The 56,504-nt window shown below is 38.0% G+C and carries 59 protein-coding genes and 1 riboswitch (1 of these 60 cut by a window edge); of the genes, 20 read left to right on the top strand and 39 right to left on the bottom strand.

All coding sequences use genetic code 11. From position 1 onward, the window contains the following. A protein-coding gene (gene mnmA, locus BGO88_RS04630; RefSeq protein WP_286706102.1) for a tRNA 2-thiouridine(34) synthase MnmA crosses the window boundary here: on the top strand, positions 1-222 show its 3' end. It extends 966 nt beyond the left edge of the window; the window shows 222 of its 1,188 coding nt (coding positions 967-1,188); the start codon falls outside the window, past its left edge; the stop codon is at positions 220-222. Between the two features lie 330 nt (positions 223-552). Here mnmA and BGO88_RS04625 read toward each other — a convergent pair whose 3' ends face one another. Beyond that, positions 553-1,746, bottom strand: a complete 1,194-nt coding sequence (locus tag BGO88_RS04625; RefSeq protein WP_286706101.1) for a homoserine dehydrogenase — start codon at positions 1,744-1,746, stop codon at positions 553-555. Between the two features lie 11 nt (positions 1,747-1,757). Next, positions 1,758-2,936: a trans-sulfuration enzyme family protein gene (locus BGO88_RS04620; RefSeq protein WP_286706100.1), complete on the bottom strand. Its 1,179-nt coding sequence runs from the start codon at positions 2,934-2,936 to the stop codon at positions 1,758-1,760. Between the two features lie 144 nt (positions 2,937-3,080). Then, a riboswitch (SAM riboswitch) is annotated at positions 3,081-3,189 on the bottom strand. 194 nt (positions 3,190-3,383) lie between these two features. On the opposite strand from BGO88_RS04620, the gene BGO88_RS04615 reads away from it, so the two are divergent. Genes BGO88_RS04615 through BGO88_RS04605 form a run of 3 tightly spaced genes read left to right on the top strand, consistent with a single transcriptional unit; the run spans position 3,384 to position 6,333 of the window. Then, entirely contained in the window at positions 3,384-3,734 is a 351-nt protein-coding gene (locus tag BGO88_RS04615; RefSeq protein WP_056070406.1) for a bleomycin resistance protein, read from the top strand. A 3-nt stretch (positions 3,735-3,737) separates the two neighbouring features. Further along, a complete protein-coding gene (locus tag BGO88_RS04610) occupies positions 3,738-5,351 on the top strand; it encodes a S8 family serine peptidase (protein ID WP_286706099.1) in 1,614 nt (537 codons plus the stop codon). Positions 5,352-5,394: 43 nt separating this feature from the next. Further along, the gene (locus tag BGO88_RS04605) at positions 5,395-6,333 is read left to right on the top strand and encodes an NAD(P)H-dependent flavin oxidoreductase (protein WP_056070411.1); all 939 of its coding nucleotides are present in this window, start codon (positions 5,395-5,397) and stop codon (positions 6,331-6,333) included. A gap of 208 nt (positions 6,334-6,541) precedes the next feature. Here BGO88_RS04605 and BGO88_RS04600 read toward each other — a convergent pair whose 3' ends face one another. The 7 genes from BGO88_RS04600 to BGO88_RS04570 all read right to left on the bottom strand — a co-directional run bounded on the left by BGO88_RS04600 (position 6,542) and on the right by BGO88_RS04570 (position 13,062). Beyond that, positions 6,542-7,174: a carbonic anhydrase gene (locus tag BGO88_RS04600; RefSeq protein ID WP_056070414.1), complete on the bottom strand. Its 633-nt coding sequence runs from the start codon at positions 7,172-7,174 to the stop codon at positions 6,542-6,544. Positions 7,175-7,347: 173 nt separating this feature from the next. Beyond that, entirely contained in the window at positions 7,348-7,893 is a 546-nt protein-coding gene (locus tag BGO88_RS04595; RefSeq protein ID WP_101471728.1) for a YbhB/YbcL family Raf kinase inhibitor-like protein, read from the bottom strand. Positions 7,894-7,980: 87 nt separating this feature from the next. After that, positions 7,981-8,817: a helix-turn-helix domain-containing protein gene (locus tag BGO88_RS04590; protein WP_286706098.1), complete on the bottom strand. Its 837-nt coding sequence runs from the start codon at positions 8,815-8,817 to the stop codon at positions 7,981-7,983. 342 nt (positions 8,818-9,159) lie between these two features. Beyond that, a complete protein-coding gene (gene arr, locus BGO88_RS04585; RefSeq protein ID WP_286706097.1) occupies positions 9,160-9,591 on the bottom strand; it encodes an NAD(+)--rifampin ADP-ribosyltransferase in 432 nt (143 codons plus the stop codon). A gap of 136 nt (positions 9,592-9,727) precedes the next feature. After that, the gene (locus tag BGO88_RS04580; RefSeq protein ID WP_286706096.1) at positions 9,728-11,143 is read right to left on the bottom strand and encodes an alkaline phosphatase; all 1,416 of its coding nucleotides are present in this window, start codon (positions 11,141-11,143) and stop codon (positions 9,728-9,730) included. 145 nt (positions 11,144-11,288) lie between these two features. After that, the gene (gene lysA / locus BGO88_RS04575; RefSeq protein ID WP_056070430.1) at positions 11,289-12,524 is read right to left on the bottom strand and encodes a diaminopimelate decarboxylase; all 1,236 of its coding nucleotides are present in this window, start codon (positions 12,522-12,524) and stop codon (positions 11,289-11,291) included. 124 nt (positions 12,525-12,648) lie between these two features. Beyond that, positions 12,649-13,062, bottom strand: coding sequence for a hypothetical protein (locus BGO88_RS04570; protein WP_286706095.1), 414 nt, complete (start codon positions 13,060-13,062; stop codon positions 12,649-12,651). Between the two features lie 241 nt (positions 13,063-13,303). Between BGO88_RS04570 and sucC the strand changes: the two genes are divergently transcribed. Then, positions 13,304-14,497 (top strand): ADP-forming succinate--CoA ligase subunit beta, encoded by a 1,194-nt coding sequence (gene sucC, locus BGO88_RS04565; RefSeq protein WP_056070435.1) that lies wholly within the window; start codon positions 13,304-13,306, stop codon positions 14,495-14,497. Between the two features lie 55 nt (positions 14,498-14,552). Here the strand turns inward: sucC and BGO88_RS04560 are convergent, their stop codons facing one another. The 3 genes from BGO88_RS04560 to BGO88_RS04550 form a co-directional block, all read right to left on the bottom strand. Further along, positions 14,553-15,074, bottom strand: coding sequence for a DUF4269 domain-containing protein (locus BGO88_RS04560; protein ID WP_286706094.1), 522 nt, complete (start codon positions 15,072-15,074; stop codon positions 14,553-14,555). Position 15,075: 1 nt separating this feature from the next. Beyond that, complete coding sequence (locus BGO88_RS04555) at positions 15,076-15,495, bottom strand: DUF1456 family protein (protein WP_286706093.1); 420 nt, start codon at positions 15,493-15,495, stop codon at positions 15,076-15,078. 107 nt (positions 15,496-15,602) lie between these two features. After that, positions 15,603-16,397: an alpha/beta hydrolase gene (locus BGO88_RS04550; RefSeq protein WP_286706092.1), complete on the bottom strand. Its 795-nt coding sequence runs from the start codon at positions 16,395-16,397 to the stop codon at positions 15,603-15,605. A gap of 56 nt (positions 16,398-16,453) precedes the next feature. Between BGO88_RS04550 and BGO88_RS04545 the strand changes: the two genes are divergently transcribed. Further along, the gene (locus BGO88_RS04545; protein WP_056070445.1) at positions 16,454-16,855 is read left to right on the top strand and encodes a TerB family tellurite resistance protein; all 402 of its coding nucleotides are present in this window, start codon (positions 16,454-16,456) and stop codon (positions 16,853-16,855) included. A gap of 1 nt (position 16,856) precedes the next feature. On the opposite strand, the gene uvrB is transcribed toward BGO88_RS04545, so the two are convergent. From uvrB to rplS, 6 genes are all read right to left on the bottom strand, one after another. After that, on the bottom strand, positions 16,857-18,845 hold the full coding sequence (gene uvrB / locus BGO88_RS04540; protein ID WP_286706091.1) for an excinuclease ABC subunit UvrB: 1,989 nt from the start codon (positions 18,843-18,845) through the stop codon (positions 16,857-16,859). A 90-nt stretch (positions 18,846-18,935) separates the two neighbouring features. Beyond that, positions 18,936-19,520, bottom strand: a complete 585-nt coding sequence (gene nudK / locus BGO88_RS04535; RefSeq protein WP_056070450.1) for a GDP-mannose pyrophosphatase NudK — start codon at positions 19,518-19,520, stop codon at positions 18,936-18,938. A gap of 25 nt (positions 19,521-19,545) precedes the next feature. Continuing rightward, positions 19,546-20,208: a thiamine diphosphokinase gene (locus tag BGO88_RS04530; protein ID WP_056070452.1), complete on the bottom strand. Its 663-nt coding sequence runs from the start codon at positions 20,206-20,208 to the stop codon at positions 19,546-19,548. A gap of 111 nt (positions 20,209-20,319) precedes the next feature. Next, positions 20,320-22,542 carry an NADP-dependent isocitrate dehydrogenase gene (locus BGO88_RS04525; protein ID WP_286706090.1) on the bottom strand — a complete coding sequence of 741 codons (2,223 nt, stop codon included), beginning with the start codon at positions 22,540-22,542 and terminating at the stop codon, positions 20,320-20,322. Positions 22,543-22,898: 356 nt separating this feature from the next. Beyond that, on the bottom strand, positions 22,899-23,660 hold the full coding sequence (locus tag BGO88_RS04520) for a hypothetical protein (protein WP_056070458.1): 762 nt from the start codon (positions 23,658-23,660) through the stop codon (positions 22,899-22,901). Between the two features lie 132 nt (positions 23,661-23,792). Beyond that, positions 23,793-24,143 carry a 50S ribosomal protein L19 gene (gene rplS, locus BGO88_RS04515; RefSeq protein ID WP_056070461.1) on the bottom strand — a complete coding sequence of 117 codons (351 nt, stop codon included), beginning with the start codon at positions 24,141-24,143 and terminating at the stop codon, positions 23,793-23,795. A 401-nt stretch (positions 24,144-24,544) separates the two neighbouring features. Here rplS and BGO88_RS04510 point away from each other — a divergent pair, with 401 nt between their 5' ends. Further along, positions 24,545-24,961, top strand: a complete 417-nt coding sequence (locus BGO88_RS04510; RefSeq protein WP_286706089.1) for a response regulator — start codon at positions 24,545-24,547, stop codon at positions 24,959-24,961. Between the two features lie 140 nt (positions 24,962-25,101). On the opposite strand, the gene trmD is transcribed toward BGO88_RS04510, so the two are convergent. Next, on the bottom strand, positions 25,102-25,779 hold the full coding sequence (gene trmD, locus BGO88_RS04505) for a tRNA (guanosine(37)-N1)-methyltransferase TrmD (RefSeq protein ID WP_273238618.1): 678 nt from the start codon (positions 25,777-25,779) through the stop codon (positions 25,102-25,104). Between the two features lie 83 nt (positions 25,780-25,862). Beyond that, positions 25,863-26,312 carry a DUF1569 domain-containing protein gene (locus BGO88_RS04500; protein ID WP_286706088.1) on the bottom strand — a complete coding sequence of 150 codons (450 nt, stop codon included), beginning with the start codon at positions 26,310-26,312 and terminating at the stop codon, positions 25,863-25,865. 158 nt (positions 26,313-26,470) lie between these two features. On the opposite strand from BGO88_RS04500, the gene BGO88_RS04495 reads away from it, so the two are divergent. Both BGO88_RS04495 and BGO88_RS04490 read left to right on the top strand, forming a co-directional pair. After that, the gene (locus tag BGO88_RS04495; protein ID WP_056070473.1) at positions 26,471-27,403 is read left to right on the top strand and encodes a peptidylprolyl isomerase; all 933 of its coding nucleotides are present in this window, start codon (positions 26,471-26,473) and stop codon (positions 27,401-27,403) included. A 101-nt stretch (positions 27,404-27,504) separates the two neighbouring features. Continuing rightward, positions 27,505-28,044, top strand: a complete 540-nt coding sequence (locus BGO88_RS04490) for a hypothetical protein (RefSeq protein ID WP_286706087.1) — start codon at positions 27,505-27,507, stop codon at positions 28,042-28,044. A gap of 152 nt (positions 28,045-28,196) precedes the next feature. Here BGO88_RS04490 and BGO88_RS04485 read toward each other — a convergent pair whose 3' ends face one another. Next, complete coding sequence (locus tag BGO88_RS04485) at positions 28,197-28,751, bottom strand: thioredoxin family protein (RefSeq protein ID WP_056070478.1); 555 nt, start codon at positions 28,749-28,751, stop codon at positions 28,197-28,199. Between the two features lie 86 nt (positions 28,752-28,837). On the opposite strand from BGO88_RS04485, the gene BGO88_RS04480 reads away from it, so the two are divergent. Then, positions 28,838-29,191, top strand: a complete 354-nt coding sequence (locus tag BGO88_RS04480) for a tRNA-binding protein (protein WP_286706086.1) — start codon at positions 28,838-28,840, stop codon at positions 29,189-29,191. A 46-nt stretch (positions 29,192-29,237) separates the two neighbouring features. On the opposite strand, the gene BGO88_RS04475 is transcribed toward BGO88_RS04480, so the two are convergent. The 3 genes from BGO88_RS04475 to BGO88_RS04465 all read right to left on the bottom strand — a co-directional run bounded on the left by BGO88_RS04475 (position 29,238) and on the right by BGO88_RS04465 (position 32,582). Beyond that, positions 29,238-30,278 (bottom strand): WG repeat-containing protein, encoded by a 1,041-nt coding sequence (locus BGO88_RS04475; protein ID WP_286706085.1) that lies wholly within the window; start codon positions 30,276-30,278, stop codon positions 29,238-29,240. A gap of 105 nt (positions 30,279-30,383) precedes the next feature. Next, positions 30,384-30,761, bottom strand: coding sequence for a PUR family DNA/RNA-binding protein (locus tag BGO88_RS04470; RefSeq protein ID WP_056070489.1), 378 nt, complete (start codon positions 30,759-30,761; stop codon positions 30,384-30,386). A 72-nt stretch (positions 30,762-30,833) separates the two neighbouring features. Beyond that, complete coding sequence (locus BGO88_RS04465) at positions 30,834-32,582, bottom strand: ABC transporter ATP-binding protein (protein WP_101471742.1); 1,749 nt, start codon at positions 32,580-32,582, stop codon at positions 30,834-30,836. A gap of 202 nt (positions 32,583-32,784) precedes the next feature. Here BGO88_RS04465 and BGO88_RS04460 point away from each other — a divergent pair, with 202 nt between their 5' ends. The 4 genes from BGO88_RS04460 (at position 32,785) to yajC (ending at position 35,690) form a co-directional block, all read left to right on the top strand. Continuing rightward, positions 32,785-33,888: a Glu/Leu/Phe/Val family dehydrogenase gene (locus tag BGO88_RS04460; RefSeq protein ID WP_056070497.1), complete on the top strand. Its 1,104-nt coding sequence runs from the start codon at positions 32,785-32,787 to the stop codon at positions 33,886-33,888. 116 nt (positions 33,889-34,004) lie between these two features. Further along, on the top strand, positions 34,005-34,913 hold the full coding sequence (nusB, locus tag BGO88_RS04455; RefSeq protein WP_286706273.1) for a transcription antitermination factor NusB: 909 nt from the start codon (positions 34,005-34,007) through the stop codon (positions 34,911-34,913). 17 nt (positions 34,914-34,930) lie between these two features. After that, positions 34,931-35,407 carry a DUF1573 domain-containing protein gene (locus BGO88_RS04450; RefSeq protein WP_056070499.1) on the top strand — a complete coding sequence of 159 codons (477 nt, stop codon included), beginning with the start codon at positions 34,931-34,933 and terminating at the stop codon, positions 35,405-35,407. 7 nt (positions 35,408-35,414) lie between these two features. Beyond that, complete coding sequence (yajC, locus tag BGO88_RS04445) at positions 35,415-35,690, top strand: preprotein translocase subunit YajC (RefSeq protein WP_056070503.1); 276 nt, start codon at positions 35,415-35,417, stop codon at positions 35,688-35,690. A 49-nt stretch (positions 35,691-35,739) separates the two neighbouring features. Here the strand turns inward: yajC and BGO88_RS04440 are convergent, their stop codons facing one another. The 5 genes from BGO88_RS04440 to BGO88_RS04420 form a co-directional block, all read right to left on the bottom strand. Then, positions 35,740-36,315, bottom strand: coding sequence for a YdeI/OmpD-associated family protein (locus BGO88_RS04440; protein WP_286706084.1), 576 nt, complete (start codon positions 36,313-36,315; stop codon positions 35,740-35,742). A gap of 8 nt (positions 36,316-36,323) precedes the next feature. After that, complete coding sequence (gene pepT / locus BGO88_RS04435; RefSeq protein ID WP_101471744.1) at positions 36,324-37,565, bottom strand: peptidase T; 1,242 nt, start codon at positions 37,563-37,565, stop codon at positions 36,324-36,326. A 76-nt stretch (positions 37,566-37,641) separates the two neighbouring features. After that, the gene (locus BGO88_RS04430; RefSeq protein WP_286706083.1) at positions 37,642-38,268 is read right to left on the bottom strand and encodes an HD domain-containing protein; all 627 of its coding nucleotides are present in this window, start codon (positions 38,266-38,268) and stop codon (positions 37,642-37,644) included. 2 nt (positions 38,269-38,270) lie between these two features. Continuing rightward, entirely contained in the window at positions 38,271-38,651 is a 381-nt protein-coding gene (locus BGO88_RS04425) for a VOC family protein (protein ID WP_286706082.1), read from the bottom strand. Between the two features lie 2 nt (positions 38,652-38,653). After that, a complete protein-coding gene (locus BGO88_RS04420) occupies positions 38,654-39,025 on the bottom strand; it encodes a VOC family protein (protein WP_277015681.1) in 372 nt (123 codons plus the stop codon). 141 nt (positions 39,026-39,166) lie between these two features. Here BGO88_RS04420 and BGO88_RS04415 point away from each other — a divergent pair, with 141 nt between their 5' ends. From BGO88_RS04415 to guaB, 4 genes are all read left to right on the top strand, one after another. Beyond that, positions 39,167-40,186, top strand: a complete 1,020-nt coding sequence (locus tag BGO88_RS04415) for a quinone-dependent dihydroorotate dehydrogenase (RefSeq protein WP_286706081.1) — start codon at positions 39,167-39,169, stop codon at positions 40,184-40,186. Between the two features lie 80 nt (positions 40,187-40,266). Beyond that, positions 40,267-41,130: a hydroxymethylglutaryl-CoA lyase gene (locus tag BGO88_RS04410; protein ID WP_286706080.1), complete on the top strand. Its 864-nt coding sequence runs from the start codon at positions 40,267-40,269 to the stop codon at positions 41,128-41,130. A 56-nt stretch (positions 41,131-41,186) separates the two neighbouring features. After that, entirely contained in the window at positions 41,187-43,079 is a 1,893-nt protein-coding gene (locus tag BGO88_RS04405) for a tetratricopeptide repeat-containing sensor histidine kinase (protein WP_286706079.1), read from the top strand. 72 nt (positions 43,080-43,151) lie between these two features. Beyond that, positions 43,152-44,624, top strand: a complete 1,473-nt coding sequence (guaB, locus tag BGO88_RS04400; protein ID WP_101471751.1) for an IMP dehydrogenase — start codon at positions 43,152-43,154, stop codon at positions 44,622-44,624. A 60-nt stretch (positions 44,625-44,684) separates the two neighbouring features. On the opposite strand, the gene BGO88_RS04395 is transcribed toward guaB, so the two are convergent. The 5 genes from BGO88_RS04395 to BGO88_RS04375 all read right to left on the bottom strand — a co-directional run bounded on the left by BGO88_RS04395 (position 44,685) and on the right by BGO88_RS04375 (position 49,779). Continuing rightward, complete coding sequence (locus BGO88_RS04395; protein WP_286706078.1) at positions 44,685-46,553, bottom strand: monovalent cation:proton antiporter-2 (CPA2) family protein; 1,869 nt, start codon at positions 46,551-46,553, stop codon at positions 44,685-44,687. Between the two features lies 1 nt (position 46,554). Beyond that, positions 46,555-47,160, bottom strand: a complete 606-nt coding sequence (locus tag BGO88_RS04390; protein ID WP_286706077.1) for an NAD(P)H-dependent oxidoreductase — start codon at positions 47,158-47,160, stop codon at positions 46,555-46,557. 158 nt (positions 47,161-47,318) lie between these two features. Beyond that, entirely contained in the window at positions 47,319-48,665 is a 1,347-nt protein-coding gene (purB, locus tag BGO88_RS04385) for an adenylosuccinate lyase (RefSeq protein WP_101471754.1), read from the bottom strand. 65 nt (positions 48,666-48,730) lie between these two features. Next, entirely contained in the window at positions 48,731-49,423 is a 693-nt protein-coding gene (locus BGO88_RS04380) for an SIR2 family NAD-dependent protein deacylase (RefSeq protein ID WP_286706076.1), read from the bottom strand. Further along, entirely contained in the window at positions 49,420-49,779 is a 360-nt protein-coding gene (locus tag BGO88_RS04375; RefSeq protein WP_286706075.1) for a winged helix-turn-helix transcriptional regulator, read from the bottom strand. The genes BGO88_RS04380 and BGO88_RS04375 overlap by 4 nt, the downstream gene beginning before the upstream one ends. 127 nt (positions 49,780-49,906) lie before the next feature. Here BGO88_RS04375 and BGO88_RS04370 point away from each other — a divergent pair, with 127 nt between their 5' ends. Next, positions 49,907-50,716, top strand: coding sequence for a DNA alkylation repair protein (locus BGO88_RS04370; RefSeq protein WP_286706074.1), 810 nt, complete (start codon positions 49,907-49,909; stop codon positions 50,714-50,716). Positions 50,717-50,755: 39 nt separating this feature from the next. On the opposite strand, the gene BGO88_RS04365 is transcribed toward BGO88_RS04370, so the two are convergent. Then, positions 50,756-51,541: an anti-sigma factor gene (locus tag BGO88_RS04365; RefSeq protein WP_286706073.1), complete on the bottom strand. Its 786-nt coding sequence runs from the start codon at positions 51,539-51,541 to the stop codon at positions 50,756-50,758. Continuing rightward, positions 51,541-52,071 (bottom strand): RNA polymerase sigma factor, encoded by a 531-nt coding sequence (locus tag BGO88_RS04360; protein ID WP_286706072.1) that lies wholly within the window; start codon positions 52,069-52,071, stop codon positions 51,541-51,543. The genes BGO88_RS04365 and BGO88_RS04360 overlap by 1 nt, the downstream gene beginning before the upstream one ends. A gap of 55 nt (positions 52,072-52,126) precedes the next feature. On the opposite strand from BGO88_RS04360, the gene BGO88_RS04355 reads away from it, so the two are divergent. Beyond that, entirely contained in the window at positions 52,127-52,807 is a 681-nt protein-coding gene (locus BGO88_RS04355) for a TrmH family RNA methyltransferase (RefSeq protein ID WP_286706071.1), read from the top strand. Between the two features lie 8 nt (positions 52,808-52,815). On the opposite strand, the gene BGO88_RS04350 is transcribed toward BGO88_RS04355, so the two are convergent. The 3 genes from BGO88_RS04350 to BGO88_RS04340 form a co-directional block, all read right to left on the bottom strand. Continuing rightward, positions 52,816-53,574, bottom strand: a complete 759-nt coding sequence (locus BGO88_RS04350) for a carboxypeptidase-like regulatory domain-containing protein (RefSeq protein WP_056070554.1) — start codon at positions 53,572-53,574, stop codon at positions 52,816-52,818. Between the two features lie 86 nt (positions 53,575-53,660). Beyond that, positions 53,661-55,541, bottom strand: coding sequence for a DEAD/DEAH box helicase (locus tag BGO88_RS04345; RefSeq protein ID WP_286706070.1), 1,881 nt, complete (start codon positions 55,539-55,541; stop codon positions 53,661-53,663). Between the two features lie 100 nt (positions 55,542-55,641). Continuing rightward, positions 55,642-56,214, bottom strand: coding sequence for a non-canonical purine NTP diphosphatase (locus BGO88_RS04340; protein ID WP_286706069.1), 573 nt, complete (start codon positions 56,212-56,214; stop codon positions 55,642-55,644). Between the last annotated feature and the right edge of the window lie 290 nt (positions 56,215-56,504).

Raw genomic sequence — 56,504 nt, 5'->3', positions numbered from 1 at the left:
GAAGTGCATTGGATACGGGAAGATTTGGCATTGAAAGACGGCGAAACAATGGAAGTAATGGCGAGAATCCGTTACAGACAGCCATTGCAAAAAGCCACATTGCATCAGTTTGAAAACGGACTGTATGTTGCTTTTGAAGAAGCCCAGTCAGCCATTACAGAAGGACAATTTGTTTCCTGGCATTTAGGAGAAGAACTGATAGGTTCTGGGGTAATAGCCTAAGTTTCTGAGGTACTAAGCTCCTAAGGTGCTAAGTCTCGTGCTTTTGGATGCAAAAGAGAAATCATTCAAAACAGGCTTTTTGGAATTGCTTCCATTTCGTTCAGATTTCCCAAAATCCGCGTAATTATTTTAATCGGTGTTCATCCGCGTTCTAAAATACGAAGTTGATTAATGAGGCGTTAAGGTTCTGAGGGACAAAGTTGCTAAGTTTTTTAGCGTAAACTTTTCGATTATTATAAAAAGTTATAACCTATCATAAAAATAAAAACCCGACAATCACTTGTCGGGTTTTTTTGAACAAAATATATAACGAACAAAACTAAACAGCAATTAAGCAATATCCAACAGCACAAAAGACTTGTCGATACTCTCATCAAAATGGATATTTCTTAGTTTTTCCAAAGAAATAGTACCTGTAATATAACCGGATTCATGATTCAGATAGGATTCGTCTATAGCAGAAAAATGTTTCTTTAAAGTAACCGCATCTTCTATCTGGTGCCTTAGGAAAACTTTCAGATTAACGTCGTCAGACAGGCTGTAATCTTCCTGCTGCGCAATTTTTTTATATTCGTACTGGTAATCATAACTCAAGGCAGAAATGTCACTCAATACGGCCGAAGCCGTTGGATGTGCTCCGGCACCTTTGCCCACAAAAAACTGTTCGTCTGCAAAACTGGTTTTAGTAATCACACCATTAAAAACATCATCAACATTAAACAGACGGTCTGCAGAATCCACAAATTTCGGAATAACGAAAGCAGTAATGTTTCCGTCCGTATTTTTAAAAGCCTGCGCAACTAATTTGATTTTTAATCCTTTTTCACGGGCATATTTCAATTCCAAGCCGCCAATATTATCAATCCCGATATTCAGGAGATTTTCAGGTCTGGCAATATATCCGAAAGAATGAGCCAAAAGAATCAACAGTTTGTATTTGGCATCAAAACCGCCGGTATCTAAAATAGGGTTGCTTTCTGCAAATCCTTTTTCCTGGGCTTCTTTTAAAGCTTCTTCATAAGACAGATTTTCCTTAAAAGTTTTGGTCAGTATGTAATTGGTTGAACCGTTCACGATGCCTTGAATAGACTCTAAAAGGTCATTATCATAATATTCTTCCAGATTCCTGATAATAGGCATGCTGGCACAACAGGCAGCTTCATAAAGTAAGGGTACCTTGTGTTTTCGTTGCAATTCCAATAATTCTTCAAAATGCTCTGCAATCATTTTTTTGTTGGCAGAAACTACTGCCTTTCCACTTTTTAAAGCGGTTGTAACGATTTCATAAGCCGCGTCTGCATCATCAATAAGTTCAACGATAACGTTGATTTCCGGGTCATTGAAAATATCATTTCTGTCGAAAGTAAAGTTCTCAGCCCCGATTTCGCGTGGTTTGTTTTTATCCTTGACACAGATTTTTCTAATGTCTGCTTTTAACCCCGGTGTTTTCTGCAAAACTTCATACAATCCGAAACCCACACATCCGAATCCAAATAATCCTATATTTAATTTTTTTCTTGACATTGTTTGTGCAATTAATTTTTATGGAATTCAACAGTAGCATTTTCCTTCACAGCATTTTCCAATGCCTGTTTTATGTCGGCAATTAAATCATCGGCATCTTCCAAACCTACAGAAAGTCGGATTAGGCTGTCCGTCACGCCAGACTGGTATCTTTTTTCAGCAGGAATTGATTTATGGGTCATTTCACATGGAAGGCAACACAGGCTTTTCACACCACCCAGACTTTCAGCCAATTGGAATAATTTCGTTCCCGATACAATTCTTGAAGCCAGTTCCTTATCGTCAATAACCAAATCAAAAGTCACAACACCTCCAAAATATTTCTGCTGACTTTTGGCAATTTCATGATTGCGGTGGGTTTTCAAGCCCGGATAATAAACATTACGGACCAGTTTTTCAGTAGTCAGGAATTCGGCAATTTTTTGTGCATTTTCAGCATGCTGCCTGATTCTTAAATTAAGGGTTTCAATACCGCGAATAACCAGCCAGCTGTCAAACGGCCCTAAAATAGCACCGGAAGCATTTTGGATGAATTTAATTTTAGCGCCTAATTCTTCCGTAGCAGTAATGACCAGACCGGCTATTAGGTCACTGTGCCCTGAAATATATTTTGTAGCACTGTGAACAATTAAGTCGGCACCAAAATCAATTGGTTTTTGAGCGATAGGAGAGGCAAAGGTATTGTCTACGCAGAACAGGATGTTGTTTTCTTTTGCAATTTTTCCAATGGCACGCAAATCTGAAATCTTTAATGTTGGATTGGTCGGAGATTCAATCCATATCAGGGCAGTCTTGTCACTGATGGCATCAGCAACGTTCTTTGCATCGGTTGCATCAACATACGTTACCTGTATCCCGAATTTTTCATACACATGGGTAAATAGGCGGAAAGCACCTCCGTAAATATCGTCTACGGCTATGATTTCGTCTCCGGCCGATAGTAATTTCACTACTGCATCTATCGCAGCTAATCCGCTGGAAAAAGCATAACCGTTGGCTCCGTTCTCCAGTTTGGCTATCAGGTCTTCAAGAACTTTTCGTGTAGGATTATTGCTTCTGGCATAGTCGAAACCTTTGTGAACGCCTGGAGCATCCTGAACAAAAGTAGAAGTCTGGTAAATTGGTACCGAAATGGAACCTGTTAGTTTATCAACCGGAATGTAGTTTAAAATTTGAGTTTGCTCTTTCATCTTGATTCGTTTTTAAGATTTAATATTTTTTCGCTTTTAAAAAAATATTCGAAACCAGATATCGGAAAGGGCATAAAATAAAAATGCTCCTCCGATAAGTCAGAAGAGCAAATAATATCTCGAGTTATTATGTACTATTTTCTAAGCTTATCTTTCCCTGCCAAAGCAAGGGTTGAATGTGGCACCTTATCCTCAAAAGGACAGGTTGCCAAGACGTCATAGGGTCAATTCCCTCGGTCTTTCTGGATAAGAATAATCTTTTAAAGAACTTGGTTGCAAATTTAGAGTATAAATTTTTTAAAAACCTAATAAAAAATAAAATATTTTATATTTAATTGATTTTCAATGTGTTGAATTAGATGTAAAAGGCTTTAAATAGTCAGCTTTAAAGTGTTTTATAAAATTTCATTTTCGTAAATTTGACATTCATATCTAAAAAATATTGGTTTGAATTCAAAAATAACCCAAATTATTCCCCAGCTACCTTCTTTAGACTTTGAAAAATCCAAACAATTTTATCAGGAAATTTTAGGCGGTAAATTAGTTGGTGAATATGAAGACCTTTTAATTTTTTTATGGGATGATAATGAAATACACCTTTGGAAATGCAATGAAAAAATAGTTCCGGAAAATTCAAGCTGCTACATTCGGGTAAATGATATTGAAGCTGTTTTTGAACGGTATAAAAAAATTCTTGGAGATAAGATAGCACTTAAAAACCAGCCTTGGGGAATGCGGGAATTTTATATTATTGACGATAGCGGTAATTTGTTTAAGTTTGGACAGCCAATTCAATAACTTATGAAAAAAATTACTTTTTTAATAGTCTTGTTGTCAGGTTTCTGGGTTGTGGCTCAGGAAGATGCCTGGGTTTATTTTACAGATAAGCCCGATGCCGCCCACTACATGGCAAACCCGCTGGAGATGCTTTCGCAGCGGGCACTTGACAGAAGAACAAGACAGAATATTGCATTAGACGAAAAGGATGTCCCTATTTCCGTATCGTATATTAATCAGGTGACGGCTTCGGCAGGAATTACAGTCAAGGCCAAATCAAAATGGATGAATGCATTGCATATCAGGGGTACGGTAGAAGCCATTCAAAACCTCGAAATCCTCACTTTTGTCGACCATATCCAGTTTGCCAATCCAACTTTGAATACTGCGGGCCGTGCCATGCGTCAGTCGCAATTGGCAAATGGGAATAAAAATTTAGAAACTCAGGTAAGTTTCGGATATGGAACATCGGCCAACCAGATTCAGATGCTAAAAGGCAATCAGCTACACCAGCAGGATTTTACCGGAAACGGAAAAATAATCGCTGTTATGGATGCCGGTTTTCCCAATGTAAATACTGCCCAACCTTTCCAACGACTTATTACCAATAATAAAATTTTAGGTGGTTACGATTTTGTAAACAGAAATACGAATTTTTATACAGGTGGAACACACGGTACCTTAGTACTTGCGACTATGGGCGGTTATGTTGAAAATCAATTAGTTGGAACCGGGCCGGATGCTTCCTATTATCTTTTTATAACAGAAGATATTTCGGATGAAAATCCGGTTGAGGAATCGTATTGGGTTGAAGCTGCTGAAATGGCAGACAGCCTTGGTGTTGATATCATTAATACTTCGCTGGGATATTTCATATATAACAACCCGGGTTATAGTTATGAATATGCTGACATGAATGGCACAACAGCCTTTATTTCACGTGGTGCAGATATTGCTTTTTCAAAGGGAATGATTTGTGTTGTTTCGGCAGGCAATTCAGGAGCAGGGGCTAATCCTAATATTTCGGCTCCGGCGGATGCGGTTAATGCGCTGGCTGTAGGTGCTGTAGCGCCGGATAGTAGTTATGCCGGTTTCAGTTCTATCGGGCCTTCATTTGATGGCAGGGTTAAACCCGATATAATGGCACAAGGGCAACAGGCTGTGGTTTCTGATACATTCGGAAATATTGTTACTGCTAACGGAACCTCTTTTTCGTCGCCTATAATTTCAGGTATGGTAGCTTGTTTATGGCAGGCTTTTCCAGATAAAACAAATGTGGAAATTATACAGCTAATTAAACAGTCGGCCCATTTATATAATACGCCCAACAATCAATTTGGTTATGGAATTCCTGATTTTAGCAGGGCATTAGCTAATGCTTTAGATACTCCTGTTTTTTCTGAAAACTCATTTTTAGTATATCCAAACCCGGCTAATTCTGTTGTCAATCTGGTTATTCCGGAATCTTATGAAGAAGTCCGGATTTTTATTTACAACCAGTTAGGACAAGAAATAATGAATAGTAAAATTAAAAGAGAAAACCCGGTTTTTTCTGTAGAAAACCTGCAATCGGGTATCTATTGGTATAAAATCAAAGCGGGCAATAATTATAAAACAGGAAAATTGGCTGTTAAATAGTATCTTTAAAAACAAAACAAATAATAAACCATAACTAAATTAAATGAATAAGATTACACAGCTTTTCAATATTCAGTATCCAATAGTTCAGGGTGGCATGATATGGAACAGCGGTTATAAGTTAGCAAGTGCGGTTAGTAATGCCGGAGGCTTGGGATTAATAGGAGCAGGGTCAATGTATCCGGATGTCCTTCGGGAACACATCCAGAAATGTAAAAAGGCGACAGATAAGCCTTTTGGTGTCAACGTTCCGATGTTGTATCCCAATATTGAAGAAATCATGAATATTATTGTAGAAGAAGGCGTAAAAATCGTTTTTACTTCTGCAGGAAATCCTAAAACATGGACTGCTTTTTTAAAAGAAAAAGGAATCACAGTCGTTCATGTTGTCAGCAGTTCAAAATTTGCCCTGAAAGCGCAGGAAGCAGGTGTTGATGCTGTTGTTGCTGAAGGTTTTGAGGCTGGCGGACATAATGGAAGGGAAGAAACGACTACATTAACTCTCATTCCGATGGTTCGCGAAAAAATACAAATTCCATTGATAGCAGCCGGAGGAATTGCAACCGGAAGAGGAATGCTGGCGGCGATGGTTTTGGGTGCCGATGGCGTTCAGGTAGGAAGCCGTTTTGCCGCATCAATTGAAAGTTCGTCACATGCTGATTTTAAACAGACAATTGTTGATTTGGAAGAAGGCGGAACCCAGGTAACTTTGAAAGAACTGGCACCGGTACGACTAATCAAAAATAAATTCTATCAGGATATTCAGGAGCTTTACGCCAAATGTCCGACTACAGATGATTTGAAAGTTTTGTTGGGAAGAGCCCGCGCTAAAAGAGGAATGTTTGAAGGCGATTTAGTGGAAGGCGAACTTGAAATTGGCCAGATTTCAGGACTGATTCACGATATAAAACCCGTAAAAGAAATTGTCGAGAATATGGTTTCAGAATTTGAAAAAGCAAAACAGGAAGCTGTTTCTTTATAAAAGAATCCCTTTGCAGAGCAAAGGGATTCTTTTTTAATTGATTATCTGAGCTTTACACCAAAAAATAAACCCCAGGTTTATGTTTTCTTTCTTTGCGGCTCTGCGCCTTTGCGAGCAACTATTTCACGTAAAGGCGCAGAGCCACAAAGTTAATAGTAGAATCGTTAAACTTTACCTTTTTGCTATAACTTCCCGATAGTCATTGTTTTTAATCATGACCAAGATTATAGATCTCCATGATGTTTTTCATGATGCGGTCAATATCCAGTTTCAGGTCAATCAGTTTTCCGGAGTGAATGTCAAAAACCCAACCGTGAATCTGAAGCCCTCTTTCGTTGTATGCTTTTTGCACTTCGGCAGTTTTAACCAAATTAACACACTGCTCCTGTACATTTAATTCGACCAGCCTGTTGTATTTTGCAGTTTCATCTTCAATAGCATTCAGTTCATTTTTATGCAGTCTGTATACATCGCGTATATTTCGCAGCCAAGGATTCAGTACACCCAAATCTTCAGCCTGCATGGCTGCTTTTACTCCTCCGCAGAAGTAATGCCCGCAAACCACAACATGGTTGACATGCAAGTAATTCACGGCATAATTCAATACAGACATTACGTTGAGGTCAATACTGATTACCATATTGGCGATATTTCTATGTACAAAAACTTCTCCGGGAGAAACACCCATCAAATCTTCTGCAGTAACACGACTGTCAGAACATCCAATGTAGAGAATATCCGGATTTTGTCCCTTTGATAAGTTTATGAAATAGTCCGGATCTTTTTGCAATTTTTCAGCAATCCATTTTTCATTATTTCGGAATACTTTTTCTAGTTCCATAGTATACGATATAGTTGGAAGATTTTTATAGGATAAAGATAATCAATTAACATAAACCCGAAAAAAAAAGTCACGTTTCAAAAAACATTCCTGAATATAAATTGGCTGGATAACCCGAATAAAACGGTGCTGTCCCGATTGTTGTGACAGCACCTTTATATCACAATCAGATTTTATCTTTTATAATAAGCCACTATACTTGCTTTTGCCAATGTCTGGTTCCAAAGGTTAAAACCGACTACTGCCGGGTTTGTATTTTCGTCCAGTCCTAATTTATCGGTTTTTAAGGCATATACAGTTATAATGTATTGGTGAAATCCGTGTCCTTTTGGTGGACAGGGACCTCCGAATCCTTTGATGCCGTAGTCTGTAATGCTTTGGATAGCTCCTTTTGGGGCCAAGTTCAATTGTACGCCCGCATTGGTCACAAGTTCTTTTGTACTTGCAGGAATGTCAAATACAACCCAATGCCAGAATCCGCTTCCCGTCGGCGCATCGGGATCATACATGGTAATGGCAAAACTTTTTGTTCCCTCGGGTGCGTTTTTCCATGATAATTGAGGTGATTGGTTGTCTCCGGAACAGCCAAAACCACCAAACTCCTGTATTTTTGTAGCTTCTCCTCCAAGATCTTTACTGGATAAGGTAAATGTTTTTTGTGCAAAAAGTGTGACTGAGAACAGCAGGGAAACTACCAGAATAAAGTTTAATTTTTTCATTTTATTACGATTTTAAAATTTTAACAAAGTTAGTTTTCGCAATAAAGGAGGAGCTTAGAGAGATGTTCAAAAACTGTTGCCGGAAGTTCAACTTTTATGATGCTGCCCCGGCGTGGTTCCATATTTTATTTTATAGGCCTGAATAAAACTGGATAAGTTCTCGTAGCCCACTTCGAAATAGATTTCGGTTGCACTTTTGTGTTCTTTGCTAATCAGGTGATGGGCATATTCAAGCCTTTTATTCTGAAACCATTTTACGGGCGATTGTGCGTACTGCTTTTCAAATTCGCGTTTGAAAGTAGAAATACTCATATTACATAAAAAGGCCAGTTCTTTTAAGGTTAGTTTGTTGAGTTGGTTACTTTCTATGGTGCGGATAAATTTTCGGGTACTATCATTATTGTTTGAAATAAGGGAATTCAGAAATTGGGTGCCGTGTAATTCTGTGAGATATAGCATTATTTCCTGAAATTTAACCTCCAGCAGATTGTTCCTTATTTTACCCGAAAGTTTTAAGATGACAGTAAGACTCTGAATAAAGTTCCTGATAAATTCATCGTATTCAAAAGCATGTACGGAGCTGTTTTTCTGGAAATCTGTATTGGTGAATTCTATACTTTCTATAAATTTTGAAAGAGCAGTGTCCGAAAAGAAAAACAGCAGACTTCTGTAATTATTCCTGTCAGATAATTGTTCTGTCATGAGGCAGTGCCCGGATTTCATCAAAACAAATTTCGAGTTGTTTATCGATAAAGAGGAATTGTCGAATATAACGTCTTTATAACCTTCCAACAGAAAACTGAAAGTGTTTTGGTTGAGTATGATTTGTTGTTTGGAAATTTTCCGGGACGAGGAATAATCAAAAATCTGGACGGGTAGAGAGGTGTCTATAAGTAATGCATCAGGAATTGTAATACTATTCATGGCTTTCTAGCTTTTATGCTTTGTGTGGGTGTTGTATTTTTTCAGACAAGATTAGATTTTGAAATACTTGTTAATTGAAAGTCTACCATTAGACCTTACAGTTTTGCCCTTAATGCAAAAGGTGTTTAGTTATCATTTTTTTGCTGGCTCGTAAATTACCCTTTTTGTTCTTCAAAATAAAAAATTTCTTTAAATGTCATTAATATAAAAGCCAAAATCAAGACACTTTTTTGCTGTTTCTGTAGCAATTCCTTATATTTCAATGTTTTATGTGAAATCTGAATCTTTTGTCATGTTCATTTTTGTCTTAGTCCACACAGCCCATAAATTTTAAAGTTGTTATTAGTCGTTGAGTGAATTGATACCTTGTGCTTTTAATTTTTCAAGATGGTCTTTCATTGTCTTAACCTGGTCTGCCGGGTGTCCTTGCCAAATGGTTACTTCTCCAACCACCTTGAAAGGTTGAGTTGAACGATATGATTTTGTTGGATTTCCCGGGAATTTTTTATCAGTCAAATCCGGGTCATCTTCTATTTCACCAGTAGGCTCTACCAAATAAATTCTTTCCTGTCCTTCACCAAAAGCCAGTTCGGCACCCCAGATTGCAGCATCCAATGTTGCGGATAAAAAAATGTATTTTGCATTTTTCTGTTGTCCGTAGTTTGAAGTATAGCCTACTTTAATCAGGTCGCCAATTTTCAAGTCAGCCTTTGTTCCATGAAAATAGGTTTGTTCAAATGGTGTGGGTGTTTGTTCGTTTTTCTTTTGCTCCATTGTCAAATTTATGGTTTTATTATCCTGTTTTCTTTCTGATTAATTTAGAGACAATATAAATGAAGATAAGAAAAAATCCTGTCCGATTATCAAGACAGGATTTTTATAAAAAGTAAATTCCTAAATTCATGAGGGTTTAAAACTTATTCTCAACCTCTGCCGCCTGAAGCATTAAATAATGCAGGTCTGTGTTTTTGACAAAAGGCTTTAGAAGCTCGCTTCCAGGACCAAACATTGCTAATTCAACATAGTCTCCCGAGTGGTCCATACTAATCCAGCCTACAGAATTTGTTTTTTGCTGCATTTCAGAATAAGCCTTGTAAGGCAGTTTTTTATAATTGTACAGGCCTTCTTCTTTGTGCAATCCGTCATAATAGCTTAGTATTGTTTTGGCTTCTTCGTCAGAAGGAGTATGCCCGTTTGCTTTTTCAATAACTTCTTTTACCTGCGAAATCGAAAAATTCGGGCTTATCTGGTTCAGTATCCATTCGTTGGTTTGTGTGTACTTTTGAATGCTGTCAAAATTATCATTGGCATTCTTTCCGTAGATAACACCCGGATTGGCATTTCCGTGGTCGGTTGTAATGATAACCAGGGTTTCTTTGTCTTTTTCGGCAAAGTCTATAGCAACCTTTACGGCTTCGTCAAAAGCAATCTGGTCATTTATCAAAGCTGCAATGTCATTGGCATGGGCAGCCCAATCCACTTTTCCACCCTCAATCTGAAGTACGAATCCGTTTTTGTGACCTTTCATACGGTCAATTGCCTTTTGGGCCATTTCGGCTAGGGTAGGAACTGTTTTCTTTAAATCGTCATTGCTATTTCTGTCTACAGAATAAGGAAGCGCATCATCAGAAAAAACGCCTAATACCGGTTTGTCATTTGAGGTATTGAACATTTCCGAACGTGTTTTGGCAATCTGATAACCTTTTGCCTCGAATGCGGCAAACATGTCTTTTTTATCTTTTCTCGTTTGTGGTGAAAAATAATTTTTACCACCGCCCATCATAATATCAAATCCTAACTCAAGATAAATTTCCGCTATATCATCCTGGCTGTTTCTGCTCTTGCTGTTGACGCAAAATCCGGCAGGAGTGGCATGGGTGATTGGAACTGTGGTGACGCATCCGGCCATTTTTCCGGTCTTTTTGAATTTTTGCCAGATAGGAAGATGTGGCTTTCCGTCGGGACCCACATTCAGCGAACCGTTATTCACACGAAAACCGCCGCCCCAGGAGGAACTGGCTGCTGCAGAATCCGTAACAATTGAACTGGCAGAAGCCGTGTCCATTAAAGCTCTTGAAACCCGATTGTCTTTATATAATTGAATCCAATTGGAACCTTTTCCATATTTTCGGTTTAGGAATAAGTCGGCCATATTAAGTGTTCCGGTACTCATTCCGTCGCTAACCAGTAAAATAATATTTTTGGCTTTTTTATTTTTATTAATCGTTTCAAAATCCAAAACATTGGCGTTGCCCTGAAAGGGATTCAAAACTGCAGTTCCGATTGTAAAAAGTGAACCGTTTTTGAAAAATTTCCTTCTATCCATGTGGTAAAATCTTTGTGAAGCCCAAAGATAATGAACAATCATTTTACAGCGATTAACTATTTGTTATTTTATCTGTGAAACTTTTGCAAAAAAAAAGCCCCAAGCAAAAGCTATGGGACCTCTCCTCAAAATATACTTAACCTAACTAATTTTTAGAAACCAGTTCGTAGCTTTTGTCAAACTCCATGACAACCTGATTTCTTATTAAATCTTCAAAATTTTCTCTTTCTCTGATTAGATGCCCTTTCCCTTCATACCATAAGACTTCGGCAGGTTTAAACCTTGAATTATAATTGGATGACATCGAAAAGCAATAGGCGCCCGCATTCCTGAAACACAGTACATCACCTTCTTTGATTTCGGCAATTCTTCGATTGTTGGCAAAGGTGTCTGTTTCGCATATATAACCAACGACAGAATAAAAGCGTTCTTTACCTTTCGGGTTGGAAATGTTTTCGATATGGTGCTGCGAACCGTAAAACATAGGTCTTATCAAATGGTTGAACCCGCTATCGATTCCGGCAAAAACAGTAGAAGTTGTTTGTTTTACTACATTTACTTTTGCGAGGAAGAAACCGGCTTCGCTAACCAGAAATTTACCGGGTTCGAATGCAAGAGTCAAATCACGGCCATATTCCTTACAGAAGGCATTAAAGCGCTTGCTTAATTTTTTGCCCAGCTCTTCAATATTGGTTTCGATATCGTCTTTCTTGTAGGGTACTTTGAAACCGCTGCCAAAATCAAGAAATTCCAGATTGCCGAAATGTTTTGCCGTATCAAAAAGTATTTCGGCTGCATACAGAAATACCTCAATATCCAGAATATCGGAACCGGTGTGCATGTGAATTCCATTGATGTTCATACCGGTGTTTTCAACAATACGCAATAGGTGAGGCATCTGATGTACCGAAATTCCAAACTTGCTGTCAATATGTCCTACAGAAATATTGGCATTTCCACCAGCCATGACATGCGGATTGATTCTGATGCATACTGGGATTGATGGATATTTTGCTCCAAAATGTTCCAGCACCGATAAGTTGTCGATATTAATCTGAACGCCAAGGTGGGCCGCTTCTTCAATTTCTTCAAAGGAAACACCATTAGGAGTGTAGATGATTTTGTCCGGCGAAAACCCGGCATGCAATCCCAACTGCACTTCCTGAATGGAAACGGTGTCCAGACCTGACCCCATTTCTTTTAGAAGTTTTAGGATTGATATGTTTGATAATGCTTTTACAGCATAATTTATACGCAGGCTTCCAACCTTTGAAAATGCATCCGTCAGTCGTGTATATTGAGACTGGATTTTTGCAGCATCATATACATACAGCGGACTTCCGAATTCTTCTGATAATTGCAGTAAATCTTTCGTTTGCATAACATTAATTCTTTATATGCAAAACTATAATCTAATTCTTTATGAGGCAAAATAATAACTAATATTAACAAAAAACAACAAATTGTTTTATTTTAAACTTTTAATGATTTGAAATAAATGTTTTTTAACGAATAAATTTAAGAATTAATCCATCTGCTTCACCCTGGTTAATCTGTAATGAGGCGGCGGTTGTAGAATAGCAACCATAATTTACTCCTTCAAGGAATATGTTTTTGTTACACGTTCCCGGAGATACATCATGGCTTTCGATAAAATAACCGTAATTGCCTGACTCAAAAACGTCCTGTTTGGAATCGTCTGTATTGTTGTTTACGACTGTGAAAGTATGGTTGGATGTATTGAAGTTCCATTGTATGGTTCCCGGCTCAAACTGATGCCTGATTCCGGCAATGGTACCATTGACTTCTATTAATTTCCATGTTCCTTGTAATGAAGTATCATTCGTATTGTCGTCATCATTATTGCAACCAGATAACAGTATCATTGCAAACAGGCTTAAGAGTTGAAGTGTTTTCATGATTATTTGTTTTGATAAGTGATTTTTTGTTTTTGATGTATAATAAAGATGTTAAAAAAATAAAAAAGTTGCTTCTGATTTGTGTTTTTAATAAAAAATATGGAATATCAAAAGTTCGTTAATAGACAAAAAAGTTATATCAAAATAGGCATGCAGGTATCAAATAAAAGAAATAATTCTTTCGCTGATTAGATGAAAATTGTATTTTTGTGGCACTTTTAAAAAGTCAAAAAACTTCAATATGGATATACACGAATACCAAGGAAAAGAAATATTAGCCAGCTACGGCGTGAAAGTTCAACGTGGTTATGTTGCCAATAATCCTCAGGAAGCTGTTGCGGTTGCAAAGCAGTTAACAGCTGAAACAGGAACGGGATGGCACGTGATTAAAGCTCAGGTTCACGCAGGTGGAAGAGGAAAAGGTGGAGGTGTGAAATTGGCTAAAAATTTACAGCAGGTAGAAGAGTTGGCAGAACAAATCATAGGAATGCAATTGATTACTCCTCAAACTTCTGCTGAGGGAAAAAAAGTACACAAGGTTTTGGTTGCTGAGGATGTTTACTATCCTGGTGAAAGCGAAACTTCAGAATTCTATATGTCAGTTTTATTGAATAGAGGTAAAGGCCGTAACATGATTATGTATTCTACTGAAGGTGGAATGGACATTGAAGAAGTTGCTGAAAAAACACCTCATTTGATTTTTACAGAAGAAATCGATCCTACTGTAGGATTGCAGGCTTTCCAGGCAAGAAGAATTGCATTTAATCTTGGGCTTTCCGGAAATGCTTTTAAAGAAATGGTTCAGTTTGTAGATTCTCTATACAAAGCTTATGTTGGTTCAGACGCTTCTATGTTTGAAATCAACCCGGTTTTAAAAACATCTGACAACAAAATTATTGCTGTTGATGCAAAAGTTAATTTAGATGACAATGCATTGTACAGACACCCGGCTTTGGCAGAAATGCGCGATATCCGTGAAGAAAATCCTATCGAGGTTGAAGCAAAAGCGGCAGGTCTTAATTATGTTGACCTTGACGGAACTGTAGGCTGTATGGTTAACGGTGCCGGTCTTGCTATGGCAACAATGGACTTGATTAAATACGCAGGTTTTGAGCCGGCTAACTTCCTTGATGTAGGAGGAACTGCTGATGCTAAACGTGTGGAATTGGCTTTCAGAATTATCCTTAAAGATCCAAACGTAAAAGCTATCCTGATTAACATTTTTGGAGGAATCGTTCGTTGTGACCGTGTTGCTCAAGGTGTTATTGATGCCTACAAAAACATGGGTGACAGCATTAATGTGCCAATCATTGTTCGTTTGCAGGGAACTAACGCAGAACTTGCTAAAGAAATGATTGACAACTCTGGAATGCCGATTTTATCTGCAGTACAATTCCAGGAAGCAGCAGACCAGGTAAAGGCTGCACTTAGCTAATAATCTATTTTCATTCAATAAAAAAATCCTAATCGAAAGATTAGGATTTTTTGTTTTATTCCAGTTGAAGCAATGCTTCATAGGGATTTCCCTGTAAGCCTAAGAGCAGTGCAAAAGCAGGTTCAGTCTTATAGCCCCGTTCTTTTAATTCGAGTATTTCTTTTCGGAATTCTTCTCCCTGCTGTTCTAAAATTTTATACTCTATGAGCATATGGCGGTAACCATATTGTTTTTCTACAGCTATAGCTTGTCCAAAAATTTCTATTTCGAAATTGCCCAGGATAAAGCTTGAGATTATCGTTTCATGACCATTGATTATGGTTTCAGAAATTTGAAACCCGGCTTTATTTCCAAAAGTATCTTTAATATAATTATGGAAAGCATTTTTGTTAGTCCAACAACAGGCAATATCCAAATCGCTTGAGGAAATATCAATAGATATTGGAATCGTTCCTACCAGTACCGGACTAAACTCTGAAAGTTTTTCAAGAACCGCATGCTGCATTAAGGTCTGATAGGCTTCCCGCTGTCTGTTATTTCCGGATTTAAGATATTCTATCGTTAGAAAATCAATCAACTTATCCTTTTTTGTTTTTACCGTTGTTGAATTTTACTTTTTCTACAGGATTGAACTTGCTTTCAACTTTTTTAGGCTTAAAGTTTTTTGCAGGAGATTTTACAATTAGTTTTTTGGGAGTTTCTTTTGGAGTAACCTTTTTGGTTGCCGACTTTAACTGCGCCTTGTTTTTATTGATTACATCCATGGCGTTGGTAGGATTTTCTTTTGTTCCGCGCAAATGAATAATCAGGCCGTTTAGAAAATTGCGTAGTACCTGATCCCCACATTCCATATAGTTTGGATGGTCATGTGCCCTGAAAAAAGCGCCTAATTCGGCTTTGGAGATTCTGAAATCTACCAATTGTAGTATGTCTACTATCTGGTCATCACGAAGCTGTAAAGCTACGCGAAGCTTTTTGAAAATATCGTTGTTGTTCATATCCTTGATTTGTTGCAAAGATAGATTATATTTTAGAAATACCCTGCCAGAGTTCCAAACTCTGAATAACCCCGCCAGGGTTTTAAACCCTGGCGGGGTAAGGTTATTTACAACAACCACAAAACAGCTTTCGCAAATCCTTCACGCCATAATTTTTCGCCATGTTGCCCGCCTTTTACAATAACGGTTTTGTCCAGCTTCAGGCAGTAACACCTGTTATGGTCCAAAAGTTTTTTTATTTTTTGGGCATCAATAACCATGTCGTCACTTTCGGAATCGCCATACAGGAAATAGATTTTAGCTTTGATTTTTTCTGATTTTTCAGTTAGGGTGTATATTTCGTCTGAAAACCAAAATGAAGGTGAGAAAACACCCGCTTTTCCAAAAACTTCCGGATATTTTAATACGGCATAATACGAAACAAGCCCTCCTAAAGAACTCCCGAAAATTACAGTATTGCTGGCATTGGTTTTAGTCCTGTAATTTTTATCAACATAGGGTTTTAATGTGTTTACAATAAAATCCAGATAATCATCAGCTTTGCCGCCACCATGTTTTTTATTTGGAAAAGGTGTGAGTTCGTCTACCCGTTTTTCGTTTCCATGTTCAATGCCAATAACAATAACCTGGGCTTTGAGGCTGTCCAATGTTTCGTCAACATTCCATTCGCCAGCAAAAGAAGTTTTGGCATCAAACAGGTTTTGCGCATCGTGCATATAGATTACAGGATATTTTTTAGTGGAAGTCAAGTAGTTCTTTGGAAGATAAACCCATATTTTCTTTTTAGATTTTAATTGGGGCGCTTCTATCTCAAGAGTGCTGACCTGTGATGAGGCCGTACTTTCCTGTGCTTTTAGATTCAGAAAAAGACAGAACAGGAAAATTGTGAATAAATATCTCAAAGGAATAATTTTAGGGATGGACAAAAAAGAATATTTTAGCTAAAAATAAGGATTTAATGAACACCTACGAACAAAAGTTAAGTCTTCTTGCCGAAATGATTGCCTTTGCTATTGTGGACGGAAAGCTCCACGATAGAGAATATCAATTTTTAAGTATTGTCGCTCAGGAACTAAAAGTCAAAAGTGAGGACTTTAAAAATCTTTTCCATGAGGAATTAAAAGCGCTTCCTATAAAATCAGAACAGCAACGAATCCAGCAATTTTACAGACTGGCTTTATTGATGCACTGTGATGGCGTATTGCATGAAAAAGAAGTAATAGCCATCAAACAGATGGGTGTAAATATGGGATTAAATCCTTTTGCTATCAAAAGAATTCTAAAAGCAATGGAGGAATCGCCAAACGGAATGATCGACCCTGAAATGTTGATTGAAATTTTTAAGGAACAGTTGAATTAGCTTATATCTTTTCCTGCAAGGCCTTTATTTCATCCCTGTATTTCGCCGCCTGCATAAAATCCAAATCTTTTGCTGCTTTTTCCATCGCTTTTCTGGCCTCACGGATTTTTTTCTCAATTTCTGGTTTTGTCAGGTATTGACTTTCCGGTTCGGCAGCTTTCATGGCCTGCTTTTCAAAATATTGGGTGGAAACGGAGTTTCGGGCTAAGGTACTGTCGATTTTCTTGTTCAGGGCTTTTGGTAACAGATTGTGTTCTTTATTGTAATTAATCTGTTTTTCCCTTCTGTAATTGGTCTGGTCAATGGTTTTTTGCATGCTGGCCGTAATCTTGTCGGCATACATAATGGCTTTTCCGTTGATATTTCTTGCCGCTCTTCCTACGGTTTGGGTGAGCGAACGTGTATTTCTTAAAAAACCTTCCTTGTCGGCATCCAAAATGGCCACTAGTGATACTTCCGGAAGGTCTAATCCTTCCCTTAGCAGGTTGACACCAATTAACACATCAAAAAGTCCTTTTCGCAAATCCTGCATGATTTCTACACGTTCCAGTGTGTCTACTTCAGAGTGAATATAACGACAACGGATGGCTACTTTGGCAAGGTATTTTGTGAGTTCCTCCGCCATTCTTTTTGTAAGCGTGGTTACCAAAACACGTTCGTCCAATTCAACGCGCTGTTGTATTTCTTCAATAAGGTCGTCAATCTGGTTCAGGCTTGGGCGTACTTCAATTATAGGGTCCAGTAATCCTGTCGGGCGAATAATCTGTTCGACATAAACACCTTCTGATTTTTCCAATTCATAATCAGCCGGAGTTGCAGATACGTAAATAACCTGATTCTGCATGGCTTCAAATTCTTCAAACTTCAGAGGACGGTTGTCCATAGCAGCAGGAAGTCGGAAGCCGTATTCCACCAGATTTTCTTTTCTGGAGCGGTCACCGCCATACATGGCGTGAACCTGTGAAACGGTAACGTGGCTTTCGTCTACCACCATAAGATAGTCTTTCGGGAAATAATCCAAAAGACAGAAAGGTCTTGTACCCGGAAGTCGGCCGTCAAGATATCTCGAATAATTTTCAATACCGGAACAATAGCCTAATTCGCGAATCATTTCGAGGTCGAAGTTGGTACGTTCTTCCAAACGTTTTGCTTCAAGGTGTTTTCCTATTTCTTTGAAATAATCTACCTGTTTTACCAAATCCTGTTGAATTTCCCAGATAGCGCCGTTCAGTACTTCGGGAGAAGTCACAAACATATTGGCCGGATAAATATTCAGATTGGTGTATTTTTCCAATACCAACGAGGTTTTTGGGTCAAAAGCTTCAATTTCTTCAATTTCATCACCAAAAAAATGTATTCTGAAAGGTTCGTCTCCATAACTTGGAAATACTTCTACCGTATCGCCCTTGATGCGGAAAGAGCCGGGATTGAATTCGGCTTCAGTTCGGGCATACAATGCCTGTACTAATTTGTGCAATAGTTTTGTTCTGGAAATTACCTGGTTTCTTTCTAAAGAAACGACATTCTTTTGGAATTCCACAGGGTTACCAATACCATACAGGCAGGAAACAGAAGAAACAACCAAAACGTCTCTGCGTCCGGAAAGCAGGGAAGAGGTAGTACTCAATCGCATTTTTTCCAATTCCTCATTAATGGAAAGGTCTTTTTCAATATAAGTACCGGTTACAGGAATAAAAGCTTCCGGTTGATAATAGTCGTAGTAAGAAACAAAATATTCTACTGCATTGTTTGGGAAAAACTGCTTGAACTCGGAATAGAGCTGGGCTGCAAGCGTCTTGTTGTGAGCCAACACAAGTGTGGGTCTTTGTACTTCCTGAATAACGTTTGCCATCGTAAACGTTTTTCCTGAACCTGTGACTCCCAATAGCGTCTGGAAGCGTTCTCCGTCCTTAATGCCCTTGCTTAATTTTTCAATGGCTTGTGGCTGGTCGCCGGTAGGTTTGTAATCAGATACGACTTGAAATTTCATGTGGGATTGAAGTTTAAGTAACAAAGTTACAAAGGAAAACAGGAAAAAAACTTTAGGAAACCTTAAAAGTTATGTCTTGATAAAAAGTATCTATTCCAACAGGTTGTTGATTTTTGCATATTGCAAAAGCATGATGGTTTTGGCATCTTTTATTTCCCCGGTTTCAATCATCTGCATGGCTTTTTCAAAAGGAATTTCAAGAACATCAATATTTTCATGCTCGGTAGAAAGCCCGCCACCTTCGCTTACTTTCATGTCTTTTGAATACTCGGCTACAAAGAAGTAGATGATTTCTGTAACGGAGCCGGGCGACATATAGGCTTGGAAAACTTTTCGAACCTGAGTAAGACTGTATCCGGTTTCTTCTTCGGTTTCACGTTTGATGCATTCTTCAGGATTTTCTTCTTCCAGAAGCCCGGCACAGGCTTCTATAACCATTCCTGTTTCATTGCCGTTTACAAAAGTAGGCATACGGAACTGGCGGATAAGGATGACTGTTTTTTGTGTTTTGTTGTAAAGAAGAATAGTAGCGCCATTACCACGGTCGTAGACTTCTCTGGATTGGGTTTCCCAACTGCCGTCTTTTTTTTGGTAATCAAAGACAATCTTTTTGAGGATGTACCAGTTGTCTGAAAGAATTTCAGAACTTTTTATTTTTATAGCCGGGTTGGTCATATCGTATGAGATTTGGTTTTAATACTTAATCAAAACATTCCATTAATAATAAATCGCCTTCTTTGTGCTCAATAGTTACTATGCCATCTTGCGCGGCATGGTTACTGCTTCCGGTTCTATAGCCCATGGTCAGGGTTTCGTCGTGTAGGAGGTAGTCGAGATTGGTTGACGTGATGCCGTGAACAGTTCCTACCGGAATAATTGAAATAGGAAACCCTTTAGGGTACCATTTTTCGTATCGTTTTGGCAATTGGAAAATTTTAGAATGGTCGTCAAGAATAACGATTTTCAACTTGTCTTGAAAACGTACAATATTGGTCATATTAGTGATGGTATGGTCGGCCCTGCGTCCGGTAGCCCATATAACATTTACGGCTTTGTGTCCTTTTTCGACCAAATAGTCGAAAGCCTTTTCCAAATCTGTTTTTTCCTGGTCGGGTGCATACACGATTTCTAACGGAAATTGCAGAGCCTTGTAATATTCGATATCCAAACCGTTGTCAAAATCGCCTAACAGCACATCGACTTTAATGCCTAATGGCAATACTCTTTCTATGGCAGAATCCAAAACAATGACTAAAGGTGACCATTCTAACAATTGCCCCATTAGTTCACTGCTGCATGAAGCTCCATTGGCAATGATTAAAGCAGGTTCCTGGTCGTCTCGGACAATATGGTGGCTTGACATTTTTTAATTATGAATTGCGAATTATGAATTACGGATAAATGATTGAAACGTAAAAATATAAAAAAGACGACCGTTTACAGTCGTCTTTTTTTATAAAATAAATTAAAAAGATTAAGCCAGTTTAGCCAATGCTTTATTTAATGTTTCGCTTGGTCTCATGGCTTTGTCGGTCAAATTAAAATCAGGCTTGTAATAACCGCCAATTTCCTGGTGTTTTCCTTGAGCGCCAATTAATTCTTCATTGATTTTAGCTTCGTTATCAGTAAGTTCTTTAGCTATTTCAGTAAAGGTTGCCTTCAATTCAGCATCTTTATTCTGAGCTGCTAAAGCTTGCGCCCAGTATAAGGCAATGTAAAAGTGCGAACCTCTGTTGTCAATCTGTCCTACTTTTCGGGCTGGCGATTTGTCATTGTCTAGGAATTTCTCTGTAGCCTGGTCTAAAGTTTCAGAAAGAACCAATGCTTTGGAGTTGTTCAGGGTTTGTCCTAAGTGTTCCAAAGAAGCTCCAAGAGCCAAAACTTCCCCAAGAGAATCCCAACGCAGGTAGCCTTCTTCGATGAATTGTTCTACGTGTTTTGGTGCAGAACCTCCGGCTCCGGTTTCAAATAAACCGCCACCATTCATCAAAGGAACGATAGAAAGCATTTTGGCTGAAGTTCCAAGTTCAAGAATAGGGAATAAGTCAGTCAGGTAATCACGCAAAACATTTCCTGTTACAGAAATTGTGTCTTTTCCGTCCTTGATTCTTTCCAAAGAAAGTTTCGTTGCTTCAACCGGATTCATAATTTTAATGTCCAATCCGTTTGTATCGTGGTCTTTTAAGTAAAGTTTTACTTTTTCGATTAACTGTCTGTCATGGGCTCTGTTTTCATCCAACCAGAAAATAGCAGGAGTGTCAGATAATCTGGCTCTGTTTACAGCCAGTTTTACCCAGTCCTGAATTGGAGCGTCTTTTACCTGGCACATTCTGAAAATATCGCCTTTTTCTACTTTTTGTTCTGTCAGGACTTCTCCTTTTGAGTTAATGACTTTTACGGTTCCATCTGCTGTCATCTGGAAAGTCTTGTCATGCGAACCATATTCTTCTGCGGCCTGTGCCATCAAACCTACGTTTGGAACGCTTCCCATTGTTCTTGGGTCGAAAGCCCCGTTTTTCTTGCAGAAGTCGATAGTAGCAACATAAACACCGGCATAAGAACGGTCCGGAATGATTGCTTTTGTATCTTGTCCTTTTCCGTCTTTGTTCCACATTTGTCCTGAAGTACGAATCATTGCCGGCATAGAAGCGTCAACGATTACGTCAGAAGGAACGTGCAGGTTGGTAATTCCTTTATCAGAATTTACCATAGCAATAGCAGGCCCGTTTTCATAAACTGCATTCAGGGCGGCTTCTATTTCTGCCTGTTTCGGATGTCCGGCAATTTTTGCATAAACATCACCCAATCCGTTTTTAGTATCGATGCCAAGTTCTGCAAACAGGTCTTTGTATTTTTCAAAAACAGGAGCAAAGAAAACATCTACGATGGCTCCGAAGATAATCGGGTCAGAAACCTTCATCATCGTTGCCTTTAAGTGTACAGAAAATAAAACACCTTTTGCTTTGGCATCTTCAATTTCTTTAGAGATAAAGCTTTTTAATGCTTTCATGCTCATTACTGAGCTATCAATAATTTCTCCGGCTTTTAGCGGAGAAGTGTCTTTTAATAATTTTGTAGTGCCGTCATTACCTACGAATTCAATTTTGAAAGTATCGGCATCCTTGATAGTTACGGATTTTTCACTTCCGTAAAAATCGCCTTCGCTCATGCTGGCTACGTGGGTTTTTGAATCTGCGCTCCAGGCACCCATAGAATGCGGGTGTTTTTTAGCATAGTTCTTTACTGCTTTTGGAGCTCTTCTGTCAGAGTTTCCTTCACGCAGAACCGGGTTTACAGCAGAACCAAGTACTTTAGCATATTTAGCCTTGATAGCTTTTTCTTCGTCTGTCTGAGGGTTTTCAGGAAATTCAGGAAGGTTATATCCTTGTGCCTGTAATTCTTTGATGGCTTCTTTCAATTGAGGAACCGAAGCTGAAATGTTAGGTAATTTGATAATGTTTGCTTCTGGTGTTGTGGCCAGTTTTCCAAGGTCGGCAAGATTATCATTGATTTTCTGTTCCGGTGTAAGAAAGTCTGAAAGGTTGGCGATGATTCTTCCGGCCAGTGAAATATCTTTGGTTTCAACAGTAATTCCTGCCGGAGCAGTGAAGGCCTTTACGATTGGTAAGAATGAGTGGGTAGCAAGCATCGGAGCTTCGTCCGTAATTGTATAAGAAATCTTAGCTTTATCTGACATTTTCGAAAAAAATTTGTTTGTTTATTCTTGTTTGTAAGGATTGCAAATATATGAAAACGATAACGAATTAAAGAATTTAGAGAAAACGAAAACGTTTGATTTAAGGAATTGGTAATTAAAAGATTGATAAATGCGAAATCAGTAAATAACTGTAAAATTTTAACGCGGATATTTTATAAGTTGGGAAATATTTTAGTGGCTTTGTGGCTTTGCGAGCAAACTATTTCACGCAAAGACGCAGAGCCGCAAATTTTATTACTATTGAATTTGTATATGGGGTAGTAACTTTTTTTTTAAAATAAAAGCAGCTATAAGATGAAACCTATAGCTGCTGGTAAGCTGTTTATAAGAAGATTTTAATAGAATAAATAATCGGCAGCGCTATTGCTGTCTTTGTTGATGGCTTTCGGGAATCCGTTTTCGTTGTATTCGTACGTATTCATAACTTCAACTACACTCGGGTCTTGAATAAGGCTGTTGCTGATGCAGTTTTTTGAGCTTCCCACATTAGTCGTAAAGCCATTAAAATGTACCGAATTGTAAAAATAATGATACAGGGATAGCTTATTATATCCGGTAACATTTTTTAAAGGATGGTTTTTATTATCGTAAGTATATCTTACAGAAGGTCTTGGCCTTCCGCCATTCAAATAGACATATTCTGAAATTTCATCGTCTTTCATCGTAAAATACCCTACAAAATCATAAGAACTTCTATAGGCTCTGGCGACAAAATTTACGGTATCCTGTCCAACATAGGTAAACTCAACAGTCAATGGGTTGTCACTTTCCTGGACGAATTTTTTTAATTTCCCATTAGGAAGGTATTCAAATTCTACCGTTTGCGTTAATGTATTGTCGGTGTCCGGATTGGTGTACCAGCTAATTTTTGAGATATTGTTTCCGTTGTAATCAAATTTTTTATTTTCCCTGACGCTTCTGGCTTCCAGTAATTTTTTGCCGTCATATTTATAAAGCGTTTCGTAGCTTGTGCCATTGCTTTGAGTGATGGTCTTTTTTAAGAGCACATCGGCTGTGGTATCATGCGGTTGCGATGAGTCGTCGTTCGAGCATGAAAGAAGTATGGCAAGACAAAATAGTAAAGCTATTTTTTTCATAATGTCTGATTTTAGGAAAGTTGCATGCAATAGGTAAAGGTATGATTTTTTATTTCATATTGTATCTTAAAAATTGGGCATAAAAAAATCCCGAAGTAATTCGGGATTTTTTTATAACTAAAAGACGTTAGATTATCTTCTCTTGTCTTTAATTTTAGCTTTTTTACCTGTAAGTTCTCTGAAGTAGAAAATTCTTGCTCTACGAACTTTACCGGTTTTGTTGATTTCAATTTTCTGTAAAGCAGGCATATTCACAGGGAAGATACGCTCAACTCCAACAGAACCAGACATTTTACGGATTGTAAAAGTTTCAGTCGTTCCAGAACCTCTTCTTTGGATTACAACTCCTTTGAAGAACTGAGTTCTTGTTTTTTCACCTTCTTTAATTTCGTAGTAAACTGTGATTGTGTCACCAGCTCCGAATTCAGGAAAATCTTTTTTTGTTACAAATTCGTCTTTAACGAATTTCATCAAATCTGCCATTTTGTTTGATTTAAATATTTGATTATCAGAGCAACATTCACGATTATCGCCAGAGGTTGGTCCAAAGTGGGTGCAAAGATAGGAAAAGTTATGAATTATGAAATATGAATGGGAAATTTTTTTATGAAAAATATGAATGAATGAAGAAGGAAATAGTAAATGTAAGTCTGCAGATAGCAGTTTTAAGTTTGCAGATTACATAATTTCAAGCATTAAAAAGCCACTCCTTGTAATTCGGGTGGTTTGTATTGAAGTTATTTTTTTAATATTCAATAAATTATCATTATCTTTGAAGGATTATTAACCCGGATTTACCGAAAGCTACTTTCAAAGCGAAACTTTCTAAACCTCTAAAGATTTTCTTTCAAACTAACTTTTTGCAAGTTCATAAAGAAAATCTTATGGTTATCTCAAAAAACATTTATCTCGCGGATGATGACTGGGATGATGTCGAATTTTTCAAGGATGCGCTAAATGAAATAACTTTTGGCTTCCATCTTACGATTTCCAGCAACGGACAGGAGCTTCTGGATAAGCTTCATAACAGCTGTCTGCTTCCTGATATAATCTTTATCGACCTAAACATGCCTATCATGGACGGTTTTGAAGCCTTATCCCTGATAAAAACGGATGAAGTCTTAAATTCAATACCTACGGTAATATATTCTACAAGTTCAAACATGAACCACATTACAAAAGCCTATGAACTGGGAGCAAGCTCCTATTTCAAGAAGCCTTCCGATTTCAAATCATTAAAAAATGAGCTTGAAAAGGTTTTGTTAATTGACTGGAAAAATTTTATACAATCTATAGAATAGGTTAGCCATTAAAAAGCCACTTCAACAGGGGTAAAATTTAATTCTGCTTTTACGGTTGGTTGCTAGTCGTCTGCCTTCAGAAATCTAAAATCTAAAATCTAAAATCTGAAATCTGAAATCTGAAATCTGAAATCTGAAATCTACCTATCCAGCAAATCCGGTCTTCTATTCTTCGTATGCTCAAAAGCTTTGTCCTCACGCCATTGGTCAATTTTGGCAAAATGCCCGCTTAGTAAAATATCCGGTACTTTCCAGCCTTTGTAGTCGGAAGGTCGCGTGTAGATTGGCGGCGATAACAGGTTGTCTTGAAAGCTGTCTGTCAAGGCTGAGGTTTCATCACTTAATACACCAGGAATCAGTCGGATTAAAGCGTCAGACAATACAATAGCTCCTAACTCTCCACCCGAAAGCACATAATCTCCAATCGAAATTTCCTTTGTAATCAGGTGGTCACGAACCCTTTGGTCGACACCTTTATAATGACCACACAAAATGATAATGTTTTCTAATGATGACATCTTATTGGCCATGCCCTGATTTAGGGTTTCTCCGTCCGGAGTCATGTAGATGATTTCATCGTAATCGCGCTCACTTTTCAATTTTGCAATACAATCATCAATAGGCTGGATCATCATTACCATTCCGGCACCGCCGCCAAATTGATAGTCGTCAACATTCTTCTGCTTATTTGTTGTATAGTCTCTCAAATTATGAAAATGGACTTCTACCAGTCCTTTGTCAATCGCTCTTTTCATGATAGAGGCTTCGAAAGGGCTTCTTAATAATTCGGGAAGTACGGTGATAATGTCGATTCTCATTTTGGGATTATAGGATTTTAGATTTAGGATTTTAGATTTATGATTTCAGTTCAAAAATCTTAAATCACAAATCAAATATTATTTTAAGCTCCGAATTGTTTTAAATGGTGGTCCAGGTGTTTCCATTGCATATAATCCCATTCTTCGGTAGTAAGATTTCCGAAAAAAGGATGCTTTGGGTTTTTTATTGCTTTTGGACCTTCATTGGCAAATTTTGAAATCAGGGAAATCAGTTCTGTTTTTGACTGTTCAAAATCAGGGTGTCCTTTTACGATAAATTCTTTTGCCGTAGGAAGGTTTCTTTTAATTGGGTTTTTGCTGGTCAAACTTTTTTTGGCCAATTTTCCAAATAATAAGGCCATAAACCCAACTTTAATTTTTAGTTCTCCAAAAGCAACCTTGATGGGCATCTGGCAATGCACAAGCATCTGGCTTACATTCATCGTTCCCCATTCATTATGAGTAATTGGAGTGAGCGTCTCAATGCGCTCAATTAGTTTCTTATTTCCTTCTGGATGAAAAATGCTGTTCATGTGGTTGGTTATTTTATTTCAGAACGGAGAATTCTCTTTTTTCTGTGACGCAAATTTAAGTAAATACCTAGTTTCTTTGTTTGACCCAGGTCATTAATTGTATTTATTTTCACATTTTAATTCGTAATTTTGCGTGATTCAAAAATAAAATTAATAAAATGGAAAACGGAATATACGCAAAATTCAATACTCCAAAAGGGGCAATCTTAGTGAAATTGACTCATGATAAGACGCCTGGAACTGTAGGTAACTTTGTTGGATTGGCTGAAGGGAATTTAGAAAATAAATCAAGACCACAAGGAAAGCCTTATTATGACGGGCTTAAATTTCACCGCGTGATTCCTGATTTCATGATTCAGGGAGGTTGTCCGCAAGGAACAGGAACGGGTGGTCCTGGTTACCAGTTCGACGATGAATTCCATCCGGAATTGAAACACGATAAGCCTGGTGTATTGTCTATGGCTAATTCAGGTCCGGGTTCTAACGGTTCACAATTTTTTATCACGCACGTTCCAACCAGTTGGCTGGATAACAAACATACTGTTTTTGGCCATGTGGTAGAAGGACAGGATGTTGTGGATGCGATTGCTCAAGGCGATGAAATCCAAAGCATTGAAATTATCCGCGAAGGAGACGAGGCTAAAAAATGGAATGCTATTGAGGCTTTCAGAGTATTTGAAGGTTCCCGTGCAAAACGCGAAGCACAGGCTAGAGAAGAAGCCGAAGCCAAAATGGAAAAATTGGCTGCAGGATTCGATAAGACCGAAAGCGGGCTCCGTTATAAAATGATTCAAAAAGGGAACGGTAAAAAAGCAGAAAACGGCAAAGTGGTTTCTGTTCATTACACAGGACAGTTGGAAGATGGAAAAGTATTCGATTCTTCTTATCCAAGAAAAAAGCCGATTGAATTTCCTTTAGGAAAAGGCCATGTAATTGAAGGATGGGATGAAGGAATCGCTTTGCTTCAGGTTGGAGACAAGGCTCGTTTTGTTATACCATCACATTTAGGGTATGGTTCTCGCGGTGCCGGAGGTGTTATTCCTCCAAATGCTACTCTGGTTTTTGACGTAGAATTAATGGATGTAAAATAATCAGATTTCGATTTATAGTTGTTAAAAGCACCTCATTCGGGGTGCTTTTTTCTTGGAATGCTATTTGCTTTTGTATTTTTGTCCTTACTAACATTCATCCGATGCGTTTTTTATTTTTTATTCTTTTTCTGTTTTCACTTTCTTCAAAAGCCCAGGTTGCTCAGCATTGCGGTTATGATTTTACGTCTTATTTTGTATTGAATGTGCACGAAGCAGGCAAAAAAGAGAATATTCCCGGATTAAAAATTACAATTATCAACGGCTTGGGTCTTGATTTGCTGAATATCAATAACCTATACAGCTGGACAAGTGCCGGAAAACCATTGACTTTTACGGCCAATTATAAAGTGGACGATAAGGGCAATAGAATAACAAGCGATTCTAAAGTTTCAAAAGAACGCTGGTTTTTTCCTTTCGCAAAAGACAATTACCTGCTTTCTGTTAAAAACACGTTTCCGGGTGATGATTTTAGTCTGAAAGTTGAAGATGTTGACGGTGAGGAAAATGGAGGTCATTTTAAAACACAAATCGTTAAGCTAAATAGCTTTAATATGTATGTCTTATGTTCCAGCAAAGCTCGTGAAACACAGTTTGGCCCTAAGATGAATCGCTCGATTGATATTGTGTTGGAAAAGAAATAAATAACTATCGGGAAGTTTATGCCTGATAGGTAACATCCACTATTTCTAGATTAAGAATTTTGCGGCTCTGCGCCTTTGCGTGAAATAGTTGCTCGCAAAGGCGCAGAGCCGCTAAGCAAGAAAAGAAATTTTCAGATAATCAAAAGAAATTATTATTTCCACTTAATATTGCAGCCCAGACTTGGTTTTTGGATTTCCGGAAGGCTTCTGTTGTAAATCAATGCGTCGATTGCATTTCTCAAGTCACTGCCACTTAAAGGGATTCCGTTTGAGGGTCTTGAATCGTCTAGCTGTCCTCTATAAAATAATTTGTCCTGCGAATCAAAAAGATAAAAATCAGGGGTACAGGCTGCATCAAAAGCTTTGGCGACTTCCTGAGTTTCGTCATAGAGATAGGGAAAGTCAAAACTGTTGTTGAAAGCAAATTCAGTCATCATTTCCGGTCCGTCCTGCGGATATTTTTCAACATCATTACTGCTAATTGCAATAATTCCGATACCTTGTACGCGGTAATCATTGGCAACCATCAAAATTTCCGGCAAGGCATGGATAACATAAGGGCAGTGGTTGCAAATAAACATAACCAAAGTACCTTTTTTGCCTTTCAGGTCATCAAAAGAATAGTAAAAATTAGAATTGGTGTCTTTTAGCCTGAATTGTGGAGCAGAAGTCCCAAGAGGGAGCATGTTTGATGGTGTTTTTGCCATGGCAGTTGGAATAAAATTTGAGCTTTAAATATAGGCAGAAATTTTCGAAATTTGAAAAACAGTATTTAGAATAGAAAATTAAAATTATGAATTCAGAATTACAGAATAATTTATCATGGTCCGAATTTGAAAAAGTAGAAATGAGGGTTGGAACCATTATAGAAGCGAATGATTTTCCGGAAGCCAGAAAGCCGGCCTATCAGCTGGTTATTGATTTTGGTACCGAAATTGGAATCAGAAAGACTTCCGCCCAAATCACCAAACATTATGAAAAGGCTGATTTAGTTGGCAGGCAAATTGTTTCCGTTGTAAATTTTCCTAAAAAGCAGATTGGCAAATTCATGAGCGAATGCCTGGTTTTAGGAGCAGTAGGCGAGGAAGGCTCTGTTATTTTATTGTCTCCGGATTTTAAGGTCGAAAATGGTTTGAGAATTGGCTAAAAAAAACAGCCTCTTGTGAGGCTGTTACTATAACTATAAAATTGAATTAGTTGACTGTTTGTCCTTGTTTATTAATGTAAAAAACATCATTGCCTTTTCTGACTTCTGCTTTTCCATTTCTGAAATTTTCAGCCCTTGTATATTTTGTAAACGGAATGATTAATTTTCCTGTGGCGTCAACATATCCAGATTCTCCTTTGTCTGTAACGATTAATGCCAGACCTTCACTGAAAAAATTGGCCTTGATGTAGATGCATGGAACGATTTCTTTCCCTTTTTTATTGATAAAACCCCATTTATTGCCTATCTGGACTCTTGCCAATCCGGATTGGTCACTGTCAAAACTACCCATTCCATCATAAATTAAGGGAACTACAACTTTTCCGGTCTTATCAATCAGGCCACATTTGTTGTGGTTTCTGACAATGGCTATGCCGCCTTTGAAATCATCTGCTATATCATAAATAAAAGGAATAACTGTTTTTCCTGTTTTGTCTACATAACCACGCTTTGAGCCTTTTGTGGCTGCTGCCAGTCCATCTTTAAAGAAGCCAATTTCATCATAGATGCAAGGAACTATTTCTTGTCCTTTTTGATTAAGGGCTCCAAATTTCCCGCCTTTTCGAACCCGGGTCATACCTTCTGAAGAAAAGCCGGCTGTTTCATACTTAAAAGGAATGTTTTCTTTACCCGAAGCATCAATACGTCCCCATTTCTCTCCTTTTCTTACCCAGGCATAACCTTCTGAAAAACCTTTGGCTTCGTCATAAATACATGGAATTACTTCTTTACCGGATTTGTTTGCAAAACCATATAAATTTTCTTTTTTGACCATCGCTCTGTTTTCAGTAAAACCTGATACTGTCATATCATAAATAAGAGGGACAATAACGGTTCCGGTGCTGTCGATTATTCCTGAAGATTTGCCGTCTGAGACAGAAGCATAACCTTTAAAGAAATATTGGATATTGTAGTTCTTGTCTTCGGGCGTGAACTTTTGTGTTTTTGTGTCGTAAGTCCCGGCAATTTTGGTTTGTGCAAGAAGGCAATTGCTTAAAAACAGGAATAGGACAGGGAGATATTTCATGTGGGGTTTGTTATGATGTTAGGTTTGAAAAGAAAGTAACCAGAATCTTGTATAAACAAAAAATTCCCGAAAGGTCATTTCGGGAATTTTTTAGTATCGTATAGATTAAATATCGTCAAAGTCAATATCCGTGAAGCTTGCTGTTGCAGTAGTTTCAGCGGTAGCTTTTTCAGTATAAAACTCTTTTTTGAAATCTTTTTGGTGTCTTTCTGAAATTACTTCTTCGCCTTTGTGGTTCAAGACATAGGAAGTCATTTCTTCTAAGATTTCTGAAAAGGCAGCAAAATCTTCTTTATAAAGGTAGATTTTGTGTTTTTTAAAATGAAAAGAGCCGTCTTCTTCAGTGAATTTTTTGCTTTCCGTAATTGTGATATAATAGTCGTCAGCTTTAGTGGCTCTAACGTCGAAGAAATATGTTCTTCTTCCCGCTCTCAATACTTTAGAAAAAATCTCTTCTTTTTCTAGCATGTCATTTTCTCTCATAATCCGTCGTTCAAATGGTTTGTGTTATCTGGAAACCAAAAATCTAAAAAATAGCTGAATTAAACAACATTTTTATAGGATTTCTTTTTCAGAAAGTTGTTTCAGATACAGGTCTTTATAATATCCTTCCTGGTTTACCAATTGATTATGAGAGCCTTGTTGGATGATTTGTCCGTTGTCGAGAATGATGATTTTATCTGCGTTTTTGGCAGACGAAACTCTGTGGCTCACCAAAATAGTTGTCTTGTCTTTACAGATTTCAAGAAGGTTGTTCAGGATTGCTTCTTCGGTTTCTGTGTCAACTGCAGAAAGGCAGTCGTCAAGCAGTAAGATGTTAGAATCCTTGATAATAGCCCTTGCGATGGAAACGCGTTGCTTTTGCCCGCCTGATAAGGTAATTCCTCTTTCGCCAACTACGGTTTGGTACTGTTCGTTGAAGCCCATAATATTATTGTGTACAACGGCTTTTTTAGCGGCTTCTATTACTTCTGCTTCTGTAGCGTTTTCTTTTCCAAACTTGATATTGTTCATAATGGTGTCTGAAAAAAGGAAGGCATCCTGTGGAACGAAAGCGATACTGTTTCGGACATCATGAAGATTCAGGTCTTTGATGTTATGGTTGTCGATAGTGATTTCGCCATCTTTAATATCGTATAGTCGGCTGATAAGATTTAAGATAGTTGATTTTCCTGAACCTGTTTTTCCAAGAATGGCCAATGTTTCTCCTTTCTGTATTGTGAAACTTACTTTGTTTAATGCTGTAATATTGGTGTCTTCATAGGTAAAGCTTACGTGGTTAAACGTAATCTTGCCTTCAATGATAGAGCTTTCCAATGTCTTGTTTTTGATTTCCGGCTGTATTTTCAAGAATTCGTTGATTCTTTTTTGTGATGCTTCCGCTTCCTGTATCATAGAAGAAACCCATCCTAAAGATGCTACCGGCCAGGTTAGCATGTTGACATATAAGATAAACTCTGCAATAACGCCAATGCTTTTTATAGAGCCGTTGATATACATCATACCGCCAACATAAATTACAACCAGGTTACTCATTCCTATTAACAGAATCATTAATGGGCCAAACAGTGCATTGGTTTTGGCAAGCTTCATGCTCTTTTCACGGCTTTCTTCTGATAGTTCCGAAAATTCACCCTGTGATTTATCTTCCAGACTGTAGGCTTTGATGACACGGATTCCGGAAAAGACTTCCTGAGTGTAGCTTGACAGTTGGGAAAGATTCTGTTGGAAAATCCCGCTTCTTATATTGATTTCATTGCTGAGTTTGAATATTAAATAGGAGAGGATTGGCAAAGGCAATAAAGTATATAAGGTAAGTTTTGGCGAAATGATATACATCTGTACGATTACAACGGCAAAACGAATAAAGGTGTTGATGGTATACATTACGGCAGGACCAACATACATCCTGACTTTACTGACGTCTTCACTGATACGGTTCATCAGGTCGCCTGTCCTGTTTTTTTTGTAGAAATTCTGCGAAAGGTTTTCATATTGCCTGAAAACTTCGTTTTTTAAGTCAAATTCCACATAACGTGACATCACGATTAGGGTCTGACGCATTAAAAAAGTAAGTATACCTGCAATAATTGTGGTAACCAAAACCCATACAATATTCTCTAAAAGTATGTTTTTTGTAGTTTCGGAATCAAACTGTTTCTGGGTCAATGCGTTAATAGAATTTCCGATTAGCTTAGGTGTGTAAAGGGAAAATATCTGTGCCGCAATTGTAGTAATAATTCCTAATAAAAAATGGTATTTGTATTTAGTGAAATATTTGTTTAAATATTGAAGTTCTTTCATTGTATTGTGGAAGTGATATAATTATGTATTGTTTTTGTGTTAAAAATGTAAATAAAATATTTTTTTATTTAAAATGTAAAAAAGCGATTTTCATTAATGGATTGCTAATAAAGGTTAATTTCATTGCAAAGTTTTGATTTAAATCTTAATTTTGCGACATCTTTTTGATGAAATCATAATTAACCACTTAATAAAAGATAGTATGATAACAGAAGTAGCAAAAGCAAGTGAGCTTCACAAAATCGACCCGGTTTTTGGACAATTATCATTTGACAATCACGAGCAAATCGTATTTTGTAATGACAAAGATACTGGTTTGAAAGCAATAATTGGCATTCATAACACAGTTTTAGGACCAGCTTTGGGTGGAACGAGAATGTGGAAATATACCAACGAATGGGAAGCTCTTAACGACGTTTTGAGACTGTCTAGAGGAATGACTTTTAAATCTGCTATCTCGGGATTGAACCTAGGAGGTGGAAAAGCCGTCATTATTGGCGATTCAAAAGTTGACAAAACTCCGGAAATGATGATAAAGTTTGGTGAATTTATCAATTCGCTAAGCGGAAAATATATTACTGCTGAAGATGTAGGTACTACGACTCCTGATATGGACCTTATCAGAGACGTTACTCCATATGTAACAGGTATCTCCCAGTCAAGAGGTGGTTCCGGTAACCCTTCGCCTGTAACAGCGTATGGTGTTTACATGGGAATGAAAGCAGCAGCTAAATACCAGTTTGGTTCTGATAACCTGGAAGGTAAGAAAATCCTGGTTCAGGGAACAGGAAACGTAGGTGAGACACTTATTGACCACCTTACAAAAGAAGGCGCTTTGGTACAGATTACTGACATCAACGAAGCCAAATTGAAAGAAATCAGCCAAAAATATGGTGCTCAGATTTTTACAGGAGAAGATATTTACAGTGCTCCGGTTGATATTTATGCTCCATGTGCATTGGGTGCTACCATTAACGATACTACAGTAAACAAAATCCAGGCAAAAGTAATTGCAGGAGCAGCTAACAACCAGTTGGCTAATGAAGAAATCCACGGAAAAATCCTGAAAGACAGAGGTATTGCTTATGCTCCTGATTTCTTAATCAATGCCGGAGGTATTATCAACGTATATGCTGAAATCGTTGGTTATGACAGTGCTGAAGCTTTAAGAAGAACTGAAAACATTTACAATACTACATTGGAGATTTTCAATTTTGCTGAAACAAACAGCATTACTACTCACCAGGCAGCTTTATCAATTGCTCAAAAGCGTATTGACGACAGAAAAAAAGAAAACGCTAAATAATTTAGGGTTTCAATAATATTACTATTTTTGCAAAGCGAAAGAAAATCTCTTTCGCTTTGTTAATTTTTAAAAGTTCTTATAAGGTGTTAAATAGAAGACATATCCGTGTAAAAGTAATGCAGTCAGTATATGCCATGCATCAAAACAATTCCGATAATCTTGAAAAAGAAGAAAAATTCTTATTCTACAGTATCGAAAACATCCAAGATTTATACCTTATCATGCTGTCTTCTTTGGTAGAAATCCAAAAAAGAGAAGAAGATTTTCTTGACAAATCCAGCAAGAAGCACCTTGCGACTCCTGATGAGCGCAATCCTAACAAGAAATTTATAAACAATCAGGTATTACAGTTGTTACTTGAAAGCAATTCTTTAAGCATGGCTTTGGAGAATAGAAAAATCAATGACTGGCATCTGAATGACGACTATATCAGAATTCTTCTGGAAGAAATCAAAAACAGCGACCTTTATAAAGAATACATGAGCAATTGTGTGAACAATTTTGAAGAAGACAAGCGTTTTGTTGTTTCTGTTTTTACAGAATTGATTGCTCCAAACGAAAAACTTTACGAATATCTTGAAGATAATAAGCTGACCTGGATTGATGACATTCCGTTAGTAAATACACACATCTCGAAACAGTTAAAAGCAATAAAGTCTACGGACGAAGATTTTTCAGTCCCAAAAGTTTACAAAGATTCTGAGGATAAGGAATTTACTAAAAACCTGTTCCGAAAAACGGTATTGAATGAACCGGAATTATCAAAAGAATTTATTGATAAAACTCCAAATTGGGATTCAGACAGGATAGCAGAAGTGGATACGATTATCTTAAAAATGGCTATTTGTGAGCTATTGAAATTCCCTTCCATACCGGTGAAAGTAACTATTAACGAATATTTAGAAATAGCAAAAGAATATTCTACGCCAAAAAGCAGTATTTTTATCAACGGAATTTTAGATAATCTTGTAAAAGATTACCAAACAGCAAATAAATTAAACAAGACCGGAAGAGGTTTAATGTAACTTAAATATTCATAATTATGATTAGAAAAACTGTAGGTTTGCTGGCAATTGCATCGCTGGTTTTAACCGTTTCTTGCAAAGACAATGCGTCTTCAAAAATCGAGGCTTCTAATGTTCAGGAAACTGCCATGCGCGAAGAATCTGCCGGAAAAGTACCGGTAATGAGTTTTACTGAAAAAGAATTTGACTTCGGAACTATTAAAGAAGGAGACAAAGTAGAGCACGTTTTTACATTTACTAACACAGGTAATGCTGATTTGATTATTGCAGATGCTAAAGGAAGCTGTGGTTGTACGGTTCCTGAGTATAAAAAAGAAGCTATCAAGCCGGGTGAAACAAGCACAATGAAAGTTACTTTTGATTCTACAGGAAAACCTGGAAAGCAACAAAAGTCTGTAAATATCACGGCTAACACAGCTAGCGGAAACGAATTATTAACTATTAAAGCAGAGGTTACGCCTAAAGCAGGCGGAATTGGAGTGACAAATCACTAAAATTATTATGGAACAATACGCAAATTTACTTTTATTCGGTGGAATGTTTGTGGTCATGTACTTCTTCATGATCAGGCCTCAACAAAAAAGAGCAAAAGCAGAAAAAGAATTCGAAGCCGGTCTTAAGGTAGGCGACAAGGTGATTACGAAAAGTGGCCTTCACGGAAGAATTTCTGAGCTTGCAGAAAGAACTATTGTTCTTGAAACCATGTCAGGAAAACTAAAGATGGAGCGTTCTGCAATTTCTTTGGAATTGAGCAAAATGGCAAACGAAGCTAAATAATAAGTTTTGTATAAAATAAAAAAGTCCCGAGAAATCGGGACTTTTTTTATTATCTGTATTTGTCATTCAGGCCAATTCCGTCGAAAATCATCGGCTTGATTTTATCAAATCGGGTGATTTTGGTTTTCTCCTGTTTGGCACTTTCTATATATTCCAGAAACTCTCTCTGTTTGAAAGGAGTAAACAATTCAAAAGCCTTTTTTAGTTCTGAATCAGATTGGAATTGATTTTCCATGAATTCTGAAACTATTGCCTCTTTTTTTGAAGGCTTGCTTGAAAGTCCGGCCTTTTCATTTTCAATCGCTTCCCTGATATAAGAAAGAACCAGTTTCTCGTCAATTTCTTCCTTTGACTGGAAGCGCCATTGCCTTAAAGCTTTGGTAACACCTTCATTGGCATTGACCAATACTTTTTTCGTGTCCTTCAGAAAAACACCATTGTAAAACCAGATGGTAAAAAAGTTCTTGAAGCCTCCAATTGCCAAAACATTTTTATTGTTCAGCGTATAAACAGGAGCTCCCCATTTAATAGCCTCAACCAGTTCTGTCCTGATAATAATCGACTTCAGATAATCCAATTCTTCTTCCCATTGATTGGTTTTATCCCAGGTGTGTTTTTCTTCCATAGCGAAAATTATTTTTTTGCAGCGGTCAGCTCGGCAATCTTAACGATTACTTCTACTGCCTTCTGCATACTTTCCACAGGAACATATTCGTATTTTCCGTGGAAATTATGTCCGCCGGCGAAGATATTAGGACAAGGAAGTCCCATATACGAAAGCTGGCATCCGTCAGTTCCACCGCGAATAGGCTTAATGATTGGCTTTATTCCCAATTCTTTCATTGCTTTTTCAGCAATGTCAACAATGTGCATAACCGGTTCTACTTTTTCTTTCATATTGTAGTACTGGTCTTTGACTTCGGCAACAGCGATATCACCACCAAATTGTTCGGCAAATTTCTTGTTGATTTTTTTAGTGATTTTGTGAATCAGTTTTTTTCTTTTTTCAAACTTTTTCTTGTCATGGTCACGAATAATCAGTTCCAATACGGTTTCTTCAATAGTACCGTTCAGGTGATGCACGTGGAAAAATCCTTCATAGCCTTTTGTTCTTTCAGGCACTTCGTCTTTTGGCAATTTTGAAAGGAATTTGTTGGCAATCAACATAGAGTTAATCATCTTTCCTTTTGCATAACCCGGGTGTACACTTTTTCCTTTAAAGGTAATTTTTGCACCGGCAGCGTTAAAGTTTTCATATTCCAACTCACCAATCTGGCTTCCATCCATTGTATAAGCCCAGTCAGCATTGAATTTTGCTACATCAAATTTATGGGCACCACGTCCAATTTCTTCATCAGGAGTAAAGCCTACTCTGATTTTTCCGTGTTTGATTTCAGGATTTTGAATCAGGAATTCCATTGCCGTAACAATTTCTGTAATTCCCGCCTTGTCATCAGCACCCAGAAGTGTAGTACCGTCTGTAGTGATGATAGTCTGTCCTTTGTATTGCAACAGGTCTTTAAAATAGCCTGGAGAAAGTACAATGTTTTGTTCTTTGTTCAGGACAATATCCCCGCCATCATAATTTTTTACAATTTGCGGTTTGACATTGGCGCCTGTAAAATCAGGAGTCGTATCAAAATGCGAAACAAACCCGATTGTTGGCACGTCATAATCCACATTGCTTGGCAGGGTAGCCATAATATAGGCATTTTCGTCAATCGTAACATCTTCCATTCCGATTGCCTTTAATTCTTCGACTAGTTTATTAGCCAAATCCCATTGTTTTTCTGTACTTGGAGTTGTATTTGAATTTGGATCTGATTCCGTATCAATAGTCACATAACTGATAAAACGGTCAATGATATGTTGCATAATATAAGTTTAAAAATGTGTCGCGAAGTTACGATTTATTTAAGTTTTTATTCTTTTTTGTGTCAAGGTTTAACGATTATTTATCGAGTATTTGGAACTCTTTTTCAATATTCAATCGTGCCTGGTTTTCGTATTTGTTCCGGAAATATTCTGTTTTGAAAATGCTTTCCATGTCCAGAAAATGTTCCAATACTTTTTTTCGTCCGTTGTTGTACAGAAAATCAGGATAAAGGCTGTATTCTTTGCGGATTTGCTGATAATAAATAGCATAGGTTGCCCATTCTTTTCCTAATATGGATAAGTCCGCATCAGTAAAATAGTTAGTGTCGTTATCGTCAAAATTATGCGCTTTTGTGGCGAGTATCTGATTCTTGCATTTGACAATCTTTTCTTCCGGATAACCAATTTCACGAAGCCTTTCTGCAGCTAACGATGCACTTTCTTCTTCATTATTGCTTTTGAAAGACTTGTAAATAATGTCATGATAGAATACGGAAAACTGTATTGTATCCCAATCTTCAAGTTTTTCCTTTATAGGTTCGAGTTCACCAAAAAGATTTTCTAAATGCAAAAGCGTATGATAATGTCGTTTTTTGGAAGAATACTGTTTTTCTATTTCCTGCCAGAATTTTTTTTCCAAAGAGGAATCCGTAGCATATTTTTGGAATATGTCCGTGAATTTTTGCTGTAATTTTTTTTGCATAATTAATCTCCAACAGTTATCAAATAGCCATTACAGTCTTGAATGATAAACTCACGACTGCCATATACGCGTTTTGTTATTTCCTGAAAGATTATGGCATTCCTGGAACGAAGTTCTTCATAAAAAGCATCAATTTCAGGAACCCAGATAATCAAATCTGTACATCCCTTTTTATAATACGCATTTTTGTTTATTTCAAAATCGGCATCCGCTTTTCCAAAATGTATCTGGAATTCATCTCGTTTTACCATGGCGTAAACCGGCGGATCCAGAAAATAACCTATAATCTCGAAACCTAATACATCACGGTAATATTCTGCTGTCTGTACAACATCAGGAACAATAAGCTGTGGAGCGATTCCAATAAGTTTTGGTCTTGTCATAATTAGTTGTAATCAGGGATGTCCTGTCCGAATTGAAGGATATAACCATTGTTGTCATAAATGGCAAATTCTCTCATGCCCCATTCAAAATTTTCTATGGGGTAGCAGATATTGGCCCTGTCTTTTAGTTTTTCCCAAAAGGCATCAACATCATTTATTGAAATATAAAAAGAGCCTGTAAAAGCAGGTTTTGCAAATCCCTCATGAGCGTTAGGTTTGGCCAGCATGATTACGACGGCGTCCCGATGCAGGGAAGCCCAGCCCCAATCATCATTTCTTTCATCGCAAGTAAAATCGAGTATTTTGGTATAAAAATCAATGGTTTCATCTAATTCCTCTGTCCGGAGTATGGGACGTAGTTCTTCAAATTTCATAGCGTATGATGTTTCTTATGTTAAAGATAAAAAAGTTTTGCTTGTGCCTGTTTGCATTATCCAACAAAAAAATCTTTTTAAGCATTTAATAATCGGTCGGATAATTCTATTTTTGCAGAACAACAACACAACACAACTACAATGTATAAATCGGTAATCCGTCCCATACTTTTTGGCTTTGACCCAGAAAAAATCCACTACTTTACTTTTTCCACATTACGATTTCTGAATAAGATTCCGGGTGCCAAATCCGTTTTTAAATCACTATACCAGGTCGATGATAAACGTTTGGAGCGTGAGGTTTTCGGTCTGAAATTTAAAAATCCTGTTGGCCTGGCAGCGGGCTTTGATAAAGACGCCAAATTGTATAAAGAACTTTCAAATCTGGGATTCGGTTTTATTGAAATCGGAACGCTTACGCCAAAAGGACAGGAAGGAAACCCTAAAAAACGTCTTTTCCGACTTAAAGAAGATTCGGCAATTATCAATAGGATGGGTTTTAACAACGGAGGTGTTTTTGAAGCCGTGGAACGATTGAAAAAAAATAACGGTGTTCTGATAGGAGGAAACATTGGAAAGAACAAACTGACTCCAAACGAAGATGCGGTTTCAGATTATGAAATCTGCTTTGATGCTTTGTATGATTACGTTGATTATTTTGTAGTGAATGTAAGTTCGCCTAATACGCCAAACCTGCGTGCCTTGCAGGATAAAGAACCTTTGACCCAATTGTTGCAGACGTTGCAACAAAAAAATACGACAAAGCCAAAACAAAAACCAATTCTGCTGAAAATAGCTCCGGATTTGACAGACGAACAGCTTTTGGACATTGTGGATATTGTAAACGACACCAAGATTGCAGGAGTAATTGCTACCAATACTACTATTTCACGAGAAGGTCTTATATCCGAAAACCAGAAAGAAACAGGCGGTTTATCGGGCAAGCCGTTGACAAAACGTTCTACAGAAGTTATCCGTTTCCTGTCTGAAAAAAGCAATAAATCGTTTCCTATTATTGGAGTAGGAGGTATTCATTCTGCAGAAGATGCTTTGGAGAAATTGGAAGCCGGTGCCAGTCTGGTACAATTGTATACCGGATTTATTTATGAAGGTCCGGCATTAATCAAAAAAATCAATAAAAAAATACTCAGTAAAAAGTAAGATTATTCCATAATCTGTTAGCATAAAATTAGGAAAAAACGATTTCGTAAAATAGAATTCTTTCCTATCTTTGGATTTCTATGGAACAAGTTAAAATTATAGAATGTCCGAGGGATGCAATGCAAGGAATTAAGGCATTTATCCCTACAGAAAAAAAAGTGGACTATATCCAATCCTTATTGCGTGTTGGTTTTGATACCATAGATTTTGGAAGTTTTGTTTCCCCTAAAGCCATTCCTCAAATGGCTGATACCGCAGAGGTTTTGTCAAAGCTTGACCTTTCGCAAACCAACAGCAAACTTTTGGCTATTATTGCCAATACGCAAGGAGCCGAAATGGCATCAAAACATAAGGAGATACAATATTTAGGCTATCCGTTTTCTATATCAGAGAATTTCCAGATGCGTAATACGCATAAAACTATTGCGGAATCGCTGGTGACTTTGCGGGAAATTCTGGATATCGCCAACGCTACAGATAAAGAAGTGGTTGCCTATCTTTCTATGGGATTTGGAAATCCGTATGGCGACCCATGGAATGTGGAAATTGTAGGCGAATGGACAGAAAAATTATCCAATATGGGCGTTAAGATTCTTTCGCTTTCAGATACTGTTGGTTCTTCAACTCCTGAAGTAATCGATTATCTTTTCTCTAACCTGATTCCAAAATACAGGCATATTGAATTTGGAGCCCATCTTCATACAACGCCGGACAAATGGTTTGAAAAAGTAGATGCAGCTTATAAATCAGGATGCCGAAGATTTGACGGTGCCATACAAGGTTTTGGCGGTTGTCCTATGGCAAAAGATGATTTGACAGGCAATATGCCGACAGAAAAAATGCTTTCTTATTTTACGGCAGAAAAAGTGGCCACACACACCAGCCCGATGAGTTTTGAAAGCGCTTATAATGAGGCTACAAAGATTTTTACGGTATATCATTAAATTACGGCTCGAAATTTGATACCTTTATAGCGAGGAATTTTCAAACTTAGAAATAGTTGCCCAGAACCGTTATAAGCTTTCTTATCGTATTCATTTTCCTGGTTTTACCCCAAACCAAAAGCTATTCTTTTAACCTGCAGAAAGATTCTGTTTCCTATTATTTAGCCGAATCAAAAAAAATTGTATACAGTGATTTTAAAGTTGCAGAAAAACTGCTTAAAAAAGCGGAAACTGTTGCTAAAAAATCAAATGACCCTATATTGTTGGCAGATGTGGCCCATAATTATGGCGCCAGCTATTATATGGTAGGTTCCTATGATGTCGCCCTAAAAAAGTTTATGGAAGCTCTTCTGCTGTATGAAGAGAACAATCATACGTTGGGAATTGCCAAATGTCTGATAGGACAAGGACTGATTCAGCAGGGAATTGGCAGAAACGAGGAAGCTATTAAGCTGTTTAGAGGCGCCAATATCCTTATCAGCGATTTAAAAGATGCTGTATTGGAGAGCAAAGTGTACTTTAATATAGGAATATCCCAGATTGAGTTGAAAGATTATGAAAGTTCCTATAAGAATTTCCATAAAGCGATGAAACTGGCTGTCAGAAATAAGGATGCAAATATGGAGCATCTTGTTTTTAACAGGCTGGGGAATATCCATTATTTGAAGAATGATTTAGATTCTTCCGTATACTACTATCAAAAAGTAATAACCGATTCTTATCAACCTAATGAATGGGAAAAGTCATTTGCTCTTACGGGGCTTTCGGAAGTTTATATTAAGGAAGGGAATTACAAAAAAGCACAGGAATACGGATTAAAAGGTTTTGAAGCCGCAAAAATAGTACAGGCCAAATGGGATATTGCCCGGGCAGCTGAAATTTTGTCGATTGCCTACAAAAATGAAAATAATTATGAGATGGCTTTCAAATATCTGACTATCTGTAAATCATATAACGATTCGTTATTCAACGATACGAAGCTGAAAGAGATTAATCTGCTGCAATTAAAAAGAAAAGAAGCCGAAAACGAAAAGCTGGTAGCAAAAAATGAAGCGGCACAGCACAAGCTGAAAAATACGCGATTGTTTTCTGTTTCTGTGATATTATTTATGCTTTATCTCCTGACAATCATATACCAGTATACCAAAAACAGTAAGATTAAAGAAAAGCTCTACAACGAATTGGAGATTAAGAACCGCGATATTGAAAACCAAAAAGTACTTATAACGGCGCAAAATCATAATTTGAGTGAATTGAACCAGACAAAAAACAGGCTGTTTTCGATATTGTCTCATGATTTAAGGTCGCCAATTGCTTCAATCCAACAGGTTTTAGGATTATTGAAAGAAGGAGAAATCAGCAATGAAGAATTAAAGGTTTTGGCTGAACACCTCATTACTCAGGTAGACAGTACTTCTATTATGCTTAATACTATTTTGCATTGGTCAATGACACAGCTTGACGGTGCAAAGATTAATAAAGAAAACATTGATCTGGAAAGTGCCGTTAGGGATTCGATTGCCGCTTTGGAATTAACGGCAAAAGCAAAAGAAATTAATATTGTCCATATCAATTCGCATGAAGATGTCATTATAGATGCAGATAAAGGGCATGTTCATATCATACTCAATAACCTCATATCCAACGCGATTAAGTTTACGCCGCTGGCAGGAACGATTGAAATCAGATATTCTGAGGATGATATTTTCCATAATGTACATATAACCGATTCCGGAGCAGGAATTTCTCAGGTCAAGATTGAAGAAATCCTGAATTTTGATAAAAGGATGGTGTCTGAAAAAGGAACCGGATTTGAGGAAGGTACAGGTCTTGGATTGCTTCTCGTAAAACAGTTCCTGTCAGACAATAATGGTAAACTGGATATTGTGTACCATCAAAATCAGGGAACAGAATTTATTGCCGCTTTGCCAAAAGCTAAAAATTTCTAAATAAATATTGAGATTTCCTTTTCTCCTGAAAATTAACTATATTTGCACGCAATTTAACTACAAATTGCAACAATGAAAGCACACTCAACTAAAGTTATTGGAGAAGGTCTTACCTACGATGATGTCCTCCTGATTCCTAATTATTCTGAAGTTTTACCCCGGGAAGTAAGCATTCAATCTAAATTTTCACGCAATATCACATTAAACGTTCCTATTGTTTCCGCAGCAATGGATACGGTTACAGAAAGCGCTATGGCAATTGCAATGGCTCAGGAAGGCGGTATTGGCGTACTGCATAAAAATATGACAATCGACCAGCAGGCTGCTGAGGTAAGAAAAGTAAAAAGAGCCGAGTCAGGAATGATTATCGACCCGGTCACTTTACCTCTGACAGCAACAGTTGGTGATGCAAAACAGGTAATGAGAGAATACAGCATTGGAGGAATTCCTGTTGTAGATGAAAACCAGATACTGAAAGGAATCGTTACCAATCGCGACCTGCGTTTCGAAAAAAATAATTCCCGTTCTATTTTAGAGGTAATGACAACCGAAAAACTGGTTACGGCCGGTGAAGGAACGACGTTGGAGGTTGCAGAAGGAATATTGCAAAAAAATAAAATTGAAAAACTTCCGGTTGTTAATGCTGATTATAAGTTGGTAGGTCTTATTACTTTTAGGGACATTACCAAATTAACACAAAAACCAATCGCTAATAAAGACCGGTTTGGCCGTCTGAGAGTGGCAGCAGCTATTGGTGTTACAGCAGATGCGGTACAAAGAGCGGGTGCTTTAGTAGCTGCCGGAGTTGATGCGGTTATTATCGATACGGCTCACGGACATACAAAAGGTGTGGTGGGTGTTTTGAAAGAAGTAAAGAAGAATTTCCCTGACCTGGATGTGGTTGTTGGTAATATTGCTACGCCGGAAGCTGCAAAATATTTAGTAGAAAATGGAGCCGATGGAATAAAAGTAGGAATTGGCCCAGGTTCTATCTGCACAACTCGTGTGGTAGCAGGTGTTGGATTTCCTCAGTTTTCTGCTGTATTGGAAGTTGCGGCAGCTGTTAAAGGTTCCGGAATTCCGGTAATTGCTGATGGAGGTATTCGCTATACGGGAGATATTCCAAAAGCCATTGCAGCCGGTGCTGATTGTGTAATGTTAGGTTCGCTTTTAGCAGGAACTAAAGAATCTCCGGGTGAAACCATCATATTCGAAGGAAGAAAATTCAAATCGTATAGAGGAATGGGATCGGTTGAAGCGATGCAGGAAGGTTCTAAAGACCGTTATTTCCAGGATGTGGAAGACGATATCAAAAAGCTTGTTCCGGAAGGAATTGTTGGACGTGTTCCATATAAAGGTGAATTGTTAGAAAGCATGCTTCAGTTTGTGGGCGGACTTAGGGCAGGAATGGGCTATTGTGGTTCAAAAGACATTCAAACTCTACAGGAAACAGGCCGTTTCGTAAGAATTACTGCCAGCGGTATTGGTGAAAGCCATCCGCATAATGTGACCATTACAAAAGAAGCGCCAAATTATTCAAGATAATTTTTCATAATGCTATATAAAAAACCGGGGTTCATTTTGTTCTCCGGTTTTTTTATTAGGCTAAGTGTCTTTTTTCAGGTTTTCGCTATCCCACGCATGGTCGTCAGGCCCCATTGGATTGAGCAGGTCGCTTTTGAAAAGCTGTTCCTGCATTTCTATTTCTTCCATAGCCGAAATCATAAAAGCCTTTTTGTCATGGCGTTTTTTGGCCAGCCTGAAAATTGCGTCTTCATCATATTTGATAAACCTTTGCCCTTGCCGCGTTGCGGAATAACGACGGTGTCCCAGATAAACCAAGGCATCTATGCCCAGGTGTACGGCACTATAAAGATTTTCGCGGTAAATATTTTTAATTCCCATATCAATAATTTCGAAAGCATCATTCCTGTTTCGGGCCCTTGCCAGAATTTTTAAATGCGGGAAATGTTTTTTAAGCATTTCAATTACGATGAGGTTTACGGTTGGGTTGTCAATGGCCGCAATAAAAAGTTTCGCATTTTCACAACCGGCAGCTTTGAGCAGTTCCAGTCGGGTAGCATCGCCATAATATACTTTAAAACCCATTTTTCGGAGTGAATCAACACGGTCTGAATCGAGGTCGAGAATAGTAGCCGGAATCTTATTGGTTTTTAAAAGACGACCTATTGTACTTCCAAAATTTCCAAAACCGGCAATAATCACCTTGTTATTTTCATTGATTTCATCATAGGTGTTGGAATCTTTTTCTTTTACGCCAAAATAGGGGTCAATTAATCTTTCATTTATCAGCAAAAGGAACGGTGTAGCAATCATACTGATGGCAATAATAGCCATAATCTGGTTGGCGAGCATATTCGGGATGATATTCAACTGCATGGAAAAGCTCATGATTACGAACCCAAATTCTCCTGCCTGACTCAAGCCAATCGAAAAGATAAAGTTCTGGTCGATTTTTTTATTGTATAGTTTTCCGATTCCTAAAAAGACAAAGAATTTTATCATAGTCAGTATAAACCCGAAAATCAGGATAAAAGCCGGATTGTCAATAATCAACCTGAAATTTATGGAAGCGCCAACGCCAATAAAAAACAATCCTAAAAACAATCCTTTAAAAGGAGCAATATCGCCTTCTAGTTCATGACGGAATTCAGAATTCGCCAAAACGACTCCCGCCATAAAAGCACCTAAAGCAGGGCTTAGCCCGACAATTTGCATCAGGTAGGAAACGCCCAATACAAGGAGTAAGGCCGAAGCAGTGAATAGTTCCTGCAGCCTGGTTTTAGCAATAATATGGAGCAAAGGCACAATAATATATTTTCCACCAAAATAAATGGTCGCAATAACTCCTGTTACGATTAAAGTCTGTAACCAGCCGTCCAGATTTGAAATCAGGGAATGATGCAGGTCTTCTTCAGGAATTATGTGGGAACTGGAAGCCAGTAAAGGAATGAGAGCAAGTATAGGAATAACAGCTATATCCTGAAAGAGCAAAACAGCAAAGGAAGAGCGTCCAACCGATGTCTGTAGCATTCCTTTTTCTTTAAGTGTCTGTAATACGATAGCGGTTGAAGACAGCGATAATGCGAGTGAAATAGTTAATGCCGTCTGCCAGCTCCAGTCAAAAATAATGGAAGAACAGGTAAAAAGTACCAAAGAGGTAAGACCCACCTGAAGCGATCCCATGCCTAAGATGAAGCGCCTCATTTTCCAGAATTTGTAGGGGTCTAATTCCAATCCGATTAAAAAAAGCATCATGACTACGCCAAATTCTGCAAAATGCATCAGGTCTTGTCCTTCAGAACCTATAAAGCCCATGACGAATGGACCAATAATTATTCCAGAAAACAGATAGCCCAGAATTGAACTCAATCCAATTTTTTTAGCTATTGGGACGCAGATTACGGCTGCTGCCAGATAGATTATTGCCTGAAGAAAAAAACTATTTTCCATGTCAAATGTTTTTAGATTGCATCCAATCGTTCATATAAGGAAACTCCTGTATCTTTCGAATATCAATTTCGTTATTTGTGAAATACATAAGCAGTTGCGCATAGGAGGCTGCTTTTTCGAGGCAGGTCTGTTCGTCCATTTTATGGGTGCCGTGAATTACAAATGGTGGTAAATATTCCATACGGCAAACTTTGGCCGTTTGGCTAAACGGCCGTAATAGTTCCGGTATTGTAAACAGATGTAATCCTTCTGCCGAATAGTTTTCCGCATTGGCACCTGTGGTTATGGCCTGGAAAATAACTTTGTCTTGTAATGCCAATCCATACTTTCCATAGGCCCAGCCATATTCCAAAACCATGTCAATCCATTGTTTTAATAAGGGCGGACAGCTATACCAATACATTGGGTGTTGCCAGATAATGATGTCGTGCTGTTTTAAGAGTTCCTGCTCGTGTTTTACATCAATATCAAATTCGGGATAGGTTTCGTATAAATCGTGAAAAGTGATGCTGTGTGAGTCGGGGATGTGTTCCGTCAGGATTTTGTTCGCAAAAGATTTTTCGAATAGAGGGTGAGCAAACAATATTAGAATTTTGTTCTTCGACATCGGATTTAGTTGACAGTTGGTAGTGGATAGTGTATAGTTGGGGTTGTATTTCAGTAATTTAAATGTCGTGAAAAAAAAGAAAATCAGCAAAAAAAAAATCCCGGGCAGTATTGTATGATTTTGCCCGGGACTTTTTATAGTGTTTGAATTTTGAAATTTTAGATTCCTAAGTAATTGCTTGGCGTAATTACCAGCAATTCTGCTTTCACGGCATCAGAAATATCCAGAGTTTTGATAAAATTATGGATGGATTCCTTATTCATTACTTCATTGGTTCTTGTAAGCCCTTTTAAGGCTTCGTACGGATTTGGATAGCCTTCTCTTCGTAAGATGGTCTGGATAGCCTCGGCAACAACAGCCCAGTTTTTCTCCAAATCTTCTTCAAATTTAGCAGCGTTCAGTAACAGTTTGTTTAGTCCTTTTAAGGTTGCTTCAAAACCGATAATCGTATGGCCCATAGGTACGCCTATGTTTCTCAGTACTGTGCTATCCGTAAGGTCTCTCTGTAATCTTGATAAGGGTAGTTTGGCAGAAAGATGTTCAAAAATGGCATTTGCAATTCCAAGGTTTCCTTCCGAGTTTTCAAAATCAATAGGATTTACTTTGTGTGGCATGGCAGAAGAACCTACTTCACCGGCTTTGATTTTTTGCTTGAAGTAATCCATCGATACATAAGTCCAGATGTCTCTGTCAAGGTCAATCAGGATAGTGTTGATTCGTTTCAATGCATCAAAAAAAGCAGCAAAATGGTCGTAATGCTCAATTTGCGTTGTTGGAAACGAATGCTGTAATCCTAACGTTCCTTCAACGAAATCTTTTCCAAACTGTTTCCAGTCAATTTGTCTGTAAGCCACATGATGGGCATTGAAATTTCCGGTTGCACCACCAAATTTGGCAGCAAAAGGAACATTAAAAAGAAGGCGCATCTGTTCTTCCAGCCTTTCTACAAACACAGCTATTTCTTTGCCTAATCGGGTAGGAGAGGCCGGTTGTCCGTGAGTTCTGGCCAGCATTGGCACATCTGCCCATTCGGTACTTAATTCTTTAAGTTTGGCAGTCAGCTCAATCAGCGATTTCAGATATACTTCCTGGAAAGCTTCTTTGGTCGATAACGGGATTGCCGTATTGTTAATGTCTTGAGAAGTCAATCCAAAATGGATAAACTCTTTATATTCGGATAGTCCGAGCTTGTCAAATGCTTCCTTTATAAAATATTCAACAGCCTTGACATCGTGGTTAGTCGTTTTTTCAATTTCCTTTATAGCTTTAGCATCATCAGCGCTAAAATTTTTGTAGATGTTTCTCAAACTGTCAAACAGCGATGCGTCTACAGTTTTTAGCTGTGGCAACGGAATCTGGCAAAGTGAAATGAAATATTCTATTTCAACAAGCACGCGATAGCGAATCAGTGCTTCTTCTGAAAAATAGTGTGATAAGGAATACGTTTTGCTTCTATATCGCCCGTCAATTGGAGATATAGCGTTTAGTTCAGTTAGAGTTGTCATTTTGTGTTGTTATTAAGCGCAAATATACTTTATCTGTCTGAAGTATAAAAGTCAAAAGAATGATATTAGGCAAGTCGAAGCAGCTTTTCTTTTAAGATTTTCATGCCTTCGGAAGCTGTTTTGGGAATAATCTCCAATTCGTTACTCAGGTTTGTAATTCGGGCGGGATTTAAATCGACATAATATAAAGGTGTTCCCGGCTTTGCAAAATCAACGAGTCCTGCTGCCGGATAAACCTGTAATGAAGTTCCTATTACGGCAAAAAAATCAGCTTCGTGTGTGATTCTTACAGCTTCGTCCAAAGCAGGTACTGCTTCGCCAAACCATACAATATGCGGGCGGAGCTGATGCCCGTTAGTGTCCAGATTGCCTAAAAACAAATCGTCTTGCCACTCTATAATATGACGGTGGTTTTGGGTACTGCGTGCTTTTAGCAATTCTCCGTGCAGGTGCAATACTTTCGTGCTTCCGGCTCTTTCATGTAAATCGTCTACATTTTGAGTAATGATATATACATCGAAGTGCTGCTCCAATTCTGCCAGGATTATATGTGCGGCATTTGGCAGGACTTCTTTAAGCTGTTGGCGCCTTTTGTTGTAGAAATCCAAAACCAGGACAGGATTTTTTTTCCAGCCTTCCGGAGATGCGACTTCCATAATGTCGTGGCCTTCCCATAATCCGTCTGAATCGCGAAAAGTTTTAATGCCGCTTTCAGCACTGATTCCGGCTCCGGTAAGTACTACAAGTTTCTTTTTCATATTGTTTGTGTTTCTGTAGTGAGGGGTTCTTTTTCCAATAGTAATTTCCCCCAATCGTTTAACTGCCATAAAACCAGAACCAGCTTTTCTCCCAATTCGGTTAAGGAATATTCTACACGAGGTGGCAGTTCATTAAAAGTTTCTTTGGTTAAGATACCGTCATTTTCCATTTCTTTTAATTGCTGGTTCAATACACGACGGTCTACCTTGGCAATGCCTCTGAGAAATTCGCTTGGACGTTTTTTACCTTCGTTCATTTGCCACACAATAGGGATTTTCCATTTTCCGGATATGGAATTTACAGCAATTTCTAACGGACAGATTTTATTTTCGGTTGCTCTTTCCTTTGCTTTCATAAAATTGACTTTTTGTTCACCAGGGGATAAAAATATGCGGTATTGCTTATCTGTTCCGGATTTAGGATTTTTACAAAAATAATCAAAGAAAGATTACACGGTGAATCATTTCTGAACAATATAAGTTATGGCAGAAATTAAAAGAAAAGGAGCCCGCTCCGCAAAAGATATTCCCGCAGCCATTTTGGAACAGTTGAACAGGGGCAGGATAGAAACTGTAAATCTTACGGAATGGCTGGCAGTCGACCAAAGAATACTACTTGAAAATTTGTTGGAAGAAAAAGGAAGGACCTCTTATCGGGCTCCTGTTTTAGAAACTATTGAGCAGTTAAAAAAACAAACGGTCAATACCATCAATGAAGCTATAGGGAAGGGACTTTATCGTGTGGCATCACAAGCAGGAGACTCTCGTTTTCTGGAGGAAATTGCCACGCATCCTTCTGATTTGGTTCGTTGTTGGACAACCTATTATATTGCATCTAATAAGAATCATAGTGTAGAGGAGGTATTAGAATTGATAAAGCCATTTGCGGCAGATAACCATTTTGGAGTAAGGGAGATTTCCTGGCTTTCGGTACGAAAATTAATTTCTGCGGATATTAGCGAAAGCATAAAAATCCTTTCAGAATGGACCAAAAGCAATGACGAAAATGTAAGGCGTTTTGCCAGTGAGGCAACCCGACCTCGCGGAGTCTGGTGCGAACATATTGATGCGCTCAAACAGCAACCGGAACTGGGACTGCCAATTTTGGAAGCCTTGCGTTCCGACAAGGCAAAATATGTACAGGACAGCGTTGGTAACTGGCTCAACGATGCCAGCAAATCACAGCCCAAATTTGTAATGGAACTCTGTGAAAGATGGCGCAAAGAATCTCCGTGCAGGGAAACAGATTATATCATTAAAAAAGCACTTCGTACAATCGAAAACAAAACTTAATAACTCAGAACCTTAGGGGCTTAGTATCTTAGAGACTAATTAAACTTTCCCCAGAGTATAAAGCTGTCCTAAAGTAGGCGATGGGCTTCCGCCAGCCGGTTCCAATGTAATCCCGAAAGCCTCGGCTTCTTCTGCCTTTTCAATGGCAAAGAAACGTTTTGTGTTGTCTTTGAAATTATCAAGAAGGCCAATGCTTGTTGGTGTTAGCGGATTGAGCTTTAATGCCCATACCTGATACACCATTCCTTCTGGCGGTTCAGGTAATCCGGACGCATCAATATGTACGGCTTTAGTGGTTTTGTTCCAATAAACTTTTGCGTAAGATAGTGGTGAAACTTCCTGTCCTTCCATTGCTACAGCAGTGTTGCTGTTGTCCCGAATGACGGATAAGGCAGCTTCGGTATTTTTGTTCTGTAAATTAAGGTCGGTTACAGATTGCTGCAATTTGCTTTTTTCTGTTTCTATAGTCTGGATTTTATCTTTTTTATCTTCTAATTGTACGTATTGGTATCCTACGCCAATCATAAGCAATATAGACGCTGCCCATCCCAAATACAAGGCAATGCCGGGTTTTGGTTTTTCTTCTGCTGCTATTCTGTGCTTGAGTATTAATGAGGCACGAATCTTTTCATAATTTTCTGATGAAAGAAAAGGAGCCATGCTCTCAGAGAAATTAATGATAGCTTTTTCGATGGAGATAATTTCATTGCGAATATCTTCATCATTTTTGGCCATTTCCGTGATTTCACTGAATTCCGGCTCATCCAGTTGTCCAAAGACATATAATTCTAAAATACCTGATGCTATGTATTCCTGTTTGTCCATTATACTTTTAAAAAGTTTCTTAAATCATTAATACAGTTTCTGTTTTGGGTTTTTATAGTTCCTAACGGAATCTGTAATTCTTCCGATGCTTCCTGCTGTGTATATCCTTTAAAAAATAACAGGTCGAGAATCTGGATGCATTTAGGCTTTAATTTTTTGACAAATTCCCTGATTCCGATGGTGTCAATTTTATGGTTCATTTTATTGCTTTCGTCAAGAAGATGTACGAAATTATCAGACGAGAGGTTTTTTTGCCTGTTGTTAAAGCCTTTGGAACGAAGCCTGTCAATGGAGGCGTTTCGCGAAATGTTAAGAATCCAGGTGTAAAATCTTCCTTTGGATTCGTCATAGCTTTCGATATTTTTCCATATTTTCACAAAAGTTTCCTGAAGTATATCTTCAGCTTCCTCATGGTCGCGTATCAGATTATAAATGACACTGAAAAGACTTTTAGAATACATATCATAGAGCAGTGTGAAGGCTCTCTCGTCTTTTTTATAAATTTGCTGTAGCAATTCTTCCTGAGACATGGCTAGATTTTAGGTAAGCCAATTTAAGGAAACTATTTTATAAAACCATTCATTAATGAAAGAAAAAGTCTGGGAACTTGATTATCTCTCTTATCTGGAAGGATTTCTTACGGAAAGCAGGAAAGAGAAGTTTTTAAAAATATTGGAACAACGCACCAATCATTTTACAATTGCATTGGAAGATGTTTATCAGCTTCATAATACGAGTGCGGTTATGCGAAGTTGTGAAGTATTTGGTATTCAGAATCTTCACGTAGTTGAAGAAAAATACGGTAAGAAGATTGACAAGGAAATTGCTATGGGAGCCCAAAAATGGGTTGATGTAAACCGATACAATTCCAATACAGAATGCCTAAAGACCTTGAAGGAAAAGGGCTACCAGATTATTGCCACCACGCCTCATAATGACTCCTGTTTATTGCATGAATTTGATATTACTAAGCGTTCTGCTTTGTTTTTTGGTACTGAAAGAGGAGGTCTCTCTGAAGAAGTAATGGAAGAAGCAGATGGTTTTTTGAAAATCCCGATGGTTGGTTTTACAGAAAGTCTGAACATTTCAGTTTCAGCCGCAATAGTAATACAAGACATTACAAGCCGATTACGTCAGTCTGATGTAGATTGGAAACTGACTGAAGATGAAATACTTTCAAGAAGACTGGCCTGGGCGAAAAATTCAATCCGCGATATCAAAAGAATAGAGCAGCGGTATATGGAAATGAATAATATTTCCGGATAGAAATAGGATTATTTCTTGCCTTTCAGGATTTTATACTCTTCGTAGCATTCATTAATCGCATCCATGATTTGCAAATCATTAGCCGTTTTGATAAATGCTTCGGAATAGTTACAGCGTTCCAGAATTTCAGCAATTTCATTAGGAGTAACACCTAATAAGGCACCTAGAGTCTCCCTGTCGAATTTGGAAGCCAGCAGGTTTTTCACGGCATCATCTTTTTTCATTTCTTTCAGCCTTTTGAGTTCTGTAGGCTTTTTCCCAAAGAAATTGTAAAGCATGTCTGCCGGGTTGAAGATAGAACCTACTACTTTCGAGAAAGCGCCCGGTGAGTATCTTCCCATTTCATAACCTTGTGACAGGCCTGAAATGCTGTATCTGAAATTTTCTTTTATTGGAATAATTTTATAATCGATTTCCAGATATCCGGTTAGGTTGTATTGGTTAATGACCACTTCTTCCAAAGCATAAGCCTTTTCGGTCATCTTAATTTTTGTGCTTTTGGTCTTGAACCAGTCGTTGGTTACTCTTACCTTGATAGATTTGTAACCCAGAGTTGAAATGTGAAGTGTATCGTTTACTTCGGCAACCAATTCAAAGTAACCGCTAGCATTTGTTGTTGTTCCTTTAACCTTGTTGAGGTTAATTACGCTAACATCTGCGAGGGGGAGCAAAGTATTGTCGTTTATTACTGTAGCCGAAATTTTTGTATCCTGTGCAAAAGCAAAAGAGGTTACGAAAAAGAAAAAGAAAACTGCAAAATATCTCATAGCCTTGTTAGAAGCGTTAAAAGTAATAAAACTCTTTAAGATATTTTGCAGTCTGTTTATAATTATAAGAAAATTAACTAAAAGGTTTAGTCTCTTCTAGTCCTTCTTGCTTTCGGAAATTCCGATCTGTTTTCAGAACGTCTTGGGAAGCGTTCAGAAAATCCACCTTCCCTTTTTGGTCGGTCTGAAGAAAAGCCTTCGCTTCTGCGTCCGGGTCTGTCTGATGATCCGCCTCTGTCGCTTCTGAATCCGCCTTCTCTTCTTGGAGCAGAATTTCTGTCGCTTCTGAATCCACCGCCACCGCCAGATCTGTTTCCTCTGCCGTTGTGGTCTCTTCTGGAGCTGTTTCTGCCACCTCCGTCATTTTTAGAGATTTCAACATTGATTCTTCTTCCGTCCATTTCGATTCCGTTCAATACATCCATAACTTTGTCTGCATGTTCAGCATCGGTGTTGAAGAAAGAGAAACCTTCTTTTACGTCTACTTTGAAAACGTCGTCGCGTCCTAATTCTAACGTTTCTTTCAGGAAGTCTTTTAATGACATCCAGTCGAAATTATCTCTGGAGCCAATGTTCACGAAATAACGTACTGCACCGCCTTCTCTTGAAGCACCTTCACCTGAAGGACGTCTTTCTCCGGCTGATTGTGCAGAAATGTCTCTGTTTTTCTTGTAGTAGTTGATGAAACGGTTAAATTCTACCGAAACCATTCTTTTGATAAGCTCTTCTTTTGTTAGGGCTTCAAAAACGTTGTTGATTGCCGGAAGATAATTGTCAATTTCATGGTCTACTTCTGTATCCTTGATTTTGTTAGCTAAGTGCAACAACTGGATTTCACAGATTTCGATTCCGGAAGGAATTGGTTTTTCTTCAAATTTCTGCTTGATGATTTTTTCAATAGCAGAAATTTTACGCAATTCGCTTTTAGTTACAATTACGATAGAAGTTCCTAGTTTTCCCGCACGTCCGGTTCTTCCGGAACGGTGGTTATAGGTTTCTACTTCATCCGGAAGTTGGTAGTTGATTACGTGAGTCACGTTGTCAACATCAATTCCACGTGCCGCAACGTCTGTCGCTACAAGCATCTGGATTTGTCTTCCACGGAATGATTTCATAACGCCATCACGCTGTGCCTGAGATAAATCTCCATGCAATGCAGCAGCACTGTATCCGTCTTCTATTAATTTTTCAGCAACTGCCTGTGTGTCTCGTTTCGTACGGCAAAACACCACAGAAAATATATCCGGATTAGCATCAGCCAATCTTTTCAATGCCTCGTAACGATCACGGGCATTTACCAAATAAAATTCGTGTGAAACTGTAGCGGAACCAGAGTTTTTGGTTCCAACAGTAATTTCTAATGGTTCGCTCATGAATTGTCTTGCAATTCTAGCTACTTCAGCCGGCATTGTAGCCGAGAATAACCATGTGTTTTTGTCGTCTGGTGAAGTTGAAAGGATGTTTACGATATCGTCATAAAATCCCATGTTCAACATTTCGTCTGCTTCGTCAAGTACGCAATAGCTGATTTGTGAAATGTTCACCAATCCTCTATTGATCATGTCCTGCATTCTTCCCGGGGTAGCTACAACAATTTGTGCTCCTCTCTTAATTTCCCTAGCCTGCTCTGTAATGCTGGCACCGCCGTAAATCGCAACTACATTAATACCTTTTTCGTACTTAGAGTAGTTTTTGATTTCATTTGTAATCTGCAAACAAAGTTCGCGTGTTGGTGATAAAACCAACGCCTGAGTATTTCTATTGTCGGCATCAATCTTTTGGATAAGCGGAAAACCAAACGCTGCTGTTTTCCCTGTCCCTGTCTGAGCCAACGCAACCATGTCTGTGTCTTGTGCCAATAATAGGGGAATCGCTTTTTCCTGCACCTCTGTCGGATTTTCAAATCCTAGATCTAAAATCGCCCTCTGCAGCGACTCACTCAATCCTAATTGTTCAAATTTGTTCATATATTTATTTAAAATAGGGTGCAAAGGTACGTTTAATATATCATTAAAACTAATGCAAAAATGAAGTTTATTTTTTTATGAATAATTGAAAATCAGAAAGTTATTTTTTTAGATGCTCTATAAGTTGTCTTACGGCTTGCGCACGATGGCTTACAGCACCCTTTTCTTCGAGTGAAAGTTGCGCAAAAGTGTAGGAAAAACCATCAGGAAGAAATACCGGGTCATAACCAAAACCATTCGTTCCTCGTCGTTCTGTGATGATAGTTCCAAATATTTTTCCGGTAAATAACGTCTGCTGATCCTTTAGGTTTAATGCAATAACGGTTTTAAAATTGGCTTTTCTATCGGTTTTATTCTCCAGTTCCAGTAACAGTTTGTCAATATTTTTCTCGTCATTTTTCTGTTCGCCGGCATAACGGGCAGAGTAGACGCCGGGAGCGCCATCCAAAGTGTTGACTTCCAGTCCTGAATCATCAGCAAAGCAGTCGTAACCGTAGTTTTTGGTAACATAATCTGCTTTTAGGATAGCATTGCCCTCAATTGTGTCAGCGGTTTCAGGAATATCTTCATAACATCCAATATCTTCCAGGCTCAATATCTGTATGTCATCAGGAAGCAGGTTTTGTATTTCTTTAATTTTGTTTTTGTTGTTGGATGCGAAAACGAGCTTCATGATTTAGGGTCTGTGATTTAAGATTTAAGATTTGTGATTTATGAATGCAAATGTACTTCAATAGAAAGTTTTGGGAACTATATTTAAGATTTGTGATTTAAGATTTATGAATGCAGATGCGTCTTAAAATTTATTTTTGATTTGAGATTTATGATTTATGAGTATTATGAAATGTGTTTGAATCCCAAATCTTAATATCTGAAATCCATAAATGCGTTAGATATATTTTTGATTTACGAACATCATGAAGTGGACTTCAATCCCAAATCTAAAATCTTATATCTGAAATC

This window comes from Flavobacterium sp. 38-13, assembly GCF_001899155.1.
GTDB lineage: Bacteria > Bacteroidota > Bacteroidia > Flavobacteriales > Flavobacteriaceae > Flavobacterium > Flavobacterium lindanitolerans.
Note: the sequence above shows the minus strand (reverse complement) of the source record. Positions and strands in the feature narration are given on the sequence as shown.

What these genes read in the sequence shown, in the direction of transcription:
- BGO88_RS04625 (WP_286706101.1), bottom strand. Translation starts at nt 1,746, where the DNA reads ATGTCAAGAAAAAAATTAAATATAGGATTATTTGGATTCGGATGTGTG.
- BGO88_RS04620 (WP_286706100.1), bottom strand. Translation starts at nt 2,936, where the DNA reads ATGAAAGAGCAAACTCAAATTTTAAACTACATTCCGGTTGATAAACTA.
- BGO88_RS04610 (WP_286706099.1), top strand. Translation starts at nt 3,738, where the DNA reads ATGAAAAAAATTACTTTTTTAATAGTCTTGTTGTCAGGTTTCTGGGTT.
- BGO88_RS04605 (WP_056070411.1), top strand. Translation starts at nt 5,395, where the DNA reads ATGAATAAGATTACACAGCTTTTCAATATTCAGTATCCAATAGTTCAG.
- BGO88_RS04600 (WP_056070414.1), bottom strand. Translation starts at nt 7,174, where the DNA reads ATGGAACTAGAAAAAGTATTCCGAAATAATGAAAAATGGATTGCTGAA.
- BGO88_RS04595 (WP_101471728.1), bottom strand. Translation starts at nt 7,893, where the DNA reads ATGAAAAAATTAAACTTTATTCTGGTAGTTTCCCTGCTGTTCTCAGTC.
- BGO88_RS04590 (WP_286706098.1), bottom strand. Translation starts at nt 8,817, where the DNA reads ATGAATAGTATTACAATTCCTGATGCATTACTTATAGACACCTCTCTA.
- arr (WP_286706097.1), bottom strand. Translation starts at nt 9,591, where the DNA reads ATGGAGCAAAAGAAAAACGAACAAACACCCACACCATTTGAACAAACC.
- BGO88_RS04580 (WP_286706096.1), bottom strand. Translation starts at nt 11,143, where the DNA reads ATGGATAGAAGGAAATTTTTCAAAAACGGTTCACTTTTTACAATCGGA.
- lysA (WP_056070430.1), bottom strand. Translation starts at nt 12,524, where the DNA reads ATGCAAACGAAAGATTTACTGCAATTATCAGAAGAATTCGGAAGTCCG.
- BGO88_RS04570 (WP_286706095.1), bottom strand. Translation starts at nt 13,062, where the DNA reads ATGAAAACACTTCAACTCTTAAGCCTGTTTGCAATGATACTGTTATCT.
- sucC (WP_056070435.1), top strand. Translation starts at nt 13,304, where the DNA reads ATGGATATACACGAATACCAAGGAAAAGAAATATTAGCCAGCTACGGC.
- BGO88_RS04555 (WP_286706093.1), bottom strand. Translation starts at nt 15,495, where the DNA reads ATGAACAACAACGATATTTTCAAAAAGCTTCGCGTAGCTTTACAGCTT.
- BGO88_RS04545 (WP_056070445.1), top strand. Translation starts at nt 16,454, where the DNA reads ATGAACACCTACGAACAAAAGTTAAGTCTTCTTGCCGAAATGATTGCC.
- uvrB (WP_286706091.1), bottom strand. Translation starts at nt 18,845, where the DNA reads ATGAAATTTCAAGTCGTATCTGATTACAAACCTACCGGCGACCAGCCA.
- nudK (WP_056070450.1), bottom strand. Translation starts at nt 19,520, where the DNA reads ATGACCAACCCGGCTATAAAAATAAAAAGTTCTGAAATTCTTTCAGAC.
- BGO88_RS04530 (WP_056070452.1), bottom strand. Translation starts at nt 20,208, where the DNA reads ATGTCAAGCCACCATATTGTCCGAGACGACCAGGAACCTGCTTTAATC.
- BGO88_RS04525 (WP_286706090.1), bottom strand. Translation starts at nt 22,542, where the DNA reads ATGTCAGATAAAGCTAAGATTTCTTATACAATTACGGACGAAGCTCCG.
- BGO88_RS04520 (WP_056070458.1), bottom strand. Translation starts at nt 23,660, where the DNA reads ATGAAAAAAATAGCTTTACTATTTTGTCTTGCCATACTTCTTTCATGC.
- rplS (WP_056070461.1), bottom strand. Translation starts at nt 24,143, where the DNA reads ATGGCAGATTTGATGAAATTCGTTAAAGACGAATTTGTAACAAAAAAA.
- BGO88_RS04510 (WP_286706089.1), top strand. Translation starts at nt 24,545, where the DNA reads ATGGTTATCTCAAAAAACATTTATCTCGCGGATGATGACTGGGATGAT.
- trmD (WP_273238618.1), bottom strand. Translation starts at nt 25,779, where the DNA reads ATGAGAATCGACATTATCACCGTACTTCCCGAATTATTAAGAAGCCCT.
- BGO88_RS04500 (WP_286706088.1), bottom strand. Translation starts at nt 26,312, where the DNA reads ATGAACAGCATTTTTCATCCAGAAGGAAATAAGAAACTAATTGAGCGC.
- BGO88_RS04495 (WP_056070473.1), top strand. Translation starts at nt 26,471, where the DNA reads ATGGAAAACGGAATATACGCAAAATTCAATACTCCAAAAGGGGCAATC.
- BGO88_RS04490 (WP_286706087.1), top strand. Translation starts at nt 27,505, where the DNA reads ATGCGTTTTTTATTTTTTATTCTTTTTCTGTTTTCACTTTCTTCAAAA.
- BGO88_RS04485 (WP_056070478.1), bottom strand. Translation starts at nt 28,751, where the DNA reads ATGGCAAAAACACCATCAAACATGCTCCCTCTTGGGACTTCTGCTCCA.
- BGO88_RS04480 (WP_286706086.1), top strand. Translation starts at nt 28,838, where the DNA reads ATGAATTCAGAATTACAGAATAATTTATCATGGTCCGAATTTGAAAAA.
- BGO88_RS04475 (WP_286706085.1), bottom strand. Translation starts at nt 30,278, where the DNA reads ATGAAATATCTCCCTGTCCTATTCCTGTTTTTAAGCAATTGCCTTCTT.
- BGO88_RS04470 (WP_056070489.1), bottom strand. Translation starts at nt 30,761, where the DNA reads ATGAGAGAAAATGACATGCTAGAAAAAGAAGAGATTTTTTCTAAAGTA.
- BGO88_RS04465 (WP_101471742.1), bottom strand. Translation starts at nt 32,582, where the DNA reads ATGAAAGAACTTCAATATTTAAACAAATATTTCACTAAATACAAATAC.
- BGO88_RS04460 (WP_056070497.1), top strand. Translation starts at nt 32,785, where the DNA reads ATGATAACAGAAGTAGCAAAAGCAAGTGAGCTTCACAAAATCGACCCG.
- nusB (WP_286706273.1), top strand. Translation starts at nt 34,005, where the DNA reads ATGCAGTCAGTATATGCCATGCATCAAAACAATTCCGATAATCTTGAA.
- BGO88_RS04450 (WP_056070499.1), top strand. Translation starts at nt 34,931, where the DNA reads ATGATTAGAAAAACTGTAGGTTTGCTGGCAATTGCATCGCTGGTTTTA.
- yajC (WP_056070503.1), top strand. Translation starts at nt 35,415, where the DNA reads ATGGAACAATACGCAAATTTACTTTTATTCGGTGGAATGTTTGTGGTC.
- BGO88_RS04440 (WP_286706084.1), bottom strand. Translation starts at nt 36,315, where the DNA reads ATGGAAGAAAAACACACCTGGGATAAAACCAATCAATGGGAAGAAGAA.
- pepT (WP_101471744.1), bottom strand. Translation starts at nt 37,565, where the DNA reads ATGCAACATATCATTGACCGTTTTATCAGTTATGTGACTATTGATACG.
- BGO88_RS04430 (WP_286706083.1), bottom strand. Translation starts at nt 38,268, where the DNA reads ATGCAAAAAAAATTACAGCAAAAATTCACGGACATATTCCAAAAATAT.
- BGO88_RS04425 (WP_286706082.1), bottom strand. Translation starts at nt 38,651, where the DNA reads ATGACAAGACCAAAACTTATTGGAATCGCTCCACAGCTTATTGTTCCT.
- BGO88_RS04420 (WP_277015681.1), bottom strand. Translation starts at nt 39,025, where the DNA reads ATGAAATTTGAAGAACTACGTCCCATACTCCGGACAGAGGAATTAGAT.
- BGO88_RS04415 (WP_286706081.1), top strand. Translation starts at nt 39,167, where the DNA reads ATGTATAAATCGGTAATCCGTCCCATACTTTTTGGCTTTGACCCAGAA.
- BGO88_RS04410 (WP_286706080.1), top strand. Translation starts at nt 40,267, where the DNA reads ATGGAACAAGTTAAAATTATAGAATGTCCGAGGGATGCAATGCAAGGA.
- guaB (WP_101471751.1), top strand. Translation starts at nt 43,152, where the DNA reads ATGAAAGCACACTCAACTAAAGTTATTGGAGAAGGTCTTACCTACGAT.
- BGO88_RS04395 (WP_286706078.1), bottom strand. Translation starts at nt 46,553, where the DNA reads ATGGAAAATAGTTTTTTTCTTCAGGCAATAATCTATCTGGCAGCAGCC.
- BGO88_RS04390 (WP_286706077.1), bottom strand. Translation starts at nt 47,160, where the DNA reads ATGTCGAAGAACAAAATTCTAATATTGTTTGCTCACCCTCTATTCGAA.
- purB (WP_101471754.1), bottom strand. Translation starts at nt 48,665, where the DNA reads ATGACAACTCTAACTGAACTAAACGCTATATCTCCAATTGACGGGCGA.
- BGO88_RS04380 (WP_286706076.1), bottom strand. Translation starts at nt 49,423, where the DNA reads ATGAAAAAGAAACTTGTAGTACTTACCGGAGCCGGAATCAGTGCTGAA.
- BGO88_RS04375 (WP_286706075.1), bottom strand. Translation starts at nt 49,779, where the DNA reads ATGAAAGCAAAGGAAAGAGCAACCGAAAATAAAATCTGTCCGTTAGAA.
- BGO88_RS04370 (WP_286706074.1), top strand. Translation starts at nt 49,907, where the DNA reads ATGGCAGAAATTAAAAGAAAAGGAGCCCGCTCCGCAAAAGATATTCCC.
- BGO88_RS04365 (WP_286706073.1), bottom strand. Translation starts at nt 51,541, where the DNA reads ATGGACAAACAGGAATACATAGCATCAGGTATTTTAGAATTATATGTC.
- BGO88_RS04360 (WP_286706072.1), bottom strand. Translation starts at nt 52,071, where the DNA reads ATGTCTCAGGAAGAATTGCTACAGCAAATTTATAAAAAAGACGAGAGA.
- BGO88_RS04355 (WP_286706071.1), top strand. Translation starts at nt 52,127, where the DNA reads ATGAAAGAAAAAGTCTGGGAACTTGATTATCTCTCTTATCTGGAAGGA.
- BGO88_RS04350 (WP_056070554.1), bottom strand. Translation starts at nt 53,574, where the DNA reads ATGAGATATTTTGCAGTTTTCTTTTTCTTTTTCGTAACCTCTTTTGCT.
- BGO88_RS04345 (WP_286706070.1), bottom strand. Translation starts at nt 55,541, where the DNA reads ATGAACAAATTTGAACAATTAGGATTGAGTGAGTCGCTGCAGAGGGCG.
- BGO88_RS04340 (WP_286706069.1), bottom strand. Translation starts at nt 56,214, where the DNA reads ATGAAGCTCGTTTTCGCATCCAACAACAAAAACAAAATTAAAGAAATA.